This is a genomic window from Rothia sp. 27098_8_161 (assembly GCF_041432905.1).
Taxonomy (GTDB): Bacteria; Actinomycetota; Actinomycetes; order Actinomycetales; family Micrococcaceae; genus Rothia.
The window spans coordinates 115,343-173,013 of the sequence record NZ_JAPWAL010000003.1 but is presented as its reverse complement, the minus strand read 5'-3'; the positions used below and the strand labels follow the sequence as shown (position 1 = coordinate 173,013).

General features: G+C 59.3%; 38 protein-coding genes, 1 pseudogene and 2 CRISPR repeat arrays (2 of these 41 running past the window's edge). Of the genes and pseudogenes, 10 read left to right on the top strand and 29 right to left on the bottom strand.

From position 1 onward, the window contains the following. The 5 genes from O3648_RS02280 to O3648_RS02260 all read right to left on the bottom strand — a co-directional run. Positions 1-50, bottom strand: partial view of a hypothetical protein gene (locus tag O3648_RS02280; RefSeq protein WP_279740630.1) — the start only. Its footprint begins 85 nt before the window's first position; only the first 50 of its 135 coding nucleotides appear in the window; it begins with the start codon at positions 48-50; the stop codon falls past the left edge of the window. Further along, entirely contained in the window at positions 47-1,069 is a 1,023-nt protein-coding gene (locus O3648_RS02275; protein ID WP_279740629.1) for a hypothetical protein, read from the bottom strand. The genes O3648_RS02280 and O3648_RS02275 overlap by 4 nt, the downstream gene beginning before the upstream one ends. Positions 1,070-1,650: 581 nt before the next feature. Beyond that, entirely contained in the window at positions 1,651-4,686 is a 3,036-nt protein-coding gene (locus O3648_RS02270) for a DUF5074 domain-containing protein (protein ID WP_279754580.1), read from the bottom strand. A gap of 367 nt (positions 4,687-5,053) precedes the next feature. Next, entirely contained in the window at positions 5,054-5,584 is a 531-nt protein-coding gene (locus O3648_RS02265; RefSeq protein WP_279754581.1) for a hypothetical protein, read from the bottom strand. Positions 5,585-5,637: 53 nt separating this feature from the next. Beyond that, positions 5,638-6,045, bottom strand: a complete 408-nt coding sequence (locus O3648_RS02260) for a hypothetical protein (protein WP_279754582.1) — start codon at positions 6,043-6,045, stop codon at positions 5,638-5,640. A 140-nt stretch (positions 6,046-6,185) separates the two neighbouring features. On the opposite strand from O3648_RS02260, the gene O3648_RS02255 reads away from it, so the two are divergent. Next, on the top strand, positions 6,186-6,941 hold the full coding sequence (locus O3648_RS02255; RefSeq protein WP_279754583.1) for a nicotinamide mononucleotide transporter: 756 nt from the start codon (positions 6,186-6,188) through the stop codon (positions 6,939-6,941). Between the two features lie 152 nt (positions 6,942-7,093). Here O3648_RS02255 and O3648_RS02250 read toward each other — a convergent pair whose 3' ends face one another. The 8 genes from O3648_RS02250 to zapE form a co-directional block, all read right to left on the bottom strand. After that, complete coding sequence (locus tag O3648_RS02250) at positions 7,094-8,158, bottom strand: aldehyde dehydrogenase (RefSeq protein WP_371568149.1); 1,065 nt, start codon at positions 8,156-8,158, stop codon at positions 7,094-7,096. Continuing rightward, a complete protein-coding gene (gene cas3u / locus O3648_RS02245; RefSeq protein ID WP_371568147.1) occupies positions 8,158-10,986 on the bottom strand; it encodes a type I-U CRISPR-associated helicase/endonuclease Cas3 in 2,829 nt (942 codons plus the stop codon). The genes O3648_RS02250 and cas3u overlap by 1 nt, the downstream gene beginning before the upstream one ends. Next, a complete protein-coding gene (gene csb2 / locus O3648_RS02240) occupies positions 10,979-12,568 on the bottom strand; it encodes a type I-U CRISPR-associated protein Csb2 (protein ID WP_279788637.1) in 1,590 nt (529 codons plus the stop codon). The genes cas3u and csb2 overlap by 8 nt, the downstream gene beginning before the upstream one ends. Position 12,569: 1 nt before the next feature. After that, a complete protein-coding gene (gene cas7u, locus O3648_RS02235; RefSeq protein ID WP_279788639.1) occupies positions 12,570-13,871 on the bottom strand; it encodes a type I-U CRISPR-associated RAMP protein Csb1/Cas7u in 1,302 nt (433 codons plus the stop codon). Positions 13,872-14,212: 341 nt separating this feature from the next. Next, a complete protein-coding gene (locus tag O3648_RS02230; protein ID WP_279788640.1) occupies positions 14,213-14,536 on the bottom strand; it encodes a hypothetical protein in 324 nt (107 codons plus the stop codon). Positions 14,537-15,142: 606 nt separating this feature from the next. Then, positions 15,143-17,490: a CRISPR direct-repeat array (repeat unit 36 nt; unit sequence GCCTCAATGAAAGTCCCCGCCCTAAGGCGGGGAAAT). A gap of 292 nt (positions 17,491-17,782) precedes the next feature. Then, positions 17,783-18,082, bottom strand: coding sequence for a CRISPR-associated endonuclease Cas2 (gene cas2 / locus O3648_RS02225; protein ID WP_044141701.1), 300 nt, complete (start codon positions 18,080-18,082; stop codon positions 17,783-17,785). Next, positions 18,082-19,692 carry a CRISPR-associated endonuclease Cas1 gene (cas1, locus tag O3648_RS02220; protein ID WP_371568143.1) on the bottom strand — a complete coding sequence of 537 codons (1,611 nt, stop codon included), beginning with the start codon at positions 19,690-19,692 and terminating at the stop codon, positions 18,082-18,084. Before cas1 ends, cas2 begins: the two co-directional genes overlap by 1 nt. 782 nt (positions 19,693-20,474) lie before the next feature. Continuing rightward, positions 20,475-23,492: a CRISPR direct-repeat array (repeat unit 36 nt; unit sequence CCCTCAATGAAAGTCCCTCCGAAAAGGAAGGGAAAT). A 376-nt stretch (positions 23,493-23,868) separates the two neighbouring features. After that, entirely contained in the window at positions 23,869-24,924 is a 1,056-nt protein-coding gene (gene zapE / locus O3648_RS02215) for a cell division protein ZapE (protein WP_070687891.1), read from the bottom strand. A 172-nt stretch (positions 24,925-25,096) separates the two neighbouring features. Between zapE and ybaK the strand changes: the two genes are divergently transcribed. The 4 genes from ybaK (at position 25,097) to O3648_RS02195 (ending at position 28,361) form a co-directional block, all read left to right on the top strand. After that, complete coding sequence (ybaK, locus tag O3648_RS02210; RefSeq protein ID WP_279754596.1) at positions 25,097-25,597, top strand: Cys-tRNA(Pro) deacylase; 501 nt, start codon at positions 25,097-25,099, stop codon at positions 25,595-25,597. Between the two features lie 76 nt (positions 25,598-25,673). Continuing rightward, positions 25,674-26,147, top strand: a complete 474-nt coding sequence (gene msrB, locus O3648_RS02205) for a peptide-methionine (R)-S-oxide reductase MsrB (protein WP_371568139.1) — start codon at positions 25,674-25,676, stop codon at positions 26,145-26,147. Between the two features lie 213 nt (positions 26,148-26,360). Continuing rightward, positions 26,361-27,626 carry an HRDC domain-containing protein gene (locus tag O3648_RS02200; RefSeq protein WP_371568137.1) on the top strand — a complete coding sequence of 422 codons (1,266 nt, stop codon included), beginning with the start codon at positions 26,361-26,363 and terminating at the stop codon, positions 27,624-27,626. Between the two features lie 195 nt (positions 27,627-27,821). Continuing rightward, the gene (locus O3648_RS02195; RefSeq protein WP_371568134.1) at positions 27,822-28,361 is read left to right on the top strand and encodes a Rieske (2Fe-2S) protein; all 540 of its coding nucleotides are present in this window, start codon (positions 27,822-27,824) and stop codon (positions 28,359-28,361) included. Between the two features lie 179 nt (positions 28,362-28,540). On the opposite strand, the gene dxs is transcribed toward O3648_RS02195, so the two are convergent. The 3 genes from dxs to O3648_RS02180 form a co-directional block, all read right to left on the bottom strand. Further along, entirely contained in the window at positions 28,541-30,613 is a 2,073-nt protein-coding gene (gene dxs / locus O3648_RS02190) for a 1-deoxy-D-xylulose-5-phosphate synthase (protein WP_371568131.1), read from the bottom strand. 225 nt (positions 30,614-30,838) lie between these two features. Beyond that, entirely contained in the window at positions 30,839-32,476 is a 1,638-nt protein-coding gene (locus O3648_RS02185) for a class I SAM-dependent RNA methyltransferase (protein ID WP_371568129.1), read from the bottom strand. 203 nt (positions 32,477-32,679) lie between these two features. Then, positions 32,680-34,815 (bottom strand): APC family permease, encoded by a 2,136-nt coding sequence (locus tag O3648_RS02180; RefSeq protein WP_371568158.1) that lies wholly within the window; start codon positions 34,813-34,815, stop codon positions 32,680-32,682. 195 nt (positions 34,816-35,010) lie between these two features. Here O3648_RS02180 and O3648_RS02175 point away from each other — a divergent pair, with 195 nt between their 5' ends. Together O3648_RS02175 and O3648_RS02170 are read left to right on the top strand one after the other, a co-directional pair. Continuing rightward, positions 35,011-35,877, top strand: coding sequence for a TrkA family potassium uptake protein (locus tag O3648_RS02175; protein WP_371568127.1), 867 nt, complete (start codon positions 35,011-35,013; stop codon positions 35,875-35,877). Continuing rightward, positions 35,878-36,531, top strand: a complete 654-nt coding sequence (locus O3648_RS02170) for a TrkA family potassium uptake protein (RefSeq protein ID WP_279788658.1) — start codon at positions 35,878-35,880, stop codon at positions 36,529-36,531. A 177-nt stretch (positions 36,532-36,708) separates the two neighbouring features. On the opposite strand, the gene O3648_RS02165 is transcribed toward O3648_RS02170, so the two are convergent. From O3648_RS02165 to O3648_RS02145, 5 genes are all read right to left on the bottom strand, one after another. After that, the gene (locus O3648_RS02165) at positions 36,709-37,503 is read right to left on the bottom strand and encodes a DUF3159 domain-containing protein (protein WP_279790493.1); all 795 of its coding nucleotides are present in this window, start codon (positions 37,501-37,503) and stop codon (positions 36,709-36,711) included. Next, positions 37,493-38,023: an asparaginase gene (locus O3648_RS02160; protein WP_279740588.1), complete on the bottom strand. Its 531-nt coding sequence runs from the start codon at positions 38,021-38,023 to the stop codon at positions 37,493-37,495. Before O3648_RS02160 ends, O3648_RS02165 begins: the two co-directional genes overlap by 11 nt. Continuing rightward, the gene (locus O3648_RS02155) at positions 38,023-38,820 is read right to left on the bottom strand and encodes a DUF3710 domain-containing protein (RefSeq protein WP_279790495.1); all 798 of its coding nucleotides are present in this window, start codon (positions 38,818-38,820) and stop codon (positions 38,023-38,025) included. The genes O3648_RS02160 and O3648_RS02155 overlap by 1 nt, the downstream gene beginning before the upstream one ends. A gap of 77 nt (positions 38,821-38,897) precedes the next feature. Further along, complete coding sequence (gene dut, locus O3648_RS02150) at positions 38,898-39,344, bottom strand: dUTP diphosphatase (RefSeq protein WP_279754605.1); 447 nt, start codon at positions 39,342-39,344, stop codon at positions 38,898-38,900. A gap of 240 nt (positions 39,345-39,584) precedes the next feature. Continuing rightward, positions 39,585-39,884 (bottom strand): DUF4193 domain-containing protein, encoded by a 300-nt coding sequence (locus O3648_RS02145; protein WP_279740582.1) that lies wholly within the window; start codon positions 39,882-39,884, stop codon positions 39,585-39,587. Positions 39,885-40,220: 336 nt separating this feature from the next. On the opposite strand from O3648_RS02145, the gene sepH reads away from it, so the two are divergent. Then, positions 40,221-41,384, top strand: a complete 1,164-nt coding sequence (gene sepH, locus O3648_RS02140; protein WP_371568124.1) for a septation protein SepH — start codon at positions 40,221-40,223, stop codon at positions 41,382-41,384. A gap of 140 nt (positions 41,385-41,524) precedes the next feature. On the opposite strand, the gene O3648_RS02135 is transcribed toward sepH, so the two are convergent. Next, a complete protein-coding gene (locus O3648_RS02135) occupies positions 41,525-42,790 on the bottom strand; it encodes an alkaline phosphatase family protein (protein WP_371568122.1) in 1,266 nt (421 codons plus the stop codon). A gap of 120 nt (positions 42,791-42,910) precedes the next feature. Continuing rightward, positions 42,911-43,504: a DUF5998 family protein gene (locus tag O3648_RS02130; RefSeq protein ID WP_279740577.1), complete on the bottom strand. Its 594-nt coding sequence runs from the start codon at positions 43,502-43,504 to the stop codon at positions 42,911-42,913. Between the two features lie 286 nt (positions 43,505-43,790). On the opposite strand from O3648_RS02130, the gene O3648_RS02125 reads away from it, so the two are divergent. Together O3648_RS02125 and O3648_RS02120 are read left to right on the top strand one after the other, a co-directional pair. Next, a complete protein-coding gene (locus O3648_RS02125; RefSeq protein ID WP_371568121.1) occupies positions 43,791-46,316 on the top strand; it encodes a DNA topoisomerase (ATP-hydrolyzing) subunit A in 2,526 nt (841 codons plus the stop codon). Between the two features lie 11 nt (positions 46,317-46,327). After that, positions 46,328-46,510: pseudogene (locus O3648_RS02120) on the top strand (TSUP family transporter); the annotation flags it as partial. A 128-nt stretch (positions 46,511-46,638) separates the two neighbouring features. Here the strand turns inward: O3648_RS02120 and O3648_RS02115 are convergent. The 6 genes from O3648_RS02115 to O3648_RS02090 form a co-directional block, all read right to left on the bottom strand. Beyond that, entirely contained in the window at positions 46,639-50,604 is a 3,966-nt protein-coding gene (locus tag O3648_RS02115; RefSeq protein WP_371568118.1) for an ATP-binding cassette domain-containing protein, read from the bottom strand. Positions 50,605-50,788: 184 nt separating this feature from the next. Next, entirely contained in the window at positions 50,789-53,047 is a 2,259-nt protein-coding gene (locus O3648_RS02110) for an ATP-binding cassette domain-containing protein (protein WP_371568116.1), read from the bottom strand. Beyond that, positions 53,044-54,171, bottom strand: coding sequence for a hypothetical protein (locus tag O3648_RS02105; protein ID WP_279754612.1), 1,128 nt, complete (start codon positions 54,169-54,171; stop codon positions 53,044-53,046). Before O3648_RS02105 ends, O3648_RS02110 begins: the two co-directional genes overlap by 4 nt. A 95-nt stretch (positions 54,172-54,266) precedes the next feature. Next, positions 54,267-55,199, bottom strand: a complete 933-nt coding sequence (locus O3648_RS02100) for a multidrug transporter (protein WP_371568112.1) — start codon at positions 55,197-55,199, stop codon at positions 54,267-54,269. Positions 55,200-55,396: 197 nt separating this feature from the next. Beyond that, the gene (gene cydB, locus O3648_RS02095; protein ID WP_279740566.1) at positions 55,397-56,467 is read right to left on the bottom strand and encodes a cytochrome d ubiquinol oxidase subunit II; all 1,071 of its coding nucleotides are present in this window, start codon (positions 56,465-56,467) and stop codon (positions 55,397-55,399) included. 21 nt (positions 56,468-56,488) lie between these two features. Further along, on the bottom strand, positions 56,489-57,671 hold the 3' portion of the coding sequence (locus tag O3648_RS02090; protein ID WP_279754616.1) for a cytochrome ubiquinol oxidase subunit I. 389 nt of this gene lie beyond the right edge of the window; 1,183 of the gene's 1,572 nt are visible here — the last part of the coding sequence; the start codon falls outside the window, past its right edge; the stop codon is at positions 56,489-56,491.

The window sequence follows — 57,671 nt, the reverse complement described above, 5'->3', positions numbered from 1 at the left end:
GTCGTGGTGGAGGTGAACTCACCCTTGGAAACCTCAGCGTAGAACTTCACGATGGAGTACGGTCGGTTTTCGCATCAAAGATAGCAATCTTGCCAGTACCGAAGTCAGTCACGTACACCAGGTCGCGTGCCTCATCGTTCTCCATAGACAGCGCCTGGGTGCCGAACTTGACGAACTTCTTAAACTCACCGGTGCTCAGGTCATAGACGGAGATACCGGAGTTCACGCCGTCCACCCCCTGGGAAGAGACGTAAATTTCGTTCTCGGAGTGGTCAATAGTGACATCAGAGGGGCGAACCTCAACAGTGGAATCCTCGGCGCGGGTCCGGATAACCTGCTCGGTCTTAAACGTATGGGTGTTAATGACGAAGACCTTGCCGCCGGTGCGCTCAGGCACGTACAGCTTGTCACCATCAACGGTCATGTTCATACCAACGTAGCGGGTGCCACCATTGGGCGCGCCTTCGAGCTGCAGCTTGGTGACCTCGTAGGTCTTCATATCGATAGCGGACACGTAGTAGCGACCGGTGACGAACACCTTGCCGGAGTTGTGATCCACGAGCACGGAGCGGGGGTGCTCAATCCAGTTAGGGTCACTCTCGGCAATGCCGTGGTTAGTCCAAATCAACTCCATGGTGTTCTGATCGAACACAGACAGGGAGTTGTCGGTGGTATTAGTAACCCACACGGTGCCGATCACGTCATCAACAGTGATGCCGTACGCAGAAATGTAGCCAAATTCGCCGTTCTTATCCAGCTCGAAAGGAACCACTGCCACTTCTTCAATCTGAAGAGTGTCTGCATTGACACGAGCAATGGTGGAGGCGAGGTCATCGCGTGCACCCACGCCGACCATCCAGATCTTGTTGATCTCCTTAGAGTAGGCAACCTGGTACTGACCGGGCAGACCCTGGGTAATCTGGGCAATGGATGCGGATGTGTCAACAACGCGGCTCAGCGCTGCGGTAGAAGGATACGATGCGCTGATCTGGTGTGCGGTGTTCGGTGCTGCGAAGGAGCCGACGGCGAGCCCTTTCAATGCTTTAACCGAGGAGGGAGTGAGGTTCAATGTGTATCCTTCAAATATATAACGGAAGTGCTCACATGCCACAGGCGAATGCTAACAAGACACCCGTGAATATGCGGTGACATATTCGACGGCATGAAAAGCAGAAGTGTAGTAACACATAAATTTACTTACCTTCTCATCCTCAGTGTTCTACTCGTAAAATAATAAGCAACGACGTGGGCATGTTTTGTGTTTTTATAAATGACCCCCAAATTCGCCTTCAGCATCATTCGAAGGTTGATTCGTTTCCAGGGTTTTCCTTGACCTTGCGGGCGAAAACCCTGGAAACTAGGGGTATTGTGATGCTCTCATATTTACATATTAATTTAAAATTTTAGGTGAGGCGCGCCAGCAACATTCACCATGAGCCGCACATTTTCGACATTCAAAACCTATATTTTTATAGTCATGTGCATATATATAAATATGCTTTCAAACCACCCATCCAGCATTAGCCCAAGCAGATACACAAAAGGCGGGTACCCCCTCCCCCAGATTCAAAGAATCCAAAAGAGAAAATACCCGCCTTCTCACGCGTTACATCGAATCGAGCATTTAAGCCCGAAAGCTAAACGCCACGCTTATGCCTTGCGACGGCGCATCACCAGAGCAGCACCCGCGATCAGAGCCACCGAAGCGAAAGCAACCAGCGGCAGCACAGCGTTAGCACCGGTGTTCGCCAAAGCACCACGCGAAGAGCCAGCCTGCGAGGAACCAGCATCGCTCTTAGCGACCGAGGAACCGCCATTCTTCACCGCCGAACCGGACTTATCAGCCTTCACAGCATCCGGAACAGGCTTGGAGTCCGAGTTGGAATCAGACTTGGAGTCCTGTGCACCGGTCTTAGCGTCAGGCTTAGAATCAGACTGAGATGCCTGATCCTTGGAGGTCTGATCCTTAGCCTCTGCGGTGTTCTCGGACTTAGCGTCAGACTTCTTATCCTCAACCTTCGGATCAGCTGGCTTCGGCTCCTCAGCCTTCACACCGGTCACCGTCGGGTAACCCGCAAACTGAAGCGAAGTCGGGGTGATACCCACAGGAGCTGCGCTCGCGTCGGTGTCCTTCACGCCAACCTTGAACTTCAGAATCGAGTTAGACTTCAGCTGCTGAACCGATGCAGGAACGTCGTTACCCTGGCGGTCCTTGGTGGGCAGGGTGGTGTACTCGCTGGCGGTGGTGATTTCGCCGGTGGTGCCGTTGAGCACGTAGGGCAGGGTCACCTTCTCGTCGCGGTCCTTCTTATCGAGGACGAGCACGGAGCCGTCCTTGAGCAGGGTCACGTCGTTCGCGGCTGCGCCGTTCATCTCGACCTCGCCGATGACCTCGTCAGCGCGACCGTCGAAGACAGCTACCTTACCGGTGCCAAAGTCAGCCACGTACACCAGGTCGCGATCCTCGTCATGCTCCAGGGCGAGCGCCTGGGTGCCGAACTTGACGAACTTCTTGAACTCGCCGGTGGTCAGGTCGTACACGGAGATACCGGAGTTGACACCCTTCACGCCCTGGGAAGAGACGTAGATTTCGCCCAGGGAGTAGTCCACAGCAACGTCGGAGGGGCGAACCTCAACGGTGGAGTCCTCACCCTGAGTCTGGATGGTCTTCTCAACCTTGAAGGTCTTAGTGTCCACGACGAAGAGCTTGCCACCGGTGCGCTCGGGAACGTACAGCTTGCCGCCGCCCAGGAACATGTTCATGCTCACGTAGCGGGTGCCACCGTCGGGTGCGCCTTCGAGCTGAATCTTCTCAACCTGCTTGGTCTTCAGGTCGATAGCGGAGACGAAGAAGCGGCCGGTCACGAACGCCTTGCCGGACTCGTGGTCAACCAGAACGGAGCGGGGGTGCTCGATCCAGTTCGGGTCGTCTTTCTTCACACCCTCGTTGGTCCAGATGGGCTTGAGGGTCTGCTGGTCGTACACTGCCACGGAGTTGTCGATGGTGTTGGTAACCCAGACGGTGCCGTCCACGTCATCAACGGTCACGCCGTACGCGGAGGTGTAACCGTACTGACCCTTATCGTTCTTCTTCACGGGCAGCTCGGCGAATGCCTCAGTCTTCAGGGTATCTGCATCCACGCGTGCCAGGGAGGAAGCGAGGCCGCCGCGCGCACCCACGGTGGGTACGAACAGCTTGTGGTTCTTCTTGGAGTAGCCAACCTGGAACTGGCCGGGCAGGCCCTGAATGATGTTCGCAACGCTACCGTTTGCATCCACGGTGCGGTGTGCCTCGGTGGAGGGGGTGGTAGAGTCGGTTGCCTTGGTCTTCGTGGCGGTTGCCGGGTAGCCCTGGAACTCGCGGGTTTCGGGGGTGACCTGCTTGACCTGAGAGTTGTCGCCTGCGGTTGCGGTGACCTTGAACTTCAGGATGGAGTTCGCCTGAATGTCGGTGGTCTTTGCGGGTACGTCATTGCCCTGGCGGTCCTTGCCGGGCTTGCTGGTAACCTGGCTGGAGGTGCTGACGGTGCCGGTGGTGCCGTCGAGGACGTAGGGCACGGTTGCGGTTGCGCCAGCCTGCTTGTCCACAGCGACAACGGAACCGTTGGGCAGTACGACCAGGTCGTTTGCCTTGCCGCCGTTCATTGCGACCTCGGCGATCAGCTTGTCTGCTGCGCCGCCGTCAATCACACCGACCTTGCCGGTGCCGAAGTCAGAGACGTACACCAGGTCGTTCGCCTCGTCGTTGTCCAGTGCGAGTGCCTGGGTGCCGAAGGGGATGAACTTCTTGAACTCGTGGGTGGTCGCATCGTACACGGATACACCGGAGTTCTCGCCCTTCACGCCTTGCGAAGAGACGTAAATTTCGTTCTGCGAGTGGTCAATAGCCACGTCGGAGGGGCGAACATCGCCGTCCTTATCGCCCTTCACAGAGATGGTCTTCTCGACCTTGAAGGTCTTGGTGTTGATGACGAAAATCTTGCCGCCGGTACGCTCGGGAACATACAGCTTACCGCCGTCCACCAGAATGTTCATGCTGATGTAGCGGGTACCGCCATCGGGTGCGCCCTCAAGCTGAATCTTCTCGACCTTCTTAGTCTTCAGATCGATAGCCGAGACAAAGAAGCGACCGGTCACGAAAGCCTTACCCGACTCGTGATCGACACGCACCTCGCGGGGGTGCTCGATCCAGTTCGGGTCGTCCTTGCTCAGACCCGCATTGGTCCACAGCTGCTTCATGGTCGCCTGATCGTATACGGCAACGGAGTTATCGCGGGTGCTGGTCACCCACACGGTACCTTCCTCGTCATCGACGGTGATACCGTACGCACCCTCGTAGGAGTAGCCCGAGTCCCCCTTGATAATGGGCAGCTCGGCAACTGCCTCAATCTTCAGGGAGTTTGCGTCAATGCGAGCGATAGTGGAAACGTGCTCGTCGCGGTCTGCAGTGCCAGCAACCCAAATCTTGTTTGTCTTCTTGGAGTATGCGACCTGGAACTGACCGGGCAGGCCCTGGGTGATCTTTGCCATCGCCTTGTCGGTGATGGTGCGAGCGTCGCTGCTCTGGCTTGCTGCCCGGGTGGATTCTGCCGCGAACGATGCGGGGATGGTGGCAACGCCGGAAATTGCCAGTGCCAGCGATCCAACGGCGAGGCCCTTGAATGCCTTGCTTGATGCGAGCTTCATATGTATGTCCTTTTTTTCGTGGGTGTGTGTAAAGGTGCGTCTCTCCGCCACCGACAGGTGGTGAGGTGCCGTGATTTTCCTACTCTTTGCTATGGGTTTCGTGGGCCCACGAGGAAGGAAACTAGTCTTCACACAGTATTAAGTAAGGCAAACTTTAACTTACCTTCTAGGTAATACTTACTTAGCGCACAGGATTTTGCAAGATTTTAGGCATATATAACGCAAAATTTCATATGCCAGGCACAGCCTGTCACTAAAACTCCGCGATGAGCGGCAATACGGGGCATGGCAAAACCCCCGCCTCCAGCAAAAGCCAGAAGACGGGGGTTCCACACACCCCAACACACGGTGCCGAGGTGACTAAAAATTAGGAGACATACGAGAAGTCAGTGAACAGCAGGTTCTGCAGCTTGTAGCGGCGAATGAAACGAGCCAGCTCCTCATGAGAAACCGGTGCGGTCGGGTTGAACACGCCCGAAGAATCCAGCACGATGTCGTTCGCGCCAGCCCACGCAACGTAACGGTGCAGAGTACCGGCACCGAGCACGTCGCGAAAACGAGAACCAGCAGCCTCGTTCATTTCAGTCAGCTGAACCTCCGCGTTGTACTGGAACAGCACAGCCGCCAGCTCCTCGTGAGAAACCGGTGCGGTCGGGTCAATCTTGTCGCCACCAGTGAGCGGCTCGGTGATCTTGTGGTCACGAGCCCAGTGCAGCGCATTCGCGGTCGGACGGCCTGCCGCACCCGCGAAGGGGGCAACCTCAGAGTTTTCGCTCACACCAGCGTGACCTGCAGCGTGGTTCAGCAGAGCAATAAGCTCCTCATGGGGCACATGGCAGTCCGGCTCAAACGCGCCAGTCTGCGGGTTCGGCATCAGCCACTTCTTCTGGTTCGCCATGCTGATATCCTCAGCGAACGGGTGGCTATCCGGAATATCCTCGAAAGAAGTCTTCAGGTCTTAGTCTCAGCCAAGGGAACACGCGCAGCAATCTGGTGGGTAACCTCCTGACCCCACGGGTCGGAGCAAATATCCAGCCGCAGGGCGTAATCAACGCCCTCACCCTGCATCAGCTCGATGGGGAACTGGTCGCTACCGCTGAAGCTGTCAGCGTCACCGTCAAATTCGGGGGTGAGCGGCCAGGAGCGGAGGGTTTCGAAAGAGTCGTTACGAATGTAGCCGTGGCGTACGGTCAGAGTGGTGCCTTCGCTAAGGAATTCGCGCAGACCGTGTGCAGTGTAGTTCACGGTCATACCGGTTTCAGTGATGGTGGCACGCTGAATAACGAGGCGCCGGCCTTTAGTTTCCTCGGTTGCCGGGGCAAGGTTTGCCGGAAGTTGGTATGGGGTCTGGAGGGGCACAGGGTTTTCTTTGTATCAAGATGCGGAGTCAGTGGGTTTCTGATGTTTTATGTGTGACACGCCGGTTCAAATCCTTTTCAAAGAGTTATTGTTATTGGTACCCTATCACTGTTTCTATATCCTCAACAAAGGAGTTACCCATGGAGGCCAAGGAATTCTCATACGAGAAGGCTCTCCTCTTTTTCGCCAAGTCTAAGTACGCCGACCTTTTCGGCGTAGCACTGGTTATCGCCATCGCAATCGCCTCAGGATACCTGAGCACCAACCTCGCCAAGTACGTTGACTGGGGCCCGATCACGAGCTTCATCCCCCTCGGCTTGATTTCCGTGATTAACGTGGGTATTTCAATGATGTCTACCCGCCTGACCGGCCGCCTCTCAAACGTCGGCAACGTGCTCGGCATTATTAACACGGCGCTGTCTGGCGCGATTGACTATATTCTGGGCAATAAGGCAGCAATCATCACCTACCCGGTGACCTTTATCGTGTACACCTTCGCAATTCGTAGGTGGCAGAACTCCGAACGCGGCAAGGCAATGGAACCACTGACCGGCACGAAGGGGCAGCTGATTATTGGTGGTATTGTGGCCGGTTCGTTCGCGTTCTCCCTGATTGCGAACTATGTCGGTTACGGCGGCAAGACCTCGTTCCTGTTCTGGATCACGACCGTAGTGTTTGGCCTGTCCCTGTCAGCAAACATTCTGAACGCGCTCAAGCTCACGATGCAGTGGCAATTCTGGTTCCTGTACAACACCGTGCAGTGCATCAAGGCGCTGACTCAGGGCAACTTCGCGAACGTCGGCAAGTACATCTTCTACATCATCAACAGCGTGGCGGCGCTCCTGCTGTGGACCCGAAATGGTACCGCAGCCAAGGGTACCGTGGCGGTGGCGTAAGGGGCGGTTCCCTAGCGCACCAGCTACCGCATATCCACCCAGCAATATGTAGGCACTCATAATAGGTAGGGAGGGGCCCTCCGGTCATTCAACCGGAGGGCCCCTCCCCTGCATTGTGCGGGCATATTTGCCAGCTTCGATAAGCGGCTAGGTTAGCCCAGCGGAATCGCGCTACCCTTCAGAACCTGACGCTCAGGAGCCGAGTCACTACCCACCTTCGCGATGGGGAAAGCAACAAACGCCTGAACACCCTTCTCACGAAGGATCGCTTTCTCATCCGCCAGCTCGGACACGAAAATGTCAGAGCTCAAAGAGCCGCGTTCCATCGCCTTACCGACCTCGTCAACCACCCTACGGTAGGGGTGGCTGCGCAGCACAGTTCGCAGCCGGGCGGGCGTAACCCTTCCGGAGGATACCGGAAGCACCATGAGCCGCGGATGCAAAGCGTTGTACGGGTACGCACCGGGGGTCATGCCAATCCGGTGGATCTGGTGAATCACCGGGAAGTTCGCAATACCCACCAGCGCGCAGAAGGCGAGCGCAGTATCGGTCGGCTGCGGGACGGTGAAACCGGTTCCGGTTCGGGAGTCCGGCTTATTATCCAGCGAGTCGTACAGGGTCTGCCCGGTAATGCCGCTGAGCATCGCGGAAGGTTCCCAGGTGGCCAGGTCCGCGCACATCAGGCGCAAGCGGTGTTTAATGAACTCCTGGCCCTTGTTGCGGGTCTTCATCTCCCAGCGAGACGCGCCGTGGTCGGGGCGAGGGGCCTTGGCTTCAAAACGCCAGTATGCCGGTTCACCCAGGCCAGCAATCCACAGAAGGGACAGCAGGTCGTCACGTTCCGTCAGCGCATCTAGATGAGCCTGTCGGGTCTTCTGGTGAGAGGCCCAATCATCCGGGTACTTCTCTGCGTCAATTCCGCGAATACGCGGTGAGAACGGGGAGAAAACAGCGGTTTCCTTACCCGCACCGTAGGACTGGTCGACGTTCACCCAGCTACCGTCAGCGGCCAAGGAAGAAACGTAAGAGTGCACACACTCGGCAATTTCTTCTTCTGACACGCCTTCAGCATGCATCTGGGCGCGAGGCTGACCCTCCTGAGACCAACCGACAGTGACGGTTCCGGGGTGTTTCTGCTCAACCATCAGAGACAGCCCGTAGAGGGCAAAATGGGTCAATGCCGAGGTGTAGTCACCGGCTATAGTCAGCGTTGCCATTAGTGTCCCTCCCGTGAAATCTGGGCGTCTGCTGCGCGCTCAACGGCCTCAAGGTAGGCGGTAGCGTACGGGCCGTAGGTGCGGCTCGTCTGCTCCATGAGGTTGTCCCAGTAGCCGTCGTTGAAGAGTCGGGTCGCCTGTTCCTTGAGCGCTTCGTAGTCCGTTCCCTCGGGCAGGTAGCCTTCCTTGAGCAGGAAGCCTGCGTCATGAGCGAAGGAGAACCGGCCGTGACCGTGACTGCAGCCAATGATGCGCAATACCAGGTCGCGGTGCTCCCCCACCTTTTCGGGGGAGGCCGCAACCATGAGCGCAGACAGCTGCTCGTGACGCCAGCCCCTCGGCAGGGCGCTACGGCTACGGGCGCGGTACGCCTCTGCTACGGAACGGTGGCCGCTCTTTGCAAGAGCGTCCGCATCCGGGTCTGCACCTAGCATCTGCTGGAAGCGCAGGTCGCGTTTGCCTTCGTCGTGGTACTTTGCAGCCAGTTCCAGTACCTCCGAGAATTCCGGTGCCAGGCCGAGGTTCTCGGCAAGCTGGCGTGTACGCTCAGCAACATCGTTCTGGTGGTCGTCCAGAAGAACGGGACCAGCCAGCACCAACTCCTGAGCAATATCGGAACCTTCAACAGACTCTTCGTCGTCGGTCACGTCGGCGTACCAGGCGATAACCTCTTGACCGTCCTCGGCCTCGGTAGAAAGTTCAGAAGCAATCACCTTCTGGCCGTCCAAAGCTTGGCTATCGAGCAATTCTGCTGCTTCTTCGGGTGAGAGGCCCAGGTATTTCCTGAAGCGTTCCTCACGGTCCGCGCACTTCTCGTACACGTAGAGGGTGCCGTTGAGGAAAGGCACAGTCTCCAGCTTGTCCTTCGTGGAGGGAAGCTCACGCTGAGTCACGGCAATGCCTTGGTTCGTGAACGGAACACTGCCCGTGTCAAGAAGCAGGACGTCACCGGGGGCCAACGACTGGTTACTCTCATCACCGTGGTCAGCATCTTGCCACAGGGAAATTTCACCCTGACGGTAAAGGAATTTACGCGGCTTCACGCCGTGCTCATCCTGGTAGTCCAGAATCTCCTGGAGAATCTTTAGATTCGCGGGGAAGGTTTCCCGGTCGCTCGGTGCAAAGTAGCTGGTCTTGAGAATCTCCATTGCGGCAGAAGTGTTGCTCGGCAGGTTATCGCGCACAATAACACCGCCCATTGCGGTTTCTGCATCCAGGGAGTCGTGCAGCCACAGGTCAAGTTCCGGCTCATCGTAGGGATTCTCGTCGGTACGCGAGAATTCCAGCAGGTCAGGCCATTCCGGGCGCTGGTAGAGCAGGCGCTCCGGGGAGGACTGTACCGGCGGGTTCTTGACCATTGCGGCGGGGTTCACCGACGGGTTCTCAGCACCGTTGAGCGCTTCGAGCCAACCATACGCATTGCTCAGGTCGACCGCCTTGTAGGGAGGCGCGTCCTTCTTTACCAAGTCACCGCTCGCAGGCTCAATAACGACGACCTTAGAATCCTTACGGCAACCCAGACGGTTAACACGGCCGAAGCGCTGCGCCAAGGAGGAAGCCGGAGCCAGCTCGGTCACCAGGTCAGCAAAGTCAACGTCAATACCGACTTCGAGAGTCTGGGTGGCCACAACAACCTTCACGGACTTATCGCCTTCGGTAGTGAAGAGCTCGCGGTGCTTGTTCTGTAGCTTTTCCAGATCCGAGGGGCGCATGCGTCCTACGAGAAGCTGGACCTCATCCTCTGCCAGATCCTTAGCGAGTTCCTCCTTGATGGAGATAGCCGTCCGCACATGGTTGACAATACAACCGACAGTGTGGGCTACCTCCGAACCTTTACCCGCCTCACGGTGAGCAAGCCGCTCCATAATGGCGTCCACAGCGGCATTCACGGTCGCAGGGTTACCGGGCTTACCATCCCACTTATCGATGGGGCGGAGCACCAGTTCCTTATGCGAGTAGACACGGTCGCGCAGCTTTTCATCATTCGGGCTATCGAGGGCCTCAATGTCAACGCCCAAGGTGGTTGATTCGCTGTCCTCAGTGGAGGGAGTAGCGGTCGTCTCAACCACCTGCAGGGTGGGAACACCCAGGTTGACCTCGCGCTTCTGCAGCTCGGCAATACGCTGAGTGGTGTGTAGCAGCTGACGGTTCATATGTGCCTCGTCGAGCACCATGACGGTGTCCATAGCCAGCAGAGCGGTCTCACGCGGGCGGGCAGCCTTAGTGCTGCCGTAGCCACGGAAGAGTGCTCGCGAACCGTACATATCGGGGGTTGCGGCGATGATTGCGCAGGCCGAAATGTCGGTGACCGGCAGGTTGCGGTTCGAGAGTTCGCCACGGATGTGACCAGTCTCGAAGGGTTTGCTCCCCTTCTCGTTGTTGCGGGTCTGGAAGCTCTGGAGAGCTTCCGCAACCCTACGCAGAATACCGGGCTCGCCGGATTCATCAGCGAGTGCCTTCTCCATACATTCGAGAATCTTGTCGGCTCGGGTTGCCTGGCTATCGACCAGCGCACGACGTCCCACGGTCACACAGAGGCGACGGGGAACGCGCGGCGCGGCGCCAACTGCGGCGAGCGCATTCGCGAAGAGGTGGATATCCACCACGGAGGACTTACCGGAGCCGGTCGGCGCGTTAATACGTTCCGGCCATACGCCGTGCTCGCAAATGTGGTCGAGTACCTCTTCCTGCCAGCTGAAGGGGTAGCGCTTTTGCTTTTCCTTGGGTGCTTCGTTAGGTGCACTGTTAAGCGCGGCATCAAGCGCGGCAAAGAAGGCACCGAACTCTTCACGAGTGATGGAGGGCAGCGTGGTAGCGCGGCTAGTCATGCTCTTCCTCCTTCTTGTGACGGTCGTATTCTTCGGTGGGCACGTCAAACGGAACCAACAGACCGCCGCCCATGTGGCGGGACTGGCCGATGGCTACGAGGGTCGTGTCAGTTGCTAGGTTGCCGAGGTCTACGATGCCGCGCCACGGCTCTGCGGGCAGAGTGCGGGGCAGCTTGTAGGCGTAGGCGGCGGGGTTCTGGGTTACACGGTGGGCTTCCAGAACCTTGGCTTCAGCCGTTTCCTCGACCTGATCCCTCAAGCTACGAATTCGTTCGCGTGAGGTTTCAGCCTCGGGCGCTTCGAAGCTGTCACGCCACACGTAGGCCATGGAAAGCAGAGCGGCGTCTGCGAAGGTCCAGGCCTTCGTCTCAGCCTTCTTCGGGCGGTTGAAAACGCGCGATTCGGGAACGGCCGCGCTGAGAGTACGCCACAGGCGCTTGTACCCGGTCTTGGGAGCATCCCAGAACCCCTGCGCGGGCAGGCGCTTCTGGCGAAGCTTCACGGTCAGTCGGGGGAAGTCCTGAGCGTAGAGGGTTTCTACGCTCCTGAGTGCGATACCGAGTTCTACAGCTTCATCGGTCGGGGCACTTGTCGGGACCAAGATGAGCAGGGCTCCCTGAGACTTCACCTCACGACGCAGATAGTCGGGCAGGTAGCGGGCAGGCAGGTACTGCAACGCCAGGCTGTTGGCGGGCTTGTGCCCCTTGGGGTACTTGCCGGTGATGAGGCTGGGCGCGCCGAATCCTGCGGCAGCTACGAGAGCCTTGTGCAGCAGGGAGCATGCCTTGACGTACTGTGCGGGCTTCAGCTCTTCACCATCTACTTCGAGGAGCCACAAGTATTCCCAGGGGCTAGTGGAGGTTTCAGCCTCCACAGGCTGGTACTTAATGGATCCGAGACCTGCGGTGGGTACCGATGAGGGGCGCATCGTGTCGCTCGCTGCGGTCTTGTCGCCTGCCTTGGTGGGAACCTTGGCGGGGTACGCTTCTGAGTGAGCACGCATGAGCGCGTCGATTCGACCGGGTACGGGCACGCGGACGGGCATGCCGCCGGCTTCGAAGGGGCCCGACTTAGTGTCGATGGTGTGGGTGGGTTCCACGTCTCCGGTGTAGAGGGCGGTGAAGCTGCTGGCTTCTCCGAGGGAAGGTACTTCGCCGCAGAGCTGGGTGATGGTTTCCGCGATGTCTGCGGGCACCTTGTCGTACTGCCAGCCAATGGTGTCGGATACTGCCCAGCCGTCGGATACGGCGCGACGTTCGGTCTGCCGCCCATCCTTGGTGGAGCGCGCTACCTCGCGGTACATAAATCGGCTCATCTTGTTGGGTGAGCGGTACACGGGGCACATGTCGGGAAGCTGTAGCCCGGTCGGGGGGTTCTCCTCAAGCCATTTGAGAGCCTTGAGAGATTCTTCCGAGGGGGCCAGTTGCCCTTTTTCGATAATTGCGTGAGGTCCCTGCGCGGCCGCGCTGAGAAGTGCGGCCTGCAAGCGGGCAGGGTCGGGGAAGGCATCGGGGCTTCCGTCCGCCTTGTGGCCCTGGTATACGCCGAGCGGGAACCTCGCGAGAATTCCGAGGTTCGTCATATTATTCAGCGTCCTCCGCGGTGGCGTTCTTGATGATGATGGGGTTGCCGTCGACGTTGAAAGTCTGGCCATTCCAGTCAGCCACGCCAGCCTTCTTGGCGTTCTCGATAGCCTCGAGGAGCAGCTGGTCGGTGTGTTCAACGGTCAGGGGTGCGAAGGGCTTCTTCTCACCGAAACGCTGGTCGAGGGTTACGACAGGGGCGGAGGATTCGATCAGGTCGCAGTTAGCACGGATGTAGAGTTCACGCTCCGCACGGGCAATGGCGTTGAGGCCGAGTGCGGCAAGGAGTGCACGGGCAGCAACGTTCTTGTTTTCGTCCTGACCGAAGCGCAGCTGGCGCAGGCTAGCGAGGCTCAGAACCCAGGAACGGATGATACGGCGGCAAGCGACACCGCCAATTTCCTCAACCGAAGGCGGGATGCTACCCAGACCGAGATGGGATGCAGAGATACGGTCGTCAGCCTTGGCGGTCTTTACTTCCTTGCGACGCGCGGCAACGTTCTTGGCGCTCAGTTCAGCTTCCTGGTCATCGACGAGAGAGCTAAGTTCCTTAGCGCCAAGCTTTACGCTGGCGGCTACAGCGTCAACACGAGCACCGCTACGACGTGCCTGCTGCTCTTCACCAGTACGCTTCTGATCAGCGAGGACGCCGATGATTTCACCGACGAGGGCGCTGCGCAGGCGGACCTGGTTGCTCTTGCGGGTGGAGTCCCATGCACCGAAGAGGAGCGCCGCGGGGGCGGTGTTCAGCAAGGCACTCATATCTGCAGGCGTGCAATTGCGCAGTGCACGGTAGTCGTCGTTTTCAGTGATGAGCTTGCCGTCGATGGTGCCGGCGCGGAAGTGGCCGTCGAAGATTCGGTGGGAGAGCTCCATGTCGGTGTATTCGACGGGGCCGTTTTCGGTCTGGTAGGTGACGACGGCGCGGGGAATCTTGACGACTGCTTCGTCGCCGTACTGGCGGCCCTGTTCGATGGCGGCTTCTGCGCGGTTGAGTTCGGACTGCTTGCTGTCAATGAGGACGACGGTCTGAGGCTTACCCTTGGCGACCTTCTTGGTAGTCTTGGATTCTTCCTTCTTCTTGCGTTCGTCCTGGTTCTCAGTCTTCCCTGCGATGTAGCGGGTCTCGTACACAAAAACGGACTTAGCAGCCTGCCCCTTGCCATCAACGTACTTGGCGGGTGCTACGGATGCGTGGGGGCCTGCTGCGGGTTCGAGTTCGGTGCTGGAGGTGATGACGGAGCCGCCGCCGAGCTTGACGTTCTCGATGAGGTCGGCGAGGGTAATGATGTTCTGGGACATGATTGTCTCCTTAGGTAGTGTGTGCACATCTCGCATCGATGCGTGGGTTGTGCACGATTTTTTTGTTGTATAGCTTTAAGCTACATCGGTTTCCCGAATGGTGCGCGCGTTTTCGTCACGCCGCTACTTCAAGGACGGTAATGCCCCTGAAACTGCACTGTAACCGCCTTGTTTAGGCACTATTCAGCGCAGCATCAGGGGCATTTAGTTGCATAAGCTGGTCAGTATATAGAGAAGGCTAGAGTCTGGCCCTGTTTTCTTGCTATACTCTGGGATTGATTCTGCTGCAACAGAACTCAAAACACCTCGCTTATTGCGGTATCAACGTACTTCAAAGCCGCCTACTGCGTTTCCGTCGTGGTGGGCGGCTTTTCTTCACCCGAAGAAATACTCACGGTAACGTTGCTCCCAGCCGGCAGAAGCGAGAAGATCTGCGTCCGGTGATTCGTGAGCGCAATCTGAGCTTCCGTATTGCCTCGGTTTGAGAGTACGACCAGAGTTTTCTGTCCACCCAAATCTTCAATATTGGGAACCTCCCGCATCGTCTCATCACAAGGGCCGCCCTTGGCGCGATTCTTCCTAGTCCATGCCTTATATACTCCCAACAACAGGTCTGCCAAGATGAGCGACAGCGTGTTCAGCACCAGGTCTGCAAAAATATCCATCGGTTTTACCTCCAGACAACTGCCCGGGTCAATCCTCATGCAGGATGCGTGAGGCACCAGCCGGTCAAATTTTGTATATCTCGAGAATACACCAGATTTTTAAATTTCTTAACAGTTCCAAGTAAAAAATCCGCATCTCATCGGTAACATGCGTACCGAGGAGATGCGGACTGGAAAGAAAGCTCCCAGAGTTTTTTTACGACTCCGAGAGAATAGGGTCAGCTAGCTTTCGGCTGTTGTAACAGGTCCAACCCTCAATGAACACCAGCGCGTGAGGGCGCTGAATCTGGAAATGGGAGACATGTCGCCGCAAGCTAAAATCAGTTGACTCCATCTATTATCCCGTCTTTGCTATCCGTCCGCAATCAGACCAACCTCCTCTGTTTCCACAACTTATAGCGCAGGTGCTTCTGAGTTGGCTATGTCGCGGATTCACTCCGTTATCAGCTGGGCCACTGAGCTGAGTCTACGACCAACATCGGTAGCCATCTCCGCTTTTCTGCACTCTGAAGTTTTTAAGAGAGAAGAGCCCCGGTCTAGACACCAGGGTGGTTTCTAAACCGGGGCTACGCAACCCGCGCGAGATTTCGCGATTCATGCTCAGAATCGCAATGAAGATTCCCCACCCGATGGTGGAGAAATGCTGAGTGCACCCGATGTTACGGAGACAACTGCCTGGCCTCAATGAAAGTCCCCGCCCTAAGGCGGGGAAATGCGCCTTCTCAGCATCCTTACGTTCCTTGTACTGCTTGCCTCAATGAAAGTCCCCGCCCTAAGGCGGGGAAATGATGACGAAGAACATGTGGGTCCGTTCAGTCGGCCCGCCTCAATGAAAGTCCCCGCCCTAAGGCGGGGAAATACAGGCTCACCAACTGGGCACACCACGTCGATACCGAGCCTCAATGAAAGTCCCCGCCCTAAGGCGGGGAAATCCGTAGCGAGCGAGCAGTTCAGTGAAGCGGGCTCCGCCTCAATGAAAGTCCCCGCCCTAAGGCGGGGAAATGCCTTTGAGTTGGAGTACCTCGAGGAAGTCGTCTTTGCCTCAATGAAAGTCCCCGCCCTAAGGCGGGGAAATGCCCGCATGGGCCGCGCGTTCAACACCAGCCTTGTGCCTCAATGAAAGTCCCCGCCCTAAGGCGGGGAAATTTTGCCCCCTTCATCCTCTACTACTGAATCTTCCTTGCCTCAATGAAAGTCCCCGCCCTAAGGCGGGGAAATGGGGCGCGGTTGCGCAGCGTCTTCACTCATTCCGTGCCTCAATGAAAGTCCCCGCCCTAAGGCGGGGAAATTTGAGGTTACTCTTAGGCTTGTTATCGGGTAGCCAATGCCTCAATGAAAGTCCCCGCCCTAAGGCGGGGAAATCTCAGAGTCACCCGCCGTATCCAGCTCCTCATCACTAGCCTCAATGAAAGTCCCCGCCCTAAGGCGGGGAAATGGCTACCTCCTGAAGCACATGGACCCGAATTCACCGCGCCTCAATGAAAGTCCCCGCCCTAAGGCGGGGAAATGCAAGTGACCGTAATCGTGAAGCTCCTAGATTTGGGGCCTCAATGAAAGTCCCCGCCCTAAGGCGGGGAAATCCATTTGCGGTGTGCCAGAGCGTCACCACCTCTCCAGCCTCAATGAAAGTCCCCGCCCTAAGGCGGGGAAATATTCGAGGTAACAATGACCGCGCCAGGTGCCGCCAAGGCCTCAATGAAAGTCCCCGCCCTAAGGCGGGGAAATCCTTGCGGGCATTGCCGTGTACGCTTCACTGAATCAGCCTCAATGAAAGTCCCCGCCCTAAGGCGGGGAAATCTGGAGCAGGCCATCGTGAACGGTGATTTCGTGGTGTGCCTCAATGAAAGTCCCCGCCCTAAGGCGGGGAAATTGCGGGCGCTATGAGATTACCTCACAGTTTATAGTGCCTCAATGAAAGTCCCCGCCCTAAGGCGGGGAAATGCGGGTATTGCGCATTGCCGTGTGCATCGTGCTGATTCGCCTCAATGAAAGTCCCCGCCCTAAGGCGGGGAAATTCTTACGGCCTCCTGCCTGGGTAGTGACAACGCGGCCTCAATGAAAGTCCCCGCCCTAAGGCGGGGAAATCTGGCAACCGGAAAGGTTCGCGTCGCTCCTCCTGCCGAGCCTCAATGAAAGTCCCCGCCCTAAGGCGGGGAAATCTAGTCTGCATCGGTGTACTCCGCTCCTGCATATTTCGCCTCAATGAAAGTCCCCGCCCTAAGGCGGGGAAATAAGGCTGGAGATTGCGGGGAAGGGGCGGTGGCATCCGCCTCAATGAAAGTCCCCGCCCTAAGGCGGGGAAATCCCTGTATCCGATCTCGCCCGCTGCTCCCACAACCTGGCCTCAATGAAAGTCCCCGCCCTAAGGCGGGGAAATTCCCTCTTACCCCGGGGTAAACCACCACACCTGTACGCCTCAATGAAAGTCCCCGCCCTAAGGCGGGGAAATGCGGCGGCGAGATTGTTATCGCCCAGTCTGTGCCTGCCTCAATGAAAGTCCCCGCCCTAAGGCGGGGAAATAACTCGGCAGTGTAGCCGTAAGGAACTTCAACCTTGCCTCAATGAAAGTCCCCGCCCTAAGGCGGGGAAATTTCGGCAAAACAGACGGTGACATTGGCCAAAAAATGGTGCCTCAATGAAAGTCCCCGCCCTAAGGCGGGGAAATCTTGCCATTGACCTGCAGGTGCGCTGTACGGGTGTAGCCTCAATGAAAGTCCCCGCCCTAAGGCGGGGAAATCTGTATGGTGTGCCGGCTAGTTTTTGGTGGGTGCGGCCTCAATGAAAGTCCCCGCCCTAAGGCGGGGAAATGGCACCCCCCTACCCCGGCACACACTCCCCCATCAGGCCTCAATGAAAGTCCCCGCCCTAAGGCGGGGAAATTTCAGTTGAGTTTCGGGGCGTCTGTTGCTGTGTGGGCAGCCTCAATGAAAGTCCCCGCCCTAAGGCGGGGAAATAGCCACCCGAAACTGACTCGCAATTATGCGGCAGAAACGGGTGCTTTGCGAGAACCTCGCGGCAGGCCTACACAAAAAGTATACCCAAGTAGCCATTTAAGCATTTAAACACTATTGACAAGCCAAAACATCACGCGAGCGACACGCCAAGATTACGTCACGTGCCAGGTTCTCGCGGAGACAGACAAAGCCTCCAAAGGCCATTATCCCCACCTCTACTACCAGTCCGCAATCGAACTCGTCATTCCTCCACTCCCCCGCCGCGCGTCGCTAGCGAATGAGCAACACGCGGCTAGAGAATGAGCGCATCCGATTCGGTTACCTCGCGCGCCCGGCCAATGTAGCTGAAGGTCGGCTCGTCAAGCCGGGCCAGCAGCCCCAGGTCGCAGAAGAGCACTGAGTCCTCGTCCGGATCGATGAGTTCCTGAACCTCGTCTTTGATGCGTCGCACCTTGGCGGGGGCCGCATCCACAATAAAGACGCTGTACTGGATACGGTCCCCATAACTGAGAATGAGCTTGGCCAGCTTGGCGCGCCGCCGGTCGCTGGGCACGTCGTAAGCGATAAGTGTTCGTCGGGCGTCGTCACGCATTATCGTACGGTCACCCCCGTGTACTCGCGGGTAGTTCCGTTAATTACGCCCAGGAGCATGCGGGCTTGCACCTCAACAGCGCGGCGCCACGTCACCGAATACCCGTAGGTGGGGTGGGTAATCTCCGTGGCCATTCGCTTCTCGAACGCGGCGATGACAGTCTTCCGTCCTTCGGGTGTGAGCCGGTAGCTGCCACCAACCGCGGTGAAGTGCGCCGCTTTAACCTGCTTCCTATTGATAAGAGACACCACCACAGAATCCGCGATGACGGCACGGAACTCTTCCATGAGGTCAAGAGCGAGCGCCGGCTTGTTGCGGGAGCTGCTGTGCAGGAACCCGGCGTGAGGGTCGAGCCCGCACGTGAGGATGGCGCGAATACATTCTGAGCTGAGCAGCCCGTAGGCGTAGTTCAGCAGAATGTTGATGGGGTCGTTAGCGCCTCTCCCCTGCCGCCCGGCCCAGGTCCAGCCGAGTTCGGTGAGCACGTCTTCTTTGAGCATGGTCGCGAAATTGCCGAAGTAGAGCGAGGCGGCTTCACCTTCGATGCCGAGCAGTTCCGGGATTGAGGTAGCTTGCGGCGTGTGCTTCTGGATGTCTCGCATGGTGCGGCATACATCTGCGGCGTGGCCGTTGCGGCGCAGCAGGGTCGCTTGGTTTGAGATTTTGCTGGCAATCATGGCGGCCGCTATGGGCAGGTGCCCCTGCGCTGAGAGGACATGCTGTTGCACGCGGGCCAGTCCATTCGGTCCGGTGCCGGGTTGCGACCAGCCGTAGACTCGGCCGGTACTGGAGCACCAGATGATGGTGCAGTTGCGCCACATGAGTTCTCGTAGAAGCGCAGAGGAAACGTCAATGTTTCCGTGGACCACGAGGCTGTGCACACGTTCGAGGGGTACGCTGCTGATTGTTTCACCGAGGTGCTGCACGATGAGGCGTCCTTGCTGGACGGTCGCTCTTGATCCTTGCGTGGTGAGGTGCGCTACTTGGCTGTCGGGGTTGCTGGCGACGACGCGTGTAATGTTTGCTTTTCCGTGGGATTCGTCGGGTAGGCACACCGAGATGTGGGAGCACCAGCTACAGCGAGGTGAGTCTTCGAGGGGTTGCGGTGCTGTCGGGTTGTCGATGAGTGCGCGGGTGGTGTGTACGTATTCTTCTGCGGTGCGGATGTCTTCGTCTGAGATGTCGACGGGCACGGTTTTGTTGTGGTTGGTGAAGTGCACCGCGCATTCGCTGACGGTTTCGCCGGCTTCTTCGAGGCAGATTTTCTGAAGGGCAAGCTGCACCCTGTGGGCGGGCGTGACGGATGCGTTGCGGCGTACGGGTGTTGCTTTGTATTCGATGATGCGGGTAGAACCGTCTTCTTGGGGTTCGATGGCGTCGCATCGTCCGGTGAGCCCGAGGCGTGTTGATGAGATGGTGACTGCGCGCTGTTGTGCGCCGCGGGATGTTTTGGGGTCGTCGACTCGTTTGTGGGCGGATTGCCCTTCTTGCATTTGCGAGGTGTCGGTCTTTTCGCCATTGGATTCGATCCATGCGCGGCGGGGGCAGTACACGGTGTGCATGACGAGTGAGATAGGAAGTTCGTCGCCTGCACTGTAGTGGGTAGACATCGGTGTCTCCTTGGTGTGAGCGAATATGGTGGGCAGTCAGCTTTGGCTGCTTGGTTTTGAGGTTAGCACTGCGACGGATTGTTTTGGCTTATCAGCGAGTTTATGACGCTATTCTGGCGTGTTGAGTTTTCTGCTTGGATGTGTGGAGTAGGCAAGTAGCAGCTGGCTGGTGGGGTTTGCGGTTGGTGTTTTAGCCTGGTTGCTTCCTGCGCGGCAAAAAGGAAAAGCTCCGTTTCTGAATTGTGGCGGGTCCAGGAACGGAGCAGGAATAGGTTAGGGAAAGTCCCTACAAAGGCTGTAGGGAAATCGCTGAGTTGAGAATCTTTCATTATTCGCCTTGACCTCAATGCCTTAATGAATGGCCCTACAAAAAAGGTAGGGAAATGGGCGCTTAGCCAAAGATAATCTCTGCGGCCTCTTCGCCTCAATGAAAGCCCCTCCCAAAAGGAAGGGAAATAGGCGAGCCACACGCTCATCTCGTCGCGCATCTTCTTGCCTCAATGAAAGCCCTTCCAAAAAGGAAGGGAAATGCAGCGGCATGTGCAACGGCGTTCATCTGGACTCAGCACCTCAATGAAGGTCCCTACAAAATTGTAGGGAAATCCCTCTCCCCCGAAGCCTTGCCGCCATGTGGAGCGAGCCTCAATGAAAGCCCCTCCAAAAGAAAGGGAAATGAGATACCCAATTTCTGGGAGCTGCCCGGTCACGAGCCTCAATGAAAGTCTACACCTCAAGGTGCAGAACAAGCGGTCCCACAGTCATCTTGAAGGGATATTAATCTGTCTTATTGAAAGTCCCTCCAAAAAAGGAAGGGAAATGACCGTCCACAAACTCAGTGCTGGCGACGGTTACAAGCCTCAAAGAAAGCCCTTCCGAAAAGGAAGGGAAATGCGGGCCAGGTAGAAGCGTCGAACCCCATTACGGAGTGCCTCAATGAAAGCCCCTCCAAAAAGGAAGGGAAATTACCGCAATCGACCCTAAAGATGACGGCGACATCCGCAGGCCTCAACGAAAGTCCTTACGAAATTGTAAGGAAGTACCAACTTTAACCTTTAGACTACCATCCTGCATATGCCATGCCTCAATGAAAGCCCCTCCAAAAAGGAAGGGAAATCGCGCAGATGGTGCAGATTAGCGCGTATCCCTATGAGCCTCAATGAAAGCCCTTCCCAGAAGGAAGGGAAATACCGAACCTCAACTGAAGTTCGGGGCGTCTGTTGCTGTGCCTCAATGAAAGCCCTTCCCAGAAGGAAGGGAAATGTCTGTCCTCTGCGCTATCGCATTCTTCATCAACCGCCTCAATGAAAGCCCTTCCCAGAAGGAAGGGAAATCTGCGTTGGCTCGTGAGGGCATGCTCGGCGAATCTGACCCTCAATGAAAGTCCCTCCGAAAAGGAAGGGAAATGCGTGAACTCCGAAGTCAGACATACAGGGAAGAACATCCCTCAATGAAAGTCCCTCCGAAAAGGAAGGGAAATAACGCACTGACAAGGGAAAAGGCTACTTTCTACGTCCCTCAATGAAAGTCCCTCCGAAAAGGAAGGGAAATCAGCCGCAGGGAACCCGAGCACCACCGTCTTATCCGGCAGCCCTCAATGAAAGTCCCTCCGAAAAGGAAGGGAAATGCCACCAGCCGGTGCCGGAGCCTGGTATGCCGCCGTCCCTCAATGAAAGTCCCTCCGAAAAGGAAGGGAAATGCGGGCGGTGCAATCATCCTCGCAGAAACAGGGCATACCCTCAATGAAAGTCCCTCCGAAAAGGAAGGGAAATCAGCATGCACCTCACCTGGACTACCCACACCGAAGACCCTCAATGAAAGTCCCTCCGAAAAGGAAGGGAAATATGGGCACGTTTGTGCCTGAAGCGCTCCGTACGAAGCGCCCTCAATGAAAGTCCCTCCGAAAAGGAAGGGAAATGAGCCGTAGGCACCCCAGAAATCACTGATCTCAGTCCCTCAATGAAAGTCCCTCCGAAAAGGAAGGGAAATCTCCAGGTCCTGATACCATGCGAGGCCTCCAATAACCCTCAATGAAAGTCCCTCCGAAAAGGAAGGGAAATGCACGAAATTCACCCCCGCACGTAAGAGCCTCTACACCCTCAATGAAAGTCCCTCCGAAAAGGAAGGGAAATGAATTATCGTAGCAAGGTAACACAAGAACCCTGACCCCTCAATGAAAGTCCCTCCGAAAAGGAAGGGAAATAATACAACGAGATGCGCGAGCTGGCTCGCGGTCAGGGCCCTCAATGAAAGTCCCTCCGAAAAGGAAGGGAAATGTAGAGTTCCTCGCGGGCTTCGGCTTCCATTTCCTGGCCCTCAATGAAAGTCCCTCCGAAAAGGAAGGGAAATGACACCAACTAGCCGAGTAGCACTCACACACCACCAACCCTCAATGAAAGTCCCTCCGAAAAGGAAGGGAAATATGGTGGTTATCACCAATAGCGGTAACCGTATTGCTCCCTCAATGAAAGTCCCTCCGAAAAGGAAGGGAAATTTCTCGACTTCCTCCCGTTTACCCCAGCAAGCATAGCCCTCAATGAAAGTCCCTCCGAAAAGGAAGGGAAATGCAGGCGAAATCGACTGGGACGACCTAATCTTTGTAGCCCTCAATGAAAGTCCCTCCGAAAAGGAAGGGAAATTTAGCCTTGCGCTTGCGAAGACGGGGACTACACAGCCCTCAATGAAAGTCCCTCCGAAAAGGAAGGGAAATGCCATCTGCCGCGGCACTGTCGTTGACACATTGAACCCTCAATGAAAGTCCCTCCGAAAAGGAAGGGAAATCACCGGAACGGTCATTGCGGTCAGGGCCGGAGTTGAGAGCAAACCCTCAATGAAAGTCCCTCCGAAAAGGAAGGGAAATTCCCGAATAGACGCTATCACCCCAAGTCCAGGCGCTCCCTCAATGAAAGTCCCTCCGAAAAGGAAGGGAAATCCCGCTCATGGCTTGTGCCATGCTTCAAGGGGTTCCCTCAATGAAAGTCCCTCCGAAAAGGAAGGGAAATCAGGCAGAGGTTATCAAGGTGCCCCTATCGGAGACCCTCAATGAAAGTCCCTCCGAAAAGGAAGGGAAATCTAAAGCGGCAAGTCACTTGCGGGGACTACGTATTGACCCTCAATGAAAGTCCCTCCGAAAAGGAAGGGAAATCGGCAACGGCTTACCGGAAGCACCCAGCATGAAGATGCCCCTCAATGAAAGTCCCTCCGAAAAGGAAGGGAAATCGAGGGAACGCGGTGATGGCCTGTCGACTGCTCTGGCAACCCTCAATGAAAGTCCCTCCGAAAAGGAAGGGAAATATCTCTCCTACCGTGGGGATTCGCTTGCCCTCATCAGCCCTCAATGAAAGTCCCTCCGAAAAGGAAGGGAAATTTGCCCATGCTTTAGCCCATCGGACACTATCGTCAGCCCCTCAATGAAAGTCCCTCCGAAAAGGAAGGGAAATACAGCGTCCACGCTCTCATGCACGGTCAAATCACGCTCCCCTCAATGAAAGTCCCTCCGAAAAGGAAGGGAAATCCGCGCCGGCATCTTGGGGCGACTGGAGAAGTCCACCCTCAATGAAAGTCCCTCCGAAAAGGAAGGGAAATCATATTTCGTGAAGTTAACATCCTTGGTGCCTCGGATCCCTCAATGAAAGTCCCTCCGAAAAGGAAGGGAAATGGGAGGTGGCTAGTCTCTAAGGTTGATTCCATTCCGCCCTCAATGAAAGTCCCTCCGAAAAGGAAGGGAAATCCTGGAACGTCGAGCTCGGGGACATGCCCCATTTGATCCCTCAATGAAAGTCCCTCCGAAAAGGAAGGGAAATAGCTACCCGAAAATAGCCCGCAACCATGCGGCAGAAACGGGTGCTTCGCGAGAACCTCGCGGAGGCTACACGCAAAATTATACACTCCAACCACGTCTACCCCCGCATAACTCCCTGGCAAGGGAAGAAACCATGCGAGCGACACGCCATGTTCCCGTCACGTACCAGGTTCTCGCTCACACAAAGACCCCCGCCAGGTGCTTCCTAAGCGACCCGGCGAGGGTCCTCACGTATGAGAGGGGTTGGCGCGGTTCAGGTAAACCAGACTAACCAAGCTAACCATGCAAACCGGGCGAGCTTCGAGTCTCACGGGACTAGAAAGAACAGCGCATCAAAACCCGAGCCGGCCAAAGCTCGGCCCCGGCGAACAGCGGAACTAGCGCTCCGCCTCCTCACCCAGCATGCCCTCACGAGCCAACGCCGTCAAACGAGACACCGCACGGAAATACTTCTTCTGATAACCACCAGCCAGCATCTCCTCAGTAAACACCTTGTCAAAAGGCACACCCGAAGAAACAATCGGCAAATCCTTGTCATACAGGCGGTCAGCCAACACCACAAAACGCAGCGCCACCGACTGCTCAGTAATCGGGTGAACATCACGCCACGCAATACCATCCAGGCCATCAATCAGCTGACGGTAACGCGACGGGTGCACCTTCGCCAGGTGCTCCACCAGGTCAGCGAAGTTATCAACGCCAACAGTCTGGCCGCCGAACACTTCCTCAACCTTCGCATCAAACGCATCATCAGCAACAGGCTCCGGCGCGGCAGGCAGGCCACGGTGACGGAAATCCTCACCATCCACACGGTGCACCTCAAACTGCGAAGCAAGCACCTGAATCTCACGCTTAAAATCCTCAGCCGCGAAACGGCCCTCACCCAGTGCACCAGGCAGCGTGTTTGAGGTCGCCACAAGCTTCACGCCAGCATCCGCCAGCTCACGCATCAGACGAGACATGAGCACAGTATCACCCGGATCATCCAGCTCAAACTCGTCAATACACACCAGCTTGTAGCTGCTCAACGCCTCAACCGTCTTACGGAACGTCAACGCACCCACCAGGTTCGTGTATTCCACAAAAGTACCGAACGCCTTCGGGCCATCCACGTAATGCCACAGCGACGCCAACAGGTGAGTCTTACCCACACCAAAACCGCCGTCAAGGTACAGGCCAGCCTTCGTCGCATCCTTCTTCTTGCCGCCAAACAGGCGACCAAAGAAACCGGCACCAGCACCGCCACCATTAATCTTGTCGCCAAAATCCTTCAGCTTCTGCACGGCCTCAGCCTGCGACGGCTGATTCGGGTCGGGAATATAGCTATCAAAAGACACTTCACCAAAACGCTCAGAGGGTCGGAAACCCGCCAGCAACTCATCAGCAGAAACGCGAGGGATGCGGTCGGTCAAGTGTACGGTCGTGGTGGGCACAAAAACTCTTTTCTTCAGTGACGGCGATGTGACATTCGCTTTAAGTGTAGTACTGTCTAACACCCCGCGTGAGCCTCATGAGTTGCCCGCCACATTACGGGCATGAGGAGGGGCGGCGGCAGGATCACAAACGCACCCCACAGTGCATGGTGACTTCCGTAAAATGGTGTCTATGGCTAAGAAAACTAAAGGTAAGAAGAGTGGCGCAGCAACCGCCGCCGTAGCGTTGCTGACCGAGACGAATACCCCCTTCCAGATGCGCGAATACGAGCACGTTGAGGGTGTCACCTCCTTCGGTGAAGAGGCCGCGAAGAACCTCGGCGCCTCCGAGGAACAGGTGTTCAAGACCCTACTGATTGTGCACGAGAAGGATTTCGCGGTCGCAATCGTGCCGGTGTCTGGCAAGCTGAACATTAAGGCAGCCGCCGCTGCTCTGGGGTGGAAGAGCGCCTCCATGTGCAACCCGAAGGTCGCTGAGCGCCGCACCGGCTACGTGGTGGGCGGTATTTCTCCGCTGGGTCAGAAGACTCCCTCCCCCACCCTGCTGGATGAGTCTGCGCAGCTTTTTGACACGATTATGGTCTCTGGCGGTAAGCGCGGCCTGGATGTTGAGCTCGCCCCAGACGACCTACTGAAGCTGACCAACGGCAAGTACGCTGATATCCGCGCGTAGCGGGAATAATCCGCCCAGCCGCGGCGTTATGTGAGCTGTAAGAGCCTGAGCATGAGAGCAAACTGAAGGAGTCATGATGGGCAACTCATTACCCGGCGTGGGTGCTATCGCTAAGAACTGGCGTGAAGTTCTCAAGCCTGAAGAGTACGCTGTTCTACGTGAGGGCGGCACCGAGCGCGCATTCACTGGCGAGTACTGGAACACCCACACGGAGGGTGTGTATTCTTGCCGTGCTTGCGGTACGGAGCTGTTCCGTTCTGGTGAGAAGTTCGATTCGCATTGTGGTTGGCCGTCGTTTTTCGCGCCGCTGGCCGAGGATCGTGTGCGTTACCTGGAGGATACGACGTTCGGTATGCGCCGTGTGGAGGTGCGTTGCGCCGTCTGCGATTCGCATCTGGGTCACGTGTTTGAGGGTGAGGGTTACCCAACTCCAACGGATTTGCGATATTGCATTAATTCGGTGTGTTTGACGCTGACCCCCGCCGGTGAAGCATCGGATGGTGACACGAGTGGTGATACTCCGGTTGACGAGGCGGAAGCTGCCGAATAAAGCCCGACGATGACCCCAGCGGGAACACCGGTGAACCCCTTATTATGAGTCTCTCTAAATTCGAGGCTTTAAGCTCGGGCGGGTAGAATGGCGTAGTGCCTTCGCGTGCACGCCACCCCGCCAGAGCTTATGTTTGCTTGGGCGTACACCTACCCGGGCATCTGGCGCATCATATGGGCGCGTCGAACCAGACAGAGGAAAGGGATTGAGTGCATGAGTACCGCAGCTGAACAGAATGCCGCAGGCACCCCTCAGCTGACCCTTCACGGTATCGAAGTTCCGGATGTTGTTCCTCTGGAGGCCCCTTCCTCACCGATTCCGACTCTCATCACCACTGAGAGCGGTCTGCATCGTGCCGCTGAGCAGTTGGCCGCGGCGTCCGGCCCGGTCGCTATTGATACGGAGCGTGCCCAGGGCATCCGCTACGGTTCACGCGCCTTTTTGGTGCAGCTAAAGCGTGAAGATCAGCTGTACCTGATTGACCCTGAGGCGTTTAAGGATTTGCGCATTATTAACGATGCTTTGGCGAATACTGAGTGGGTTATTCACGCCGCAATTCAGGACTTCCCGAGCCTGGACATGCTCGGTATGCGCCCGAACCGCCTGTTTGATACGGAGCTTGGTGCGCGCCTGGCTGGTTTGGAGCGCGTGAACCTGGGTGCGACCGTTGAGGAGCTGCTCGGCTATAAGCTGGCGAAGAAGCACTCGAAGGAAGACTGGTCGCGTCGCCCCCTGCCGGAGTCGTGGCTGAACTATGCGCTGCTGGACGTTGACGTGCTCATTGATTTGCGTGACGCATTGGAGGATTTGCTCCGCCAGCAGGGCAAGCTGCAGTACGCCCTGGAGGAGTTCGAGTACCTGTGCAAGACCCCGGTGAAGGATCCGATGGATCAGCCGGAGCGTTGGCGTAAGACGAAGGGCCGCACGATGTTGCGTTCCGTCAAACAGCTGACGGCACTGCGTAACCTGTGGCATGAGCGTGACTCGCTGGCACGTAAAAAGGACGTCGACGCGAAGCGTCTGCTGCCTGACTCTGCGATTGTGGAGGCGGCACGCACCATGCCGCGTAACGTTCCCGCCATCATGGCGATTCCCGGTTTTCAGACGCGCGGTCTGCGTCGTGAGGGCCCGCGCTGGGTGCGTGCTATTGCCGCGGCGGCACGCGGCGAGAACGCCGTACCGTTCACTTTGCCGTCGACTGCCCCGCCACCGTTGAAGGCGTGGGAGTCCAAGCGCCCCAAAAACTTGGTGCTGTTCACCGAGGTTCGTCATGCCATTGATGAGCTCTCGGAGAAGCTGACTATTCCGGCGCAGAACCTGATTACGACCGATTATGTTCGCCGCCTCTGCTGGGAGCCACCGGCTCGTTTTGACGAGCAGACCCTGCGAGATGCACTCGCCGAGTACGGTGCGCGTCCGTGGCAGACGGGGCTGGTTGCCCCCGTGATTGCGCCGATTTTTGCCCGCCATCTAGGGTAGCTTTCACTAATGCTAAATAGACGTGTGCCGGTTGGGTGTGTTGCTGATGCGCCCACCCGACCGGCATTTTGTGTGCCTCGAAAGTTTGCCTCAGAAATTTGTCTCGGGAGCAATACAAACCAAGCTTAGCCTGCTCTCATTCGCTTTTTATCCTAAACCGGCTTAGGGTGGAGAGAGTACACGAAAGGAGCCACCATGCCCGCACCCAACGGATGCTGCCGCTCTCAGAAGGCATGCTCCTCGCCCACTGCATCTGCCGCCATCGAATCTAATGCTGTCGATACCGTAGCAGCTACCGCCGAGACTGAATCTTCTGCGCGCGTCCTCTCCCGACGCGCAACCCTCGTCACCGGTGCCGTCGCGTCCGGTGCCCTACTTGCTTCCTGCGCTGAGGAGGACTCCGCCGTCACCGCACCTGAAGGTACCATTGAGATAGGTTCTGCCTCCGCTGTGGGTGTGGGCAAGGCGGCGCGTCTAACCCATGGCTCCACGACTGTTATCGTGTCACAGCCCTCTTCAGGTGAATATAAGGCGTTCAGCACCGTGTGCACCCACCAAGGTTGTCAGGTACAGGTGCAGGACTCCAACCGTATCGTGTGCCCCTGCCACGGCTCCGAATACGCCGTAGCTGACGGCTCAGTAGTGCACGGCCCTGCGGAGGCGCCTCTGACCAGCTACCCGGTGCAGGTGAAAGGCGGCAAGATTTTCGTCAGCGGCACTACTAACAATTCCTAAAACCACTACTTCTCATGCTCATAAGCTCAGGCGCTGGCCGATAGTGCCCCGTATAGTGCATACAGCAAAGCCCCGCCCATCACAACTGATGGGCGGGGCTTCTGTCTGTCTATGCTGTGCCTATTATTGAGAATCTACCGCTGAGAGCCGATGGCTGAGGGAAGCACCGACCGGAATATCTAGCGGGTGTGGCGCGGCTTCTGGCCCTCTTCACGAGCGAATGGAACCTTATCGCCAGCCAACTGCGCACGCAGGTCAGCGATAATGGTTTCCGCAGTCAGGCCGACCTCTTCCAGAATCTGCTCGCGGGAAGCGTGCGGAATGAACTCCGCCGGCAGACCCAGCTCGCTCAGCGCGGTATCCACACCGGCCGCACGCATTTCCTGGCGGATGCGTGAACCCACACCGCCGGAACGTACGCCGTCCTCAATGGTCACCACAATGCGGTGATCACGCGCTAACTCAATAACCGAAGATGGCACCGGCATCACCCATCGCGGGTCAACCACGGTGGACTGGATACCCTCGGCGGCAAGCACGTTCGAGGCTTCCAGGGCCACACGGGCCATAGCACCAACAGCGACGAACAGCACATCACGCTGGCCGGTCTCCGGGTGGGGTTTATCGGTGCGTGCCAGCACATCCACGCCGTCGTTACGACGTTCCAGGGCGGGAATGTCCTCGCCCACGGAGCCCTTCGGGTAGCGAATCACGGTCGGTGCATCGTTAATAGCTACAGCCTCACGCAGCTCTTCGCGCAGGGTCGCACCATCACGCGGAGCCGCCAGGTGCAGACCCGGAATGAACTGCAGCATCGCCAAATCCCACATACCGTGGTGGCTTGCGCCGTCTGGACCGGTAATACCGGAGCGGTCCAGCACCACGGTCACGCCCGCCTTGTGCAGAGCAACGTCCATGAGCAACTGGTCAAAGCCACGGTTCAGGAAGGTTGCGTAGAGGGCAACCACCGGGTGCATACCGCCGTACGCCAGGCCGGCACTCATCGCCACGGCGTGCTGCTCAGCGATACCTACGTCAATAACGCGCTCGGGGTGGCGCTTCTGGAATTCGCGCAGACCCACGGGAATGAGCATCGCGCCGGTAATACCGACAACGTTCTCCTGCTCATCAGCAATATCCGCGATTTCGCGGCCAAAAACGCTGGTCCACGATTCAGAGGTACTGGTCGAAACATCCTCACCGGTCAGCGGGTCAATCTGGCCCACCGCATGGAACTGATCGTCCTCATTCGCGCGGGCAGGCGCGTAACCGTGGCCCTTCTCGGTAATGGCGTGCACAATCACCGGGCCGGCGTAGTTCTTCGCCGCGGTCAGTGCGTTCTCCACAGCCTGCTGGTCGTGGCCGTCAATGGGGCCCACGTACTTCATGCCCAGGTCTTCAAAAATACCCTTAGGTACGACGACGTCCTTAATGCCCGCCTTCATGCCGTGCAGACCGCGGTACACCATCTGACCGACGGGGCCGCCACGCTGTAGACCGATACGCACAGCATCCAGGGCGTTGTCGTAGCGGTGGTCAAGGCGCACGCGATCCACCTGCTGCTGCACACCGTGCTTGAGCTCAGACAGCTGGTTTGCGAAACCGCCAATAGTCGGCGCGTAGGAGCGGCCGTTATCGTTGACCACAATCACGACCTTGCGGGTGCGGTCGGCAGCAATATTGTTTACAGCCTCCCACGCCATGCCACCGGTCAGCGCGCCGTCGCCAATGAGAACCACGGTGTAGCGGTCATCTTCGCCGTTAAGCTTATGCGCGCGAGAAATACCGTCAGCCCACGAAATCGAGCTGGAGGCGTGCGAAGAAGCAATAATATCGTGTTTAGATTCGTCGCGATCCGGGTAACCCGACAGGCCTCCCTTCTGACGCAGAGTCTTAAACGCGTGACGACCAGTCACCAGCTTATGCACATAGGACTGGTGGCCGGTGTCGAAAAGAATATTGTCCTTAGGAGATTCGAAGACACGGTGAATGCCGAGAGTCAGCTCCACAACGCCCAGGTTCGGACCCAGGTGACCACCGGTTGCCGACACATTCGTCACGATGAACTGGCGAATTTCCTTAGAGAGCTCCTCCAACTGCTCGTAGCTGAGGTTCTGCAGGTCTGCCGGGGACTGAATACCCGGGAGCAACTTGGCAGTGGCACCATCGCCAATGCTGTAGTCAGCGGTGGGTGCGCCACCGGGGGCGCTATTCGGGGTCTCCTCCTGCGGCAATGCGTTTTCAGCGGACATACACCCACACTCCTCAAGATTGGGGCACGGCTCATTCCGTGCGTTGGTTCTTCAATGATTCTACCGTTTACAGTGCCAAAAAGCAGATTTATGCTCCCGCAGAGCAAGACGCACCGGATTGAGCGAAAACAGCCTGAAATAACCCCTAGTGGGTAGGCTGGTGAACAGCCCAACCCGCCCAACACAGCAATTATGTGCTTCTTTGTAACGGCAACTAGTTGCACGCTACGTGGTGCGGCGGCGGCGCGGACGAGGCTTCGCCGGGGCACGCTCAAAAAGCGCCACCGACTCCACATGATGCGTATTCGGGTACATATCAAAGGCCCGAAGCTGCACCATGTCCCAACCCAGCTCACGCAAAATACCGGTGTCACGCCCCAGGGATGCCGAATCACATGCCACGTACAGGATACGTTTGGGGTCCAGCGCATCCAGGCGTTCCAGGGTGGTTCGGTTCGCACCCTCACGGGATGGATCAAGGACCACCGCATCAATAGCGGGGATTTCACCAAACTCAAGGGCGGTCTTCAAATCGACCAGGTGGCGTGCCACGTCGCCACGAATCACCTCAATACGGGTGTCCGCAGAGTTTTCCGTGCGAGAACAACCATCAGGCGCGAAGTTCGAGCGGGCATCCTTATGGGTCACTGGGGAACCCTCAATGCTGATAACGGTACCCGTCGCACCCACGGCATCTGCGAGCGCGGCGGTGAACAGGCCCGCGCCGGCGTACAGGTCGAGAGTGCATTCACCTTCCTGCGGGCGGAGCATGTTGAGCATGGCTCCGACCATGGTGGAGGGGGCGGCGCGGTGAATCTGCCAGAAGCCGCCGGCAGACACCTGGTAGCTGAATCGGCGGGAGCCGAAGGTGACTTCTTCGGTGACGGAGCGCAGGCCCGCGCCGAGCAGCTGGTCGCCTTCGGGTACGCGGCGGTAGGGGCTGTGGGCGGAGCCGGGGCGGCGGCGCTTGGGCTTGCCATTCGAGGTGGACTGCGGGGTGAAGAAAAGGGAGATCTTACGCTTGGCGAGCAGTCCCCAGGCGTCGGATGCCTGCTGTTCGATGTCCTTGGCGACTTCTTCGATGGAGAAACGCGGGTCAACGATGAACTGCAGAAGAATCCTGCCTCGGGAGGAGACGGTTGCCTCGACTTCGCGTACGCCGCGCAGGTTCAGCCGCTCAAGCTCCAGGTTACGCAGTTCGGGTGCGGCGAGGGGAAAGTCTACGACCGGTACGGGCTGGGAGGCGCGGTAGGGGTGCATGCCGACGCGCCAGGTGACGGCGGGGTTCTTCTTGCCGCTGTTCTTCTGGTCGCTGGGCTGGGTGCGGACCTTGGTCACGTTGTAGCGCACGCGGGTACGCCAGGACAGGCCTTCGTTGTTACCGCGCAGGGGTAGCTCTTCAACGATGAGGTTGGTCAGCAGGGGTGATTCGAGGGGCAGGCCGCCCAGCCGGTTGATTTGGGTGCGGACAATATCGGTCTTGTAGTGTCGCTGCTCGGCCAGGCTGATGTGGCCATATTCCATGCCGCCGAGCAGTTCGGGTACGCCGGTTGCTGTGGCGCGTTCCTCTTCAGTGGCGAGCGCATCCGCCTGAATCCAGGGGTGGGGGCGGCGTTCCAGGGAGGGTACGGATACGGAGATGACGTCTGCGAAGTAGAAGCGGCGCTTGGGACCGATTGCGGTGATGCGCACTTCTGCCTGTTCGCCGACGATGCCGTGACGCACGAAGATGACGCCCTGTTCGGTACGCGCTACGAAGGCGCCGCCGTGCGCGGGCGCCTCACAGGTGACGGTGAGGGTCTGCCCGACGCTGTATCCGTCTACGTTGTTGGAGGCGGCAGGCGTGGTAGCAGTGTGGGTCACAGCATTGTCTCCTAAAAGAATCACTTAATGTGAATTATTTTACACCCGATTGTGCCTTCGCTTCGGTTCCGACGCCCCCGCAAGGGGTGCCTCCTCCATTGCAAAAGGCAAAGTCCAGGCGTTATACGGGGTGTTCAAGCAAAGTTGCAGGGCAATTGACCGGGCAGGGCGCTGGGCAATTATTTCTAGGCACCAGGCGATTATTACGGCTGGCGTTTCTTCTCGCTCGCCACCGCGTCCGCCTCGTGCAGGCGGCCGCGGTACACCGCGTGGCGGTTGCTCTGAATCAGTTCACGGCCGCCACCGGCAGAACGAGTAATCTTCGGGGCAACAGATGCCGTTGGGCCCTCTGCTTCTACCGTTGATTCTTCGCTTTGTAAACGCTGATCAAAATTCTCATCATACACCTCATCCTCATGCATCGCCCAGGGCACGGTGGCCGTCATAACGCCCGGCTCGTGCAGAAGCGCCCGCTTGAGGAGACGCACCGTGCGGCGGTGCAGAAGCCGCTGCCACCAGTGCTTCACCACGAATTCCGGCAGGTACACCACCAAAATATCGCGGGGTGACTTCTTGCGGCGGCGGCGAATATACGAGACGACAGCATCCACCGTGTCACGGTACGGCGAGTCAATGACCGACAGCGGCACCGGAATACCGAGAGCGTACCAGCGCTTCTTCACGATCTCCAGGGCAGCGCGGTCGTTGTTGACCGTCAGCGCCTCAATCGTGGAGGGGCGACCGGCACGCGCATAGGAGAGGGCACGAACCGCCGGGCGGCGCACACGCTCCACGTACACGATGGCGTGCACACGCGAAGGCAGGGCTGCCACATCCGCAACGGATTCGGCGTTCAGGGGGACGTCCAGGGCGGCATCCACCGCATCATAATGGCGGCGAGTCACAACCATACCTCCAACCATCAGGGCAATCATTCCAAGGGAAAGCCACGCACCGGCGGCAAACTTCGTCACCACGACGATGACCAGCACCACGGCGGTCACGACCACTCCCACCGCAGAGACAGCAATATCACGAATCAGGGCGCGGCGCGGTATCTGCGCGAGAGTAATACGCAGCAGGCGTATGCGGTAGCGCACCACCGCCAGCTGCACCATCACCATGGACAGGCACATGCCCACAATGTACAGCTGAATCAGCGAGTACACATCCGAACCGAAAATGGTGGTGAGGAAAATTGAGAATGCCGACAGCGCCAGCACACCATTCGCGTACAGCCCGCGTGATTCCACGCTGCGGAAGAAGACCGGCAGGTACTGGTAATCAGCCAGGGACGAGGCAATCATCGGGAATCCCGTAAACGCAGTCAGCGAGGCGATAATCAGCACGCCCACCGTGGCAAACACCAGCAACTGCGCGAAGAACGGAATACCCTGATAAATCGCCAAAGCCACTTGATACAGCGCCGGCTTCTGGTGAAAGTACTCCCCTGGCGTGTGCCCGTCAATGAACAAAAAACGGGTCGTATCGTGCACCATGTGCACACGGGTTGCCGCCGCAAAACCGAGCAGGCTCACCAGCAGGACCGAGGTAATCACGCCCATCAGCATCATGGTGACCGCCGCATTATATTTCTTCGGGCGGCGGAAATACTTCACAGAATTAGAGATCGTAGAAACACCCGAGAACGCCACCACACCTGCGGAGAAAGAACGCGCCAGAAGCAATACCAGCGCCAGCCCTTCCAGGGCATAATCGTGGTATTCGGGGGCAATCACGTAGGTAGCCGATTCAGCCAGCGGCAGAGTACCCGTGGCGGCACGAATCCAACCCACAATGAGGGTGACCCCCAACAACGCCAAGAAAACGTACAACGGCCAGTACGCAATCTTTCCCAGCAATTGCACACCGCGCAACGCAAACAGCGTCAGAGCAACAATGAGCAGCACCGCAATGAGGGTGCGCCAATCCTGAATCTGCGGGTACAGCGCCACCAAAAACGAGGACGCCGAAGACATCGAAACCGCCACCGTGAGCATATAGTCCATCAGCGAGGATGCGCCCATCACAATCGAGGGTAGCGCGCCCAGCTTGTGGTGCACCAGCTGAATATCGCCCTCGGAGGCAATCTGGTTAATGTTGTACCGGTAGGTACCAATCACCAGCAGACCCACCATCGCTACACCCAAACCAATCCAGGGCGAAAAAGCGAGCGCAGAGGCACCCGCAGCGGCAAGGGTCAGAATCATCTGGTCGGCAGCGTAGGCGACCGAGGAGATACCGTCGGTGCCGAAAAGAGGCAGAGCGTAACGCTTCGGCAGGTTAACAGCCGAAAGATTTCGCGTGCTGACCGGCCTGCCGGTCAGGGCGATGCGCATCTTATCCCAACGATTCTTCACGCTGTTAAGGCTATAGGTCGCAGCTTCAAAGCTCAATTTTATTCAGCCGAATAGTGGGCATGGCGAGCGGAATATCACGGAGCATCGGCGCGGAACCTCACCCGCCCATTACACTGGTAGAGGTAGGCGGTAACGCCTTATCGACACAAAACATCAACACATTCGGAGGGTTGTATGCCTCACTTCGTCATTATGGGCGCCGGGCGCGTGGGCGTCATGTTGGCGCGCACTCTGGAAGCTTCGGGGCATACGGTCGCCGTCATTGACCAGGACGAACGCGCTTTCCAGCCGCTGCGTAAGGGCTTTGAAGGCCGTCTGGTGACCGGTGTTGGCTTCGATGAGGACACCCTCAAGCGTGCCGGTATTACCGAAGCGTACGCTTTTGCCGCCGTCTCATCGGGCGATAACTCGAATATTATTGCCGCCCGTGTGGCACGCGAAATGTTCAAGGTAAAGAACGTTGTGGCGCGTGTGTACGACCCAAACCGCGCCGAGTTCTTCCAGCGCATGGGCATTCCCACGGTCGCTTCGGTGCGCTGGTCTACCGACCAGGTGCTGCGCCGTCTGCTGCCCGAGCAGGCGCTCAAGGGTGATTTCCGTGAACCCTCGGGTCGCCTCATGCTCACCGAAATTCCGCTCAACGACGGTTGGGCAGGCCACGCCCTGACCAGCATCGAAAGTGCCGCCGGGGTGCGCATCGCCTACGTCACCCGCTTCGGTGAGGGTATGCTCCCCCGCCCTGATACTGCCTACCAGCAGGGTGATAGCGTGCACGTGATGATGCACACCGACGACGTTGCGGACGTAACCCGCATCCTCTCCCGCCCGCCGCGCGTTGAAGACAAAGAAGTGGAGGCGGAGTACACCCCCGCCTCGGGACGCAGCAAGCATCCCCACGCCCCGAAGAAACCCGCCGAGCAGAAGCACAACAACCGCCTCGTTGTCGAACATGAATTCCACCTCGGTGACGCTCCCCCGGAGCTGCCCGATCCCGTGGAGCTCATCGGCCGCCATCGTGACTCCTCGAAAGGTAAAAAGTAAGTGAAGGTCCTTATTGTTGGTGCCGGTTCCGTGGGCGCCTCCATCGCCAAAGAGCTCATGATGAACAGCCACGACGTGACCATCATCGACTCCAAGCCCGAAGCCAAGAAGCGTGCCGATCTGCCCGGCGTGCGCTGGCATATTGGTGATGCCTGCGAGCTGTCCGTGTTGCGCCAGGTGCACCCGAACAAGGCGGACGTGGTCGTTGCCGCAACCGGTGACGACAAGGCAAACCTGATGGTGTCCCTGCTGGCTCGTAGTGAGTTTGGTGTGCCCCGCACCGTGGCTCGTGTAAACAACCCACGTAATGAGTGGCTTTTTGATGACTCCTGGGGCGTGGACGTTGCCGTGTCCACTCCGCGCCTGATGACCGCCCTCGTCGAGGAAGCCGTGGAAGTCGGCGATGTGGTGCGTCTGCTGACCCTGCAGGCTGGCGGCGCGACCCTTGCCGAGTACACTGTGCCGGACGATCACCCTGTCATCGGTTACCGTGTAGACCACGTGCAGTGGCCCGTCGATACGGTGCTCACCGCGATTCTGCGTGACGGTGCGCCGATTCCGCCCAGCGCGGATGTAGCGATTGAGGGCGGTGACGAGCTGTTCTTCATCACAACCATTGCCGGTGAGGATCAGATCCGCGCGCTGTTCGCATAGCCCTGATCGCATAAGCGTTGCGAGGCGTGGTTCTCTCTCTCCCCCCCCCAAAAAAATTGAGGAGGCACAGGTTTGAGGGGACAAAAGCCCCGGTCACCCATACGGGTACCGGGGCTTTCGCTTACTTTTATGAAGCTATTTCGCTAAGTTTCAGGCGCACAAGTTGCCGGGCTTACCTTAGCGGTTCGCAGAGCCTTCAGCATCCGGTACTTCAGCATCCAGAGCCTCGGGGGCTTCGCTCACCAGCGCCTCCTCGGGAGCCGAGACACGCCACGCCAGCCACACGCCCAAAGCGTACAGCGGCAGGCCCATGATGAGGCGGGTTGCGCCCAGCACCTCCACATTATTCGCGAAGTACAGAGGCACCTGCACAGCAAGGCGCAGCATCATAAGCACGGTAATAATCCAGGTCGCCAACATGTACTGGCGCAGACGCGCCGGGTTCTCACGCCAGGTCAGCGCCTCACCGCGAATCACCGCGAAGATCAGACCCATCAGCGGCCAACGCACCAGCATCGACAGCAGATACGCCAGAATGTACACGCCGTTCGTCCAGAAACCGACCACAAAGTAGTCGCTCGCATTACCGGTACGGTACGCAGCAAACGCACAGATTGCCACGCCAACCAGACCGGTCAGCGCGCTCACCAGCTTAGAGCCCTGCACCAGGCGAATCAGCGTGAATACGCTCGCCGCAGCCAACGCCGCAATCAGGGACAGGTTCAGTTGCTTCGTCACGGTGAACAGCGCCAGGAACGCCACAGCAGGCAGAGAGGATTCCACCAGGCCGCGCCAGCCGCCAATAGCGTGCAGAATATCCACATCACCGTTAGCAGTGCGGCGCATATTTGCACCCATGGAGACGCTCAGGCTCTGCGCCAGCTGCTTCTCCTCCTGCCCCGGGTTATCTGCGGGGCTAATTGCGGGGTTAGCGTGCGGATTGGGCTGGGTCGAAGACTGCTCAGCGCTCATATTTTCCCTTTTCCACAAAGAACTGCGGCACAATCTCATAGCGCGGGTTATAAATCACCGGCTGATGCGCCCTCACAGACACCACACCAGAACAGCGCAGCAGCACACCGGCAAGTACACCGGGCACCATCTGCTGGCCCTGCCACTTGAGCATGACCCTATCTCCCGGAGTAAACGGTGCATAGGGTGGGAAAGACACCTCGTGCGGATCCTGCACCACCACGGTCGCCAAAGACGCCGTGTTCAGATGGTACTGCTTCTCGGAGTCCTCCTCGAAATCCTCACCGGGCGGCTCCACAATCGGCATACCAATCAATGCCAGCGGGCTCGACCACTGCAGAGGCTTCGACTTAGCCACCACCAGCTCGGCACGGTACATCGGCTTATCCTGGGCAGTCGGCAACCACACCTGCTCCACGCGTCCGGCAAGGCGTACGCGAAAGCGCTCGGGGTACCCGGGAGCAAAAATCTGCTCCTCAAGAACCGCGAACGCACTCGGGTAGTTCGAAAACTCAGGCATTAGCCAATCTCGGTAATCTCAGGGCCGCGGCGAGGCATCGGGCGCAGCTTGCTGTGCTCATTCTCGGTTTCTTGCTCAACGGCGGGCTCTTCCTCAGCCGCAACGATCAGGTCGGCGGGCAGAGTCATGGGCAGCAGTTCACGCGGCGGGCGCGGGTCGTCGCCACGGTCCACCACGATGGTGCGGAATACTTCTTCCGCGGAGGCGGCAGCCTTATCGTCACCGAGCACAGCCGCGCCGGAGATGACGCCGCGCAGGAACCAGCTAGGGCCGTCCACACCCACGAAGCGGGCGACGCGCTCGCCGGGCTTACCGTCCGGGGTGACGGCTGGCAGGCGAGTGAGCATCTCGGCACCGAATACGCCAGCGTAGATTTCGACATTGCCGCCTTGGGAGGCGACGGATTCAGTCAGGTCGTGACGGATATCGTCCCAGATACCGGTGGTGCGCGGTGCGGCGAATGCCTGCACCTGCAGGGTTGCGCCGTCGCGGGTGATGGTTGCGGCGATAACCGCGCCGGTTGCGTCGTCGGTTTCGAGGCGCAGGTTCATGCCATCGAGCAGCTTGATGCGCAGTGCCCCCAGGTCGACGTAATCTTCGAGGTCTTCGGTGGTGACTTCTTCGATGTCGTGCGGGCCGTTAACGCGGTCGTACTTGATAACCTCGGGTGCGTCAGCTTCGGTGCCCTCAGCCGCGCTGTCCTCAGCTTCAGTGGTTTCTTCGGTCGCCTCGACTGCCTCTTCGGTCTTTGCCTCTTCAACCTCGGCGGTGCGCTTCTTCTTACCAAATCCGAACATGGTATTCCTACTTTCACCACACACGGGGTGCGGGGGTTTCTTCTCTTCTCTCGTGCGACAATCGCGGTGAGAGCAGACTAGTGGATTCCGCTGGAGCCGAAGCCGCTGGAGCCGCGTTCGGTCTGTTCCAGTTCATCCACCACGGTAAAGGTTGCGTGCTCGTACTTCTGAATGACCAACTGGGCAATGCGGTCGCCGCGCTGCACGTGGAAGGACTTGGTCTTGTCAGTGTTGAGCAGGGTGACCATCAGCTCGCCGCGGTAGCCGGAATCAACGGTGCCGGGTGCGTTCACGATGGTGATACCGTTCTTTGTCGCCAGGCCAGAGCGCGGGTGCACCAGACCGACGTAACCTTCGGGCAGGGCGATTGCCACGCCGGTGGGGACAAGAGCGCGTTCGCCCGGTTCCAGGTCGAAGTCAATGCGGGAGCGCAGGTCAGCGCCGGCATCGCCGGGCTTTGCGTAGGCGGGGGCGGGCAGCTCGGGGTCGAGCAGCTTAATGTGGACGTTTACGGGGGTCATCATGGTCAATACTCTAACCTTTCGCGGGTGTCTGTGCCATCACCTCGCGCTGTGTTGAGGCTCTACTGCGGGGTGTTTTCGTTGCGTGTTGATGTTCAGCACCTGCCGCGATGCGCCCTGTTGGGTTCGACGCGGCGCTGTTCATGTGTGCGCGGCTTTCACATACTCAACGGGGCGGGTGCACTCGGCACTCGCCCCGTCATGAGGTGTATGTCGGGTGGGTGTTAGCCCTTCCCTAAAGTTTTAGCCCTCGCACTCGATGCAGTAGGACAGGTTGCCCTCTTCGTGTGCAATCTGCGAGCGGTGGCGTACCAGGAAGCAGGATGCGCAGGTGAACTCGTCGTCCTGAGCGGGCAGAACAACAACGTTCAGCTCCTCGTTGGAGAGATCAGCACCGGGCAGCTCGAAGCTTTCTGCTGCACTGTTCTCGTCTTCGTCCACCGCACCGGACTGCATCTCGGAACGGCGGGCGTTCAGCTCCTCGTAGGACTCTTCGTTCTGCTCTTCGTCCTGCTTGCGAGGTGCATCGTAATCAGTTGCCAAACTTTCACGCTCCGTTGGTTCTGTGGCTGTGTGTTGGACCAGGCCACGCTTGTTTAACTTGTTTAATGAGTGCTCTAGATGCCGCTGGCGTGTAATTTAACCCCGACGGCATGCCAGGTATTGTTCACCATTGGCACCCTATTTGTCTAATCCTGGGTAGGCTTTGGACTGTTTAGGCGTCACATTTTAGCTTTTTTGGCGCGAAAAGTACATGTTTTTTTGGTGAAAATCCCGCCTCCGCTACTGATTTACCGCGCTTTCACGGTACCCTGGTAGGTAGTTTGCGTTCCGTGCAACACATTCACGAACGCGTCCGGTTCACCTATGGAGGTTCTCATGCTTGAACTGCGTCTGATTGGCGTTCACGATGACGGCGAAAATCTAGTGCTTGAGTCTGCTGACGGCACCCGCTTCTTACTGCCGATTGACGCAAACCTGCGCACGAGCATCACCAAGGCTCGCCGTATTCAGCCCGCCCGCGGTCTGGGCGCTAAGGGCACCTACGGTCCGCGCGATATTCAGACCCGTTTCCGTCAGGGTGCCTCCGTTGAGGAAATCGCTGAAGAGTCCGGTTGGGAGCCGGAGCGCGTGCGCCGCTACGAGTGGCCGATTGTTGCTGAGCGTGCCCACATTATTCGTGCCGCTCAGAGCGTGAAGATTGGTCGCCGCAGCTCCGCTTCGGGTACCGCACAGATTCCCGTAACCCTGAGCGCCCGCATTGAGGAAGTCTCCGAGCGTTACGGTTTTGAGGACGCAACCCAGGACTGGACCACCCGCCAGCAGGAGAACGGCCAGTGGCGTGTTGAGGTTGATATTGCGCTGAAGGATTCGGTGCGTCAGAACCTGCCCGCGCAGGTCGTCTTCCCCGCGCGCTGGGTGTACAACCCGGCGAACCAGGGCCTGTACGCGTCGAATGAGGCGGCGTACTTCCTGATGGGCAATAGTGAGGACGCTGTTGCCGCCGCCGCGAAGAAGGCTCCCGTTGAGGTTCCTCCCGCCCGCCTGCCGAAGGCACCCGAGCCCGCACCGGCACCCCTTACTTCCTCTGAGAGCGCTGATGAGCGTAAGCTCAAGGAGCTTCTGGAGCGCGCCCGCTCGGTGCGCCCGGCGCAGGTTGAGGAGCCTGAGGTGTTCATGCACCGCGAGCCTGTAGCACCGGCTGCGCCCGCTGCACCTGTTGCCCCGGTAGCGCCTGCGGCACCGGCTACACTCGAGCCCACCGCAGAAACTACCGTAGAAGCAGAAACTACCGTAGAAGCAGAAACTACCGTAGAAACCACCGGCCCGCTGGCTGTGGACTCGGAAGCACCCGTTGAATCCGTTCCGGTCGAGTCCTTCACCATGCCGGCACCCATCGAGGACACACCCGCAGCTGAGGCCCCCGTTGCTACGACGCAGACTGAGCCCGCCTCCGATGAGAAGCCTAAGCCTTCCTCCTCGAAGAAGCAGCGCGTGAGCGTTCCGGCATGGGATGACATCATCTTCGGTAGCCGCAAGTAAGCGACCGCCCTCGCCGCCCGATAAAGGGGATCTAGGCGAGAGCATCTAGACAAGGGCATCTAGACATACAAAAACCGTTGGTTATTCCCCCGAATCACCAACGGTTTTCTATGCCCTCTGGGTTTTAGAAGACTAGTACTTTAGAAAGTCTTGAGCATACGCAACGGCACCAGACGCTCAGCGTCCGTCAGCGAACCGTGCTGACCAACCATGTGCAGGGCACGCTCCTGATAGTGGCGCATATCGTACAGCGCCCAGTCATCGCGAGCGCACACCATTAGGTCGCCAATGCGGCCACGCGCCGCATCCGTGATGACCGGGCCGAAGTAGCCGGCACGCATCAGTTCGCGAGAGTCAATCACCCAGGCGCGTTCGCCCCAGTATTGCGCCCAACGCTGAGCGGTGGCGGTGCGTGCCGCCTCCGAAGTATCTTCGAGGTACAGGTGCACGGCGCGCGGTTCACCGGCTGTCATTGCGATGTTGCGGGTCAGCTCCTCAACGCCCGAGTAGTCGATGCGCTGATGCTCGGGCACATTCACCATGCCGTGATCGGCGGTGACGAAGAGTGCCGCCCACGCCGGGGCTCGCTCTGCCAGACGCTTCAGCGCCGAGTTCAACTCCTCCAACTGTTGCAGCCATTCGTCGCTACCCACACCGTAGCGGTGGCCCGCCGCGTCGATCTCTCCCCAGTACAGGTACACGGTGGTCGGGGTGCGGCTGGAGAGCGCCTCCAGGGCGTAGGTGACGCGGGCGTTGTAGCCGACAGCATCCACGAAGTCGCCGCCGCGCAACGCCGCCTCAGTCAGGCCGGTACCACGGTACTTACCCAGCGAAATGGTGAGCACGCGGCGGTTTTCGTGGTGGCGTTCCAGCACGGTTGGCAGCGGCTGCCAGGCGTGCGGATCAACCGACTGGTCCCAACCGGACAGGTGGTTCATGACCGAGCCCGCTCCCCCATTACCCGTAGGATTGCGCACCTCATAACCGGCGATGCCGTGTGCGCCGGGTGCCGTACCGGTACCCAGCGAGGTGAGGGAGGCGGCGGTCGTGGTGGGGAATGCGGCGTCCAGCGGGCCCAGGTTCAGGGTGTTACGCAGGGCGGGCGCGTAGCCGCCGTAGCTATTGAGTAGCTGATCGCCCAGACCGTCGACCAAGACCACACAGGCGTGGCGGAAAGATGCCGGGTCAACGTCCTGCTCCGCGAGACGACCGGCAAGGTTCAGCGGATCGGCTACGGAGTTAAACGCTGGGTCGGCGTCCAGAGCGTGCGCGGGGCGCGCCAGGCTTCGCTGAGCCACCAGAGAGGAGGCGGACTCCAGCACATCGGCGATGCTATTGCTGCCGTAGGCGGGTGCTGCGGGCAGGGGCGCACCCAAAACATCGTGCAGGGTGGTCTGTGCCGTCATAGGTTCCTCTCGGGGGTCTCTCTCGGGGGGTGCCTCAGGGGGCACGTGAAAGTACAGGGCGCCGCGCGGGATTATTGCCGCGAGGGCTGTTACTGCGCGGGATTTATACTGTGCGAGCGCTTATCGGCGGGTTGCGTACATGCGGGCACGGTGCAGAGCACGCGCAAAATCCTGGGCACGCTGAACCGACTCCGGGCCGTCAGCGGTCGCAGAAACACGCACCGCGATGTCCTCGCGGCGTGCATCGCCAGTGAAGCCGTGGTCAGCATTGCACTGCGGATCCTGGCAGCCGGCAGGAGCCAGCTCCATGTGCAGCGAACCGGTCCAGGCAATCTGGAAGGAAATCTCAGTCGGGGCGGTGCTACCGGCATTGTACGCCTGCGGCTGGCTGAAACCGTAGCTGATGGTCACCGCGTTCAGGGCGCTCAGGTGCACCGCCTCCACGCTCACATGCGCCACGGTACCCTGCGCATCACCCTCAAGATGCTGGTCGTCCAAGTGTGCAAAGATAACGTGCTCACCGCAGAGCACCATCACGGTGATGTGGCGGTGAAAATCATCGCGTGAGAAGTGGGTTTCATGCTGTACAAAGTGCGCATCCGGGTTCATACCCGCCAGAGCGTCATCCACCACTTCCAGCACGAGGTCGGGGTAGAAACCGGCATGCTTAATGTCTGCGACCAGTTGCTCGCGTTCGGGGGTGGTGGCGTACATCGTACCTCTTTCGTGCGGTGCCCTCATGAGGCGACGTCGGTCGGCGCACACCGTGAAGGCGGTTAGGTGTTACTCCCCTCTACCTTAGAGGGTTCTAGCCGGGCTGTGCTACTTGACCACGCTGATACAGGCGCATATGACGGCGTGAGCTCTCCCGGTACGCTTCGGTTACTGCCCCGCGGCCGGCTTGGTGCACCCCACAGATGACGCTGACCAGCCAGCCCGACTCCTCCGCTCCCACCCGCTAAAATAGGAGGAGCGAAAACACACCGACACGAGGAGATATATGGCTCGCCGATCCAAATCCGCCGTCAGCGATTACCCGGTGGATGTGGTAGAGAATATCGTCGACATCGACGTATCCACCGAGATGGAATCCAGCTTCCTGGAATACTCTTACTCGGTGATTTATTCGCGCGCCCTCCCCGACGCCCGCGACGGCCTCAAGCCAGTGCAGCGCCGCATCCTCTATATGATGCAGCAGATGGGTCTGCGCCCCGATAAGGGCCACGTCAAGAGCGCCCGCGTGACCGGCGAGGTCATGGGTAAGCTCCACCCGCACGGTGACGCCGCCATCTACGACGCCATGGTGCGCCTCGCTCAACCTTTCGCGCTGCGTCTGCCCCTCGTTGACGGTCACGGTAACTTCGGTTCCCTCGACGACGGCCCGGCAGCCGCCCGATACACTGAAGCACGCATGGCACCCGCCGCCCAGGCACTCACCGCTGACCTTGACGAAGACGTGGTTGACTTCGTACCGAACTACGACAACCAGTTCATGCAGCCCTCCGTGTTGCCCGCAGCGTTCCCGAACCTGCTCGTCAACGGCACCACCGGCATTGCGGTCGGTATGGCAACTAACATGGCGCCGCACAACCTGCGCGAAGTTATCGCCGGTGCCCGCCACCTCATCGCCCACCCCGAGGCGACCCTCAAAGACATCATGAAGTTCATCCCCGGACCCGACCTGCCCACTGGCGGAACCATCGTGGGTCTGGGAGGCATCCGTGACGCCTACGAAACCGGCCGCGGCACCTTCAAGACCCGCGCGAAGGTCTCCATCGAGCAGGTCAGCCCCCGCAAGCAGGGCATTGTCGTCACCGAACTGCCGTACATGGTCGGCCCCGAAAAGGTCATCGAAAAGATCAAGGACGGCGTCAACTCCAAGAAGCTCACCGGCATCTCCGACGTGGTCGACCTGACCGACCGCACCAACGGTCTGCGCCTCGTCATCGAAATCAAGAACGGTTTTAACCCGGAGGCGGTGCTCGCCGCCCTCTATAAGCACACCCCGCTCGAGGACTCCTTCGGTATTAACAACGTCGCGCTCGTGGACGGTCAGCCGCAGACCCTCGGCCTGCTCGACCTGATGCGCGTGTACATTGACCACCGTCTGAACGTGGTCCGCCGCCGCACCGAATTCCGCCTGGGCAAGCGCACCGACCGCCTGCACCTGGTGGAAGGCCTGCTCGTGGCAATCCTCGACATTGACGAGGTCATCCAGATCATTCGTGAGTCTGATGAGACCGCTCAGGCCCGCGAAAAGCTGAAGGTCGTCTTCGACCTGACCGACACCCAGGCGAACCACATTCTGGAGCTGCGCCTGCGCCAGCTCACCAAGTACTCCCGCCTGGAGCTGGAAGCAGAACGCGAAACCCTGCAGCAGGAAATCGCGGAATTGCAGCGTATCCTCGGCTCCGATGCGGCGCTGCGCGAATTGGTCTCCGACGAGCTCACCGAGGTCGCCGAACTCTATGGCACCGACCGCCGCACCCAGCTTAAAACCAAGGACGACATGCAGGTCGCTATTGAGGCAGTCACCGCACAGTCCAAGGCGAAAAAGAGCCTTGGCCTCGCCCTCGAAATCGCGGATGAGCCCTGCTGGGTGTTGCTTTCGGCCTCCGGCATGATGGGACGAACCCCCGGCAAGCCCATCCGTGAGGCGCTCGTGGATCCCGGCAAGCGTTTCAAGCACGACGTGTTCACCTCGATTGTGCCGACCACCGCGCGCGGTGAGATCGGTGCCGTGACCTCCGCAGGACGCATGGTGCGTCTGTCCGTCATGGACATTGCGGTGCTGGACGAGAACGGTGGCACCCCCTCCATAGCGTCGGCAGTGAAGGCAACCGAGCTGGTTCAGCTCGCCAAGGGTGAGAAGCTGGTTGCCCTGGCACCGCTGAATACGGTTCTGGCGATGGCAACCGCGGGCGGCGTGATTAAGCGAGTCAACCCGGATTACCCGCTGAACCAGACCGAGTGGGACATCATGAAGCTCAAGGACGGCGACAAAATCGTAGCCGCCGCTCCCTGCCCCACCGACGATGCGGTACTCACCTTCGTCACTCGCGACGCGAAGCTACTGACCTTCGACGCAGCAAAGGTCCGCCCGCAGGGACGCACCGGCGGCGGTATCGCAGGCATCAAGCTTGCCGAGGACGACCGCCTCATCGCCCTGGGCGTGACCGCGCCCGGCGACGCGGCGGAGGTCGTGACTGTCACCAACGGCAAGGACGGGTTGGCGAGTGCCAAGGTCACAGCCCTGAGCGAGTATCCACAGAAGGGCCGCGCGACCGGTGGTGTGCGTGCGCACCGTTTCCTCACCGGTGAGAGCCAGCTGGCTCTGGCGTGGGTGGGTGTGGGCCCGGCGAAGGCGGCGTCCTCCGGTGGTGTGGCTCGTTCCCTGCCGACCGAGCACGGTGCCCGTGACGGTTCCGGTGTGATGCTCACTCAGAGCATCGGCATTGTTGGCCCGAACTATGCGGCTGTTTCTGCTGCGATGGCGGTTAGCCCGGAGGCTGAAAAGCTCTTCTAGGTGCGCTTCCCTACTTCATTCCGCGGGGCTCAATTCACTGGCTCCTTGGAATCACCATGGGATGCGCCAATATGGCGGGAACCTGGGTTGGTGCCCGCACCGCAATTCACCTGGGCGAGCGATTCATTCGCCGTGTGCTCATTATCGTTGTAACCATCATGCTGTTGCGGTTAAGCGCCCAGATACTCAGTTAGGTCTAGCTCCCCCCCCCCGACCGGACCTATCTGTGCGGAAATATGAACGCGCAAAAAGGCCCCGGTACATCATGTACCGGGGCCTTTCTTCGTGGGCAATCCGCACGTGGTGCCTGCGTCAGAGGCGTTTAGAGACGAACCACCTCATCGCAGCGGGCAATATCCTCAGGACGGTGCGACACCAGAACCGTAGCCACGGAGCTAGAGCGGGTCGCCGCATCCAGGTCAGCCATCAGCGCGCGGGCAGATTCAGCGTCCAGGTGTGCGGTCGGCTCATCCAGCAGCAGCACCGGCGAGTTTACCAGCAGAGCACGAGCTACCGCCAGACGCTGACGCTGACCGCCGGAGAGGAAGGAACCGCCAGCACCCACCGGGGTGCGCAGGCCCTGAGGCAGAGCATCAAACCACTCCCCCAGACCCACACGGCGCAGAACCTCAATCAGCTCTTCCTCGCTCGGGCGATCCGAACGGTCACGAGCCAGCATTAGGTTACCTTCAAGAGTCGACTCAAAAATGTGAGCCGCCTGCGGGCACCACGCCGCGTAGCCGCGCAGCTGCTCACCTTCCAGGACCTCACCGGAAGCCAGCACACGGCCGGACTCCAGCGGCAAGAAGCCCAGAACGGTTGCAAGCACCGTAGACTTACCAGAACCGGAGGGGCCGGTCACCGCAGTCCAGGAGCCCGCGCGGGCGTTCATGTTCAGGTCGGTGAAGACCGGGTGATCCATACCGGGCCAGCGAGCAGCTGCGTCCTGCAGGCTCAGGGCGGGGTCGGTGACCTTCACGCCGAGGTCCTGCTGAGTACCGCAGCTGACCAGGGTGGGTTCGCCAGGCTTCGGCGGGCGCGGTGAGCCAGCCTTAGATTCCGCTTGAGCGTTAGCCGCAGATTCGGGGCGGTCAAAGCGGTGCGCACGCTGACGGTCTGCCTCCAGCAGTTCCTCCATCTCGGCCTCCGCGCGGGCACGCAGACGCTCAGCACGACGCGGCAGAACGTGGGTGTCTACCTCAGCCTCGGTCGGTACGAAACGCTTCAGGGTCGAGACGGCAACAATGCCCTCCAGGGATACGTCACGCACGCTCGGGGCAATCGTCGCGAGCAGACGGCTGAACGCAGGCCAAGAGCGGACCGCCTCAACATGGCCCAGGGAGCTTTCCAGCATGCCGGTGCACAGCAGCACCACGATCGCCGCTTCGGGGGCACGCACGGTGCCGTCAACAGCCAGCGGGTACGCAATGATTGCGCTCGCCAGAGCCGCACCGAACCAGCTCAGAGTCACGAGGGTACGGCCCACACCCTGAGCGGTCGAGCCCTTCTGCAGGGCGGACAAGTTCTCAGCGTCCAGGGCGCCGTTAGCCTTCTCAGCGGTGGTTGCCACGCCGTTAGCGCGCAGGTCCTCAGCGGCCGAGAGCATGCCGGTACCCAGGCGCAGCATCTGCGCGGTGGAGCGGCGAGCCAGCGCTTCCGCACGGGCATCGGCGCGAAGCACAATCCACGGAGCCACAAAAGTGCTGACCAGCACGGCAAGCAGGACCGGGATCAGAGCCTGCGGCAGGATGCACGCGGTCGTAATCAGCGCCGCAGTCATGACCAGCAGGTGCGCAGCCGGCGGAATAATAACGCGCGGCACACCGTCACGCAGCTCATCAATACCGCCCACGAGGCGTTCGAGCAGCGCGTCACCACGCAGCAGGGCACGCACGCTACTCACGCTCTGCCATGCGCCAACCCAGGCGCGCAGACGCAGAATATTTGCGGCGGCAAGAACCTTCGAGTGGGTCATCAGACGCTCAGCATAGCGGGCACAGGCACGACCCAGGCCGAAGAAGCGCACGCCCACAATGGCGACCATTAGGTACATCATTGCCGGACCCTCGGCGGCGCGAACAATCAGCCAGCCGGACAGCGCGGTCAGTGCCGCCGCCATCAGGGAAGTAATCGCAGCCATGATCACCGGGCCAGTTGCGGCGCGAACACCAATACCCGTCAGTTCCTTCAGTGTGCGCAGGCTTGCGAACAGGCCGGCAGGCTCGACTTCCTCGGCCTCGACAGCTGCGGAGGCGCCCACCGGGGCGCTGCTTTCAGCCTCGTACTCTTCCCGATCCTTGAGCAGGTGCGCGGGGGCTTGCGCAGGAACCGCAACGCGGGCGGTATTCGCCTCAGCGGTCCAGGTGTAGCCCTGGGGGGTCTGCACGGCACGAACGAGGGTGTCGCAGCCGGCGGCGAGCTCCTGCTCATGGGTCACAATCAGCACGGTTGCGCCAAGTTCCGCCAGGCGGTGCAGAGCGCGGGTCACCAGGTATGCCGAGTAGGCGTCCAGGTGCGCGGTCGGCTCATCCACCAGGACGGTCAGCACGGCCTGCTCACCGCCGGCACGGTAGATAGCCTCGGCCCGAGCCAGGGTGCGTGCCACGGCGAGGCGGCGTGCCTGACCTGCACTGAGGGCACCGGGCTCAAGGGCGGTGAGCTTCTCCATGCCCAGCTGAGCCAGCGGGCCAACCAGCAGCTCGGACTCGGCATCGGTAACGGACAGCTTCTTGGAGTGCATCGCTTCACCGAGCAGAGCCGCTGCACGCTCACGCTCCGCCTCGGTAGCACTCAGCGCGTAGAGAGCCATTTCGGTCTGCACAGTGGGTGCGGTGAAGACCGGCGACTGCGGAATGACCAGGGTCGTTCCCAGACCGGTCACGCTACCGGTCAGGTACACGGGCTCCTCCGAGCCGGTGGGCACCAGACCCTCACGCACGGCACCGGAAAACACGTTCAGCAGGGTCGACTTACCGCAACCGGACTCACCCATCACACCGATAACCGCACCGCGCTCACCCTGGGCAGTGGCAACGTGACGGTCCAAGTTCAGGGACAGGTTAGTCAGCACCGCAGGACGCGCCGGGTAGTTCACCGACAAGTCCTCAACAGAGATGGTGGAAGGCTGAGCCTCTTTACTCTCAGTTGCAGCACTGTCTGCTACAGCTGCGGGCAGGGGCGCATCAATAATCTTCTGAGCGCTACGCAGTGCGGCAACGCCATCCTCCGACTGGTGGTAGGCGGCACCCACATCACGCAGCGGTTGGTAGCATTCGGGAGCCAACAGCAGCACGAGAATTGCGGTGTCCAGGCCCAAGGTGCCGTTGACCAGTCGCACACCAATCAGCACAGCAATCAGCGCCACCGAAATGGTGGTGATAAGCTCCAGTGCCAGCGAAGACATGAAGGCGCTACGCAAGGTCTGCATGGTGCGTTCACGGTAACGCTGGCCGAGAGCGTTCATGGCGCGCGTCTGTGCGCGTTCACGACCCAGACCGATAATAACGGGCAGGCCGCGCACCAGCTCCAGAATATGGTCGGAGAGTCGGTGCAGTTCAGCCTGAGCTTCTGCGGTTTCGGCGCGGGTGTTCTTACCAATCAGGATCATGAACACCGGAATGAGCGGCAGGGTGCACGCCAGCACCATTGCGCTCATCCAGTCCAGGGACGCCACAACGACCCAGAGCATGAACGGCACAATCGCGGTGGAAACAAACGCGGTCAGCGTCTTGGTGTAGTAGTCATCCAGGGCGTTCAGGCCGCGGGAAAGCAACACAGCGGTCGCGCCGGTACCCTCGGGGGTGTCTGCGCCACCAGTGGCGAGCACTCGCTTGAGCAGGGCGGAACGAATCTGAGACTTCGCTCCGGAGGCGGCACGCTGCGCGCTCACAGCCAGCAGGTAGTCGGTACCCGAGCGGACGAGCAGCGCAATGACGGCAACCGCAATCAGGCCGGGGGTAATGGTGTCTGCGTCACCGAAGAGCCCACCGAGGCCGAGCAGCCAGCCACCGTGCACCTCCAGCTGCGCCTGCGCGGAACCAGCGAATTCGACGTAGGCGCGGTACACATCCGGCGCGCTGGTCTCTTTGAGGTGTGCATGCTCGGCGGCAACAGCGGCAAAACCGGCGTGGGCTGCGCGGGCAATAATCACAGCCAGGGCGGCGCTGAAAAGCACCGTCGCGAGGGTGTGCACGGCGGTGATAACACCGAAGGTGCTGAGGGTTTTACGGGCGTCAGGGCCCAGGGGCGGGCGACGGTCAGCGCGGTCGTTGCGCTTTCCCGCGGTCACCTCTGGTGCCTCAGTATTCTGATGTTTGTCAGCATGACGCGGTGTGTGCGTTCGACTCACGTGTTGTCCTTTGACCTAGTCTTCTGCTGTTTTTACCTCCCATCAGTTTAAGGGCTGGGCTATCTAATACCTATTTGACCAGTCAGGTTTCGGATATTTGACTGCCCCCCGCCCAGCGCTAACTCTAGCCGCGCATCGCGTCGGCGGGGCTCTTACGGGATGCCACCCACGCCGGGTACGCCGAAGACACCAGACCGGTGAGGGCACCAACTCCCACGCCGAGCACCACGAATCCCGGGGAGAGAATCGCCTGCCAGCCCTGCACGAGTGAAAGCATGATGGTCGCAATCATGCCGGAGCAGGCACCAATGGAGCCGCCGAGCACACCGAGCATGACCCCCTCCATGAGGAAGATGCGGGCAATCAGCCATTTACTCGATCCGATGGCGCGGCGTAGTGCAATTTCTGCGGTGCGCGATTGCACGGACAGGTACATGGCGGTTGCCGCCGAGAGGGAGGCGAGCACCAGCAGAATCCCGGAGAGCACACCCACGTACAGGCCCAGATCCGAGGCGATGGACGCGCGTAGGCTCTGCAGGTCGGAGGGGGTTTCCACATTGATTTGGCTGGGTTCAGCAGGTTTGAGGGTCAGCGGAATGGCCTTGGCAACTGCTTTACCGTAACCTCGTTCAGTTTCGGCAATGTAGGTCACCTGGCCGCGTCCGGTGCGTTGTAGCTTACCGGGCGAGACAATGACCGTGTTCCTGAATTCGTAGCCGCTATTGCCGGGGTCGAAGAGGCCGATGACCGGCATCAGCTGACCGTCCACCCAGATGCTCACACCTGGTGCTACCTGCGGTAGCCCACCGAGTTTAATGCCGTACTCGACGGTGGGCAGCTCACCGGGTCTGGGCTCAGTTGTGGCGTTATCTGCCGCCTTATCTTCGGGAATAATGCCGAGGGCGCGGGCAGCAGAAACCGAAACGATGGCGCCGGAGAGCTGCTCGGCACGCTCACGGTCGGCAACGTTCTCCCGGGTGAGGGTCGAGTTCATCTGTTCGAGCGCACGCAGAGTTTCGGGGTTCATGCGGGCACCGATTTGCTCAAGCCTGGTCTTCGAGGTGGAGCTGAGGCCAATCGCCGTTTTGGGTTCGTCCTCGTAGGGGCTGAATCGGGTGATTCGCACGTCGGCGGGTGCCACGCTGCTGACGAATCCTGTGTTCTTCACGTAGTCCAGCGCGCTAATACGGTCGGCAACATTCTGCGCGGATTCGCCCTGCCGGTAGGTTCCGAGCACGTTCTGGTCATTATCCCTGTCACTGATGTAGAGCGTGGATTGTTCGGAGCCGAGCAGCCGCTGATTCACCTGGTAGCTGGCGGATTCGCTCATGCCGGAGGCGCTGATGAGTCCGCCCACGCCCAGCGCAAAGGACAGGCCCAGCAGCAGGGTGCGTAGCGGTCGTGAGGTGAGCGCGGAAATTGCCTCGATGCTGTCATCAGTGAGGAAGCTTCCGCGACGGTGGGAGGCGGGCTTCTCCCCCGGTGCGAGGCTGGCGGGAGCTTCTACGGGAGTCTCTACCGTGGTTTCCGCCGGGGTATTCGTTGCAACCGGTGCAACCTCAGTACTCGGCACCTCAGCGACCGGCACCGTAGCCAAGTCGGCGCGGCTCTGCTCGTGTAGCCGCCCATCCTCAATGCGAATCACACGGCGGGCGGCGGCGGCAACCTCCGGGTCGTGGGTAATAACCAGCACGGTACAGCCGGTCGCGTTAATGCGCTGCAGAATCTCAATGACTTTGTCGCTATTGTGGCTATCCAGGTTGCCGGTGGGCTCGTCGGCAAGAATCAGTGGCGGGCGCGTGGCGAGGGCACGAGCAATGGCGCAACGCTGCTTCTCGCCACCGGAAAGGTAGCGGGTGCGGATGCTGGCGCGATCGCTCAACCCCAGAAATTCTAGGGTTTCTTCGGTGCGTTGCAGGCGCTCGCCGTAGGGTACCCCCTGCACGCGCAGACCCATGGAGGCGTTGGTCGTGCTGGTTTCGTCCAGCAGCATGTTTGATGATTGGAAGATGAAGCCGAGGTGGTCTCGGCGCATTTCGTCGCGTTCTCTGTCGCTGAGTCCTTCCGTGTTTTTGCCGAAGAGGCTGTAGGTTCCGCTGGTGGGAGTGTCGAGCAGGCCAATGGCGTTGAGCAGGGTGGATTTACCGGAGCCGGACGGACCAATAATGGCGAGGAATTCGCCGCGTTCGACCACCAGGTCGAGACGATCGAGGACTGCTCGTTCGCTCCCCTCGAAGATGCGGGTAATGCCGTGCATTTCGATAGCGGGCGCGGTGTTTGGTACAGTGTCGGGCGCAACGTCGAGCCTGGCGGCTTCTCCCCTGACTCGCGGGGCTGTCATGCCGTCGGGGGCTCGCTCGGGGATTCTATTACGGCGGCTCATGAGACAAGCACCTTCTGTCCCGCGCTGAGGTTCGCGTTGATTGCGGCGTACCCGCCGGCGGTGCGTAGAACCTCAACGTTGACTCGTTCGGTGGCGGGCGCATCCTTGCTGGTCGAGGTGGAGCTTCCGCCCTTTTCAACGAGCACGTAGGTGCCCTGGGAGTCCTGGCGTACCGCGGTAGTCGGCACGGCGAGGGTGGTTGAGGTGTTGCCCTTACTGGTGATGGATGCGCTCTGCCCCGGAGTGAGCTTGCTCGGGTCGTCGGCACTGAATCGCACGCTCTTTGCCGCACCCTTGGAGGGGTCGTTCTGCAGCTCACCAATGCTGGTGATGGTGCCCTCCACACTGCCGGTGGAGGTGCGCAAGCTAATGCGGTCGCCGACCTTGAGCTTATTGGCGACGGCGAGTTCAACGCTGGATTCCACGTAGGGTTCGCTGGTTTCTACACTCGCGATGGGGTTGCCGTCGCTGATGAGCTGGCCGACCGCCGCAACTGCGGTGACGGTGTGGCTTCCGCCGGGCAGAATCGCGTAGTTGTTGCGGGCAATGCTGGTGACCCCTTCGCTGGGCACGCCGGTCAGGTGCGCGCGGTGCAGGCGCGTGACGGCGTCGAGGGTGTCTTCGGTGACGGTGCCGCTCTGAGCGGTGGCGTACCCGGCGGAGTTCAGTGCCTTCTGGAAGGCGAGCACGTCGTCGCCGTTATCGCCCAGGTTGAGGTCGCGGTACAGCGGTAGCGGCCCCTCCAGCACGAAGACGGGGTCGGCACCAATAATGCCGATGAAGTCACCGGCCTTGAGCACGTTGCCGGGCTTCTGGTTCTGGTAGACGAGCACCGGCTCACCGTTGGTGCGCGCGCTAATCGGGGCGGTCTCCCCAGCCTTGGTGGTTCCGGCAATGGCGAGTCCCTCGCTGACGGTGCGTTCTTCAATCTTCGCCCAGACCGGAATCACGGTTTTCGCCTGCACGGTCGGGTCGGGGCCCGTGGCAGCGTAGCGGGTGCCCAGGTAGAAGGACAGCATGAGCGAGCCGATGGCGAGGATAGCCAGCAGCAGGAGCACGCGGGGTCGGGCGATGCGCTCGCTGAAGCGGTGCCCGCTGTTTTGGTTCTGTGAGTGAGTGGTCATGGCGGTGTCTTTCTGAACTGTTTCTGCGCCGTCTATTTCTCTGCGCTATATTTCGTTGCGCGGTCTTTCGGTGCGCTGTCTTTTAGTGCCCCGGTTTACTGGTGATCCAGAACGTACTGTTTGAACTTCTCGTCACGCTCACGTTCTGCCTTGCGGTCCTGCTCAAGCTGCGACTGGTACTTGCGGATGAGCGGCATCTGATACTGTGCCTCCAGGTCGTAGAGCTGCTGGCTCATGCCGACCTGTTGGTTGCATTCTGCCATGATGGTGGCGATGCGAATTTCCTCTTCGGAGGCGGGCTCGTTGAAACCGCCGTTCTTGCTCAGCTGCTCAGTCAGCGGGGTTTCCTCGGCGACGGAGCCTGCCGAACGCGGGGTGAGGCCGCGGTCAGAGACGCACTGCTTCCACTTCTCTTCGAGCTCGCGGTGCAGTTTACTACCGTAAACGGCGTTACCCGCCTCAGTAGAGATACGAATGTACGTGGCCTGATCTTCCTTCTCGGGCCTCTTACCTTCGGGCACCGCGGCGTCCAGGGTCTCACGGGCCTTGGGGTAGCATTCGGTGCGAAGCTTGTCCTCGGGGCTCATGGTCTCTCCCGAGTTATAGGAGATGGGCTCGGCAGCGTTGGGGTCACGCTTCTGAAAACCGTACTTCTGGGCGTACTCGACGTTCCAGGGACCGTACTTTCGCCCCATCTCTCCGCGGGGCGCACCCTCAGAGTAGGGAGCCTGGATGGTGTAGTTCTGCCCGTGTTCGGCGAAGCACTGCTTCATGGCAATCTGAAAGGCCGTGTATTCGTAGTGAGTGCGCTCGCCGTAGAGGTAATCGTCCAGGGGCATCTTCACGATGTCCTGTTCCGCGTCAAAGATGGCGTGGACACTTTCGTCGCGTTCCAGCGGCGGCTCGAAGAGCGAGCATGCGCTCAGCGGGAGCACGCCGATGCAGAGCAGGGCACCCGCGGTGAGCAGTCGGCGGCCCATATTGGCGCGAGGGGTGGGTGCGGTGGAGCGGCGGTTGCGGGACTTCATCGTTGAACACCTTTCATCAGAGTGAGTTGTTAGCCATATTACACTTCCTGCTCCCTGTTGCGCGCGAATTTCGGGGGGTGCACCAAAAATTTTTGCGCGCCCACTCATCTACCAAGAACTGCCTCCTCTGCGGGCATAGAAAAATCCCCCGAACTTCTCAGAAGAGAAATTCGGGGGATCCTTCAACCAGCTATATGCTACTTGGTCGGCAGTTCAGCCAGTTCGGTAGCGTCGTGAGCCTCGGGGATGTGATCCACGTGCAGACGCTTACGGAAGACCCAGTAGGTCCATGCCTGGTAGACGAAGACGACCGGCAGACCGAGGCAGGTCACGAAGGTCATAACGCCCAGGGTGTACTCGGAGCTGGATGCGTTCGCAATGGTGAGCGAGTATGCCGGGTCCAGGGTGGAGGGCAGAACGTTCGGGTACATTGCGGTGAAGATTGCCAGCGCGCCGAATGCGAGGAACACGGACAGACCAGCAAAAGCGCGACCCTCACGGCCACCCTTTGCGGAGATCCAAGCAATCAGAACAGCAACCACAGCCAGGATGGTGAACAGCCAGGAGATGCCGTTACCGGTGGTGAAGTCCAGTGCCAGAACCCATGCAACAATCGGCAGCAGCAGGACAGGAGCCCAGCGTACCAGGGTGTTGCGGGCACGGTCGCGGATGTCACCGTCAGTCTTCAGAGCGATGAAGGCAAGGCCCTGAACCAGGGAGAAGCCCACGAAGCCCAGACCGCCGAGCAGAACCGGCAGGGAGACCCATGCGAAGGCGCCGCCGACACGGTCGCCATTCTCGTTGATGGGCAGGCCCATGGAGGTCAGACCAAGCAGAGCACCAACGAGCAGTGCGATACCGAAGGAGGAGACGGACAGAGCAATGTTCCAGTTACGGATCCACTTCTCGTCGTTCTTCTTCCCGCGGTATTCAATTGCGACCACGCGCAGAATCAGGAAGACCAGCGCGAGGGTCAGGGGGATATATAGAGCCGAGAAGAGGGCTGCGTACCAGATGGGGAATGCCGCGAACAGAGCTGCACCGCCGGACACAATCCACACCTCGTTACCGTCCCAGACAGGGCCGATGGTGTTCAGTAGCAGACGACGTTCCTTCTCGTTCTTAGTGAACTTGGAACCCATCAGCATACCGACGCCCAGGTCGAAACCATCCAGAATCAGGTACATGATGAAGAAAACACCAATGGCAACAAACCAGAGGGTGGGCAAGCCAGGCTGACCGGCAAAGATATTGAAATCAAAGTTCATGGTGAATCAATCCTTACCCGCCTAGTAGGCGAACTCCAGCACATCGCGCTTAGACTTGTCGTTGGACTCGTCCTCGTGGTGCGACTGAACCAGCTCGGGCATTGCTGCCACCACACCGGCCTTGACGTACTTGATGAGCAGGTAAACCTCAACCACCATCAGCACACCGTAGAGCAGACCCAGGGTGAGCAGGGAGAAGAGGATTTCTTCACCGGAAACACCCGGGGAGATAGCTGCTGCGGTGAACAGGTGAATCGAGGGGTCACCCTGAAGGTTCGGAGCCACAACGAAGGGCTGGCGGCCCATTTCGGTGAAGATCCAGCCGAGGGAGATAGCGAAGAAGGGGGCCATAATAGACCAGACTGCAACGTTCTTGAGCAGCTTGGACTCGGGAACGGTGCCCACACCCTTCTTACGGGTTACCCACAGTGCGTAGAGGTAGAAGGGCAGTACAACCGCACCCAGACCAATCATGCCGCGGAAGCCCCAGTAGGAGACCTCGAGGGAGGGCAGGTAGTCGATCTTCTGACCTGCACGCTCACCGTAGAGCGGGTTGTTGGGCAGGTTAGTGCCGAACTTAGCTTCGTATTCGGGCAGCAGGGTCTGAATACCCTTCACCGGAGTGTCGAAGTTGTCGTGTGCCAGGAAGGACAGCACGCCGGGGACCTCGATGATGGTGTTGATCTTGTCACAGCTCTGAGCGCCGAGTTCACCGACGGTCAGAACGGAGAAGGAGGTGCCGTCGTGGCACGCAGCTTCTGCAGCAGCCATCTTCATGGGCTGCTCGTGAATCATCATCTGTGCCTGCAGGTGACCGGACGCACCGATACCTGCGAAGGCGAGGAGACCCACAACAGCGCCCAGGCGCAGGGACTTGAACCAAACCTGGAAATCAGCCTTGTCACGTGCACCCTTGTCGGACTCACCAACAACGACCTTGCCGTCAACGACCTTGTCGATGCCGTCCTTGCGGCGACGCCACAGCTTGTACCATGCGATACCAACCAGGAAGCCACCAGCAACCTGAATAGCGGAGGTGATGACGTGAGAGAAGGTTACCCATGCGAGGGGGTTCATCAGCACTGCGCCAATATCGGTCATACGGGGACGACCGTCAATCATTTCTGCACCGACGGGGTGCTGCATCCAGGAGTTTGCAACCAGAATGAAGAATGCAGAAATCCAGGAGCCGAGGACTGCCATG

Coding starts and splice junctions, on each gene's coding strand:
- O3648_RS02270 (WP_279754580.1), bottom strand. CDS start 4,686: ATGAAGCTCGCATCAAGCAAGGCATTCAAGGGCCTCGCCGTTGGATCG.
- O3648_RS02265 (WP_279754581.1), bottom strand. CDS start 5,584: ATGGCGAACCAGAAGAAGTGGCTGATGCCGAACCCGCAGACTGGCGCG.
- O3648_RS02255 (WP_279754583.1), top strand. CDS start 6,186: ATGGAGGCCAAGGAATTCTCATACGAGAAGGCTCTCCTCTTTTTCGCC.
- O3648_RS02250 (WP_371568149.1), bottom strand. CDS start 8,158: ATGGCAACGCTGACTATAGCCGGTGACTACACCTCGGCATTGACCCAT.
- cas3u (WP_371568147.1), bottom strand. CDS start 10,986: ATGACTAGCCGCGCTACCACGCTGCCCTCCATCACTCGTGAAGAGTTC.
- csb2 (WP_279788637.1), bottom strand. CDS start 12,568: ATGACGAACCTCGGAATTCTCGCGAGGTTCCCGCTCGGCGTATACCAG.
- cas7u (WP_279788639.1), bottom strand. CDS start 13,871: ATGTCCCAGAACATCATTACCCTCGCCGACCTCATCGAGAACGTCAAG.
- O3648_RS02230 (WP_279788640.1), bottom strand. CDS start 14,536: ATGGATATTTTTGCAGACCTGGTGCTGAACACGCTGTCGCTCATCTTG.
- cas2 (WP_044141701.1), bottom strand. CDS start 18,082: ATGCGTGACGACGCCCGACGAACACTTATCGCTTACGACGTGCCCAGC.
- cas1 (WP_371568143.1), bottom strand. CDS start 19,692: ATGTCTACCCACTACAGTGCAGGCGACGAACTTCCTATCTCACTCGTC.
- ybaK (WP_279754596.1), top strand. CDS start 25,097: ATGGCTAAGAAAACTAAAGGTAAGAAGAGTGGCGCAGCAACCGCCGCC.
- msrB (WP_371568139.1), top strand. CDS start 25,674: ATGGGCAACTCATTACCCGGCGTGGGTGCTATCGCTAAGAACTGGCGT.
- O3648_RS02200 (WP_371568137.1), top strand. CDS start 26,361: ATGAGTACCGCAGCTGAACAGAATGCCGCAGGCACCCCTCAGCTGACC.
- O3648_RS02195 (WP_371568134.1), top strand. CDS start 27,822: ATGCCCGCACCCAACGGATGCTGCCGCTCTCAGAAGGCATGCTCCTCG.
- dxs (WP_371568131.1), bottom strand. CDS start 30,613: ATGTCCGCTGAAAACGCATTGCCGCAGGAGGAGACCCCGAATAGCGCC.
- O3648_RS02180 (WP_371568158.1), bottom strand. CDS start 34,815: ATGCGCATCGCCCTGACCGGCAGGCCGGTCAGCACGCGAAATCTTTCG.
- O3648_RS02175 (WP_371568127.1), top strand. CDS start 35,011: ATGCCTCACTTCGTCATTATGGGCGCCGGGCGCGTGGGCGTCATGTTG.
- O3648_RS02165 (WP_279790493.1), bottom strand. CDS start 37,503: ATGAGCGCTGAGCAGTCTTCGACCCAGCCCAATCCGCACGCTAACCCC.
- O3648_RS02160 (WP_279740588.1), bottom strand. CDS start 38,023: ATGCCTGAGTTTTCGAACTACCCGAGTGCGTTCGCGGTTCTTGAGGAG.
- O3648_RS02155 (WP_279790495.1), bottom strand. CDS start 38,820: ATGTTCGGATTTGGTAAGAAGAAGCGCACCGCCGAGGTTGAAGAGGCA.
- dut (WP_279754605.1), bottom strand. CDS start 39,344: ATGATGACCCCCGTAAACGTCCACATTAAGCTGCTCGACCCCGAGCTG.
- sepH (WP_371568124.1), top strand. CDS start 40,221: ATGCTTGAACTGCGTCTGATTGGCGTTCACGATGACGGCGAAAATCTA.
- O3648_RS02135 (WP_371568122.1), bottom strand. CDS start 42,790: ATGACGGCACAGACCACCCTGCACGATGTTTTGGGTGCGCCCCTGCCC.
- O3648_RS02130 (WP_279740577.1), bottom strand. CDS start 43,504: ATGTACGCCACCACCCCCGAACGCGAGCAACTGGTCGCAGACATTAAG.
- O3648_RS02125 (WP_371568121.1), top strand. CDS start 43,791: ATGGCTCGCCGATCCAAATCCGCCGTCAGCGATTACCCGGTGGATGTG.
- O3648_RS02110 (WP_371568116.1), bottom strand. CDS start 53,047: ATGAGCCGCCGTAATAGAATCCCCGAGCGAGCCCCCGACGGCATGACA.
- O3648_RS02105 (WP_279754612.1), bottom strand. CDS start 54,171: ATGACCACTCACTCACAGAACCAAAACAGCGGGCACCGCTTCAGCGAG.
- O3648_RS02100 (WP_371568112.1), bottom strand. CDS start 55,199: ATGAAGTCCCGCAACCGCCGCTCCACCGCACCCACCCCTCGCGCCAAT.
- cydB (WP_279740566.1), bottom strand. CDS start 56,467: ATGAACTTTGATTTCAATATCTTTGCCGGTCAGCCTGGCTTGCCCACC.